Here is a 56,881-nt window from a genome sequence, read left to right as displayed (position 1 = left end):
GGCGTGACGGCGCTCCCGATCCGTCCGTCCCGACCGCTCAGGAGTGGATCGAGGTCGTGCGGCTGCTGGAGCGCCACGATGCTGTGCTCCTGGTGCGGTCGCACCCCCTGGGCGCCGGCTCCTACGCGCCGCCCCTGCCGACCGCCAGGGTCCGGATGCTGCCGAGCGCGGTGCTCCCCGATGTAACACCGGCTCTCGCCGCGGTCGACGTGCTGGTCACGGACTACTCGTCGCTGGCGTACGACGTCGGACTGCTGCGCATGCCGGTCGCGTTCCTGGCGCCCGACGCGGAGGAGTACGCCCGCACCCGCGGCTTCTATGGACGCTACGCGGATGTCGCCACGACCGGTGCGGCCGAGGGATGGCAGGCGCTGCTGTCAGAGCTCGACGCGCTCCTGGGGGATCCCGCCGCCTTCGCCGATGCCGCGACGCGGTCCGCTACGCTCAGCGCGGAGATGCACGCGTTCCGCGACGGGGAGAACACCCGTCGCGTCTACCGGGCGATCCGCTCGCGGGGTGTGCCCGCGCCGAAGGGAGCAGCATGACGACGGCCCGCATCGATGTCGAGGCGGAGGCGCTGATCATCGCCGGGCCCGGCCAGCGACCCGGTATCGCCGAGCTCGCAGGACCGCGGGCACGGGTGTCCGCCCGCCTGACCGGTGGCGGCAAGACGTGGAAGGCGACGTTCCCGCTGCAGGCGTCGCGGTGGGGCGGGCCCGAGCTGCCGCTGCCGTCGGGCGAGTACGCGCTGTCGATCGAGGGCGTGGATGTGACGGAACTCCGCATCGCTCCCGTCGTGCTGCGTGGCGTGCGGATCGCGGTCGACGGCGCCACGGTGCGCATCGCGGCGCCGATCGATCCGGTGTACGACACCCCGGAGGGGCGATCGACGCTCGAGGAGCGCTACGTGTCGCAGGCCGGCGGCACCGAGAACGCGGTGTTCTTCGAGAGCTTCTACGGCCGCAGCGTCGGCTGCAACCCGCGGGCCATCGACCGCGAGCTCGCGCAGCGGGCGCCGGAGGTGCGGCGCTACTGGAGCGTGGTCGATCTGTCGGTCGCCGTGCCCGATGGTGCGATCGCGGTGGTGGAGGGCAGCCCGGAGTGGTGGCGTGCCCGCGGTGCCGCACGTCTGCTGATAGTGAACGACTGGCTGCGCCGACGGTTCGCGCGCAAGCCGGGACAGAAGGTGCTGCAGACGTGGCACGGCACCCCGCTCAAGCGGCTCGCCCTGCACCGCCCCGGCTTCGACCCGCGCCGCATGGCGGCCGTGGTGAAGGAATCGCGGCGGTGGGACGTGCTGCTGGCGCAGAACACCTACGCCGAGCGCATCCTCCGCAAGGCCTACGCGTTCTTCGGTCGTCCGATCTGGGTCGACGGCTACCCCCGCAACGACGCGCTGATCACGGGCGACCCTGCGGCGGTGCGTGCGGCGCTCGGCATCGGCGACGAGGAGCGCGTGCTGCTGTACGCGCCCACCTGGCGTGACGACCGCGCGGAGATGGTCGACTTCGTCGACCCCGAGCTCCTCGCCCGTCAGGCGAACGCGGTGGTGCTCGTCCGCGGGCACTCCCGCACGCTCGAGCAGGGGAGGGACAGGGCAGGGGCCCGTGTGATCGATGTCACGGGCTACCCGGAGACATCCCAGTTGCTGCTCGCCGCCGACGCCCTCGTCACCGACTACTCGTCGGTGATGTTCGACTTCAGCGTGACCGGCAAGCCGCTCTACTTCCTGGTCCCCGACCTCGACCACTACCGCGGGCAGCTGCGCGGGTTCTACTTCGACCTCGCCGAGCGGGCTCCCGGTCCGCTGGTGCGCACGCAGGACGAGCTGGTGGCGGCGCTCGACGATCCCGAGCACGAGCAGAGGTACGCGGAGCGCTATGCGGCGTGGCGTCGGCAGTTCAACACGCGCGACGACGGGCACGCGGCGCGACGGGTCGTTGACCGCATCCTCGACCTGGGGTTCGTGACCCGCTGATCACCCCCTAGGTCAGGGCAGCGGCGTGTTGCGGCTGCCCAGGCGCGAGGCGTCCACCGTGTCTCTGGCACCGCGCAGCACGCCGGTCAGGAACCCGAGCCCCCAGGACAGGTGCATGGTGGGCAGCACCGCGAGAGTCCACAGCCGTTGCCGCAGGTCTCCGCCGCCGCGCGCACAGGCGACGGCCACCACGAGCAGGACGTACAGGACGATCGGCCCGTAGACGAGCACGGACGCCAGGATCGACGCCACCCCGCCGAGCACGCCCGTGAGCTGCAGCACGCCGACGACCACCGCCAGCACCACGAGCAGCACGAGGGCGGGCGGCGCGAAGTAGCGGAGGCCGTTGCTGCGGCCGAACCGCCGGACGAGCTCCCCACGCCACGCCCCGGTCGCCCGGAACTGTCGCGCCAGGCGCAGCCAGTTCTCGCGCGGCCAGTAGGTGACGGACAGCTCCGGGTCGAACCAGACCGCGTGGCCCGCCTGCCGGATGCGCAGGTTGAGCTCCCAGTCCTCGCCGCGGCGGATGGTCTCGTCGAACAGGCCGACCTCGTCGAGCACCGCGCGGCGCATCACCCCGAGGTAGGCCGACTCGGCCTCGCCCTCGGTGCGGCCTCCGTGGTACGCGCCTCCGCCGAGTCCGACGGGGGAGTTGTAGAGCCGGGCGACGGCCTTCTGGAACGGCGTGCGGCCCTCCGCGTGCATGACGCCGCCCACGTTCGCCGCTCCCGTGCGTGCGAGCGTCTGCAGGGCGTGGGCCGCGTAGCCGGGGGCGAGTTCGGAGTGCGCGTCGACCCGGACGATCGTGGGGTAGCGGCTTGCGCGGATGGCGGCGTTGAGTCCGACCGGGATGTGGGCGGCGGGGTTCTCGACGAGCCGGATGCGATCGTCGGCGGCGGCCAGACCGCGTGCCAGCTCGGTCGTGCCGTCGGAGGAGGGCCCGAGAGCGAGGACCAGCTCGGTCGGACCCCCGACCTCCTGCGCGAGGACGGACTCGACCGCGTGCCGAAGGTAGGCGCGCTCGTTGAGCACCGGCATCACGAACGACACTCCGGTCGCGGGGTCGGTCGTCTTCTCTGGGGGCACACGTCGATCATGTCACGGCGGCTCCCTCGCTGGCTGAGGGCTGTCCACCGCTCGCGTCCCTCCGCCGGGAGGGGCGCGAGCGACGAACTATCCTGGAGGGATGGGTGCACTGTCTGATGCGAAGAAGGCCTACCGTCTGCTGCGACGGGCACTCGAGTCCCGCTCTGCCGTGCAGCGCGTGCGCCGTCGGCTCGCCGAACGGGAACCCTATCCGCCCGAGCACTTCCAGATCGCGGTGTACTTCGCCGACGGTGCGGTCAACATGTACCAGATGCGCCAGTGGTACCGCCCCCTCGCGGAGCTCTCGAAGCGCTGGCCCGTCGTGGTGCTCTCGCGCCAGGCAACGGGAGCCGAGAAGCTGCTCGACGAAGATGCGCCTCCCGTCGCGTTCGTGCCGAAGGTGCGCGATCTGGAGCGTTTCATCGCGACGCAAGACATCCGCATCGTGCTGTACGTCAACCAGAACACCCGGAACTTCCAGATGTTCCGCTACGGTCGCCGCTGGCACGTGTTCATCAACCACGGCGAGTCCGACAAGATGTACATGACCACGAACCAGTACAAGGCGTACGACTGGGCGTTCGTGGCAGGGCAGGCCGCCCGCGACCGGCTGTCGCGCACGCTGTGGGACTACGACGTGGACCGTCGCACGATCGAGATCGGCCGCCCGCAGGCCGACCACTACTCGGGCGTGCTGCCCTACGCACCCGACGACAGGATCGTGGTGCTCTACGCGCCGACGTGGGAGGGCGACCGGCCGAGCGCCCACTACGGGTCGATCGCCTCGCACGGCGAGGCGCTCGTGTCGGCGCTGCTCGCGAGCGGCCGTCATCGTGTGATCTACCGGCCCCATCCGCGCAGCGGTGTGGTGGACGAGGCCTACGGTGCCGCGCACCGCCGGATCCTCGCGGCGATCGCCGCCGCCAACGCGGCCGATCCCGCCGCGCAGCACGTGTACGACGACGGTCCCGAGCTGGGGTGGCAGCTTTCGGCGGCCGATGTCGCGGTGGTCGACATCTCCGCGATGGTCTACGACCGGCTCGCAGCCGGCAAGCCGCTGATGATCACCCGCCCCGTCGACCCGGAGGCCGCCGTCGACACCACCGGCTACCTCTCCGATTGCGAGTGGCTGACGGTCGAGGGTGCGACTGACATCGTCTCCGAGGTCGACCGGGTGCGGGCCGACGAGGCGGCCGTCGCGCGGCTGCGCATGTGGGTGCAGCACTACTTCGGCGACACCACCCCTGGAGTCGCGACCGCCAAGTTCCACGGGGCGATCGAACAGCTCATGCAGGAGTGGGATCGCTGGCGCGCCCACGAGGTGGGAACCGTGCGCGACGATCAGAACGACGACGACGAGGAAGCCGAGGACGAGGACGCATGAGCCTCGATCTGCCGCGCACCGCCGCAGTCGCCTCCCGGCTCGTGGTCGTCGAGGCCACCGGCTCGACGAATGCCGACCTGCGCGCTTCCGCGGCAGATCAGCGGGCCTGGCCGCACCTGTCCGTGCTCGTCACGGAGGATCAGACGGCGGGGCGCGGACGCCTGGATCGCACCTGGGTCGCGCCCGCCGGTACCGCGCTCGCGGTCTCGGTGCTCCTCCGTGACCTTCCCCGTGATCCGGCTGTTCGCGGCTGGATCCCGCTCGCCGCCGGGCTCGCACTGGCCGATGCGGTCGCCGCACAGCTGCCCGCCTGCGAGGTCGCCGTGAAGTGGCCCAATGACGTGCTGGTCGACGGTGCGAAGATCTCCGGGATCCTGGCGGAGGCGACTGCCGACGCCGTGGTGGTCGGCGCAGGGGTGAACACGCGCATGTCGCGGGAACAGCTGCCGGTGCCGACAGCCACCTCGTTCGCAGCGCAGGACGCCGCCGTCGACGAGGACCTGCTGCTCGTCACCTACCTCACGGGGCTCGACCGGTGGCTGACCGCGCTCGCCGCGGGGGAGGACGCCCTCACCAGTGGCCTGCACGCCGCGGTGACGGCGCGCTGTGCGACCGTCGGCCAGGCGGTGCGCGTCTCGTTGCCCGACGGCAGCTCTCTCGAAGGAACCGCCGGCGCCCTCGACCCGGACGGGCGGCTGCTCGTGGTCGCCGACGGCGCGACGCGCGCGGTCTCCGCGGGCGACGTGGTGCACGTGCGGCCCGCGTGACGCGGGACACGCCGCCCGGCGACCGGCGTTGTCGGTGTCCCGGGGCACAATGGTGGGGTGACCCAGCCCGTGACGCTCGGCGGGCGGCCGCTGATGCCGCCGCCCGGGGCCCCCGCCGAAGAGCTGCTGATCGCGCGCTTCCGTAGCCACGCGCGACGCCTGTTCTGGTCCGCAGTGGTGCTCATCGCGACGTTCGGGCTCACTGCCTACCTGTACGGCAACCTGCCGGCCGGGTTCGAGAACTGGATGCTGCTCGCCGCAGCCGGCGCCGTGGTCCTGCTCGCGGTCGTGGTCCCCTTCGTCGTCTGGTACTCGCGCACCACCACCATCACGACGCGACGGGTGATCGCGCATCAGGGCATCGGTTCCCGGCAGCGCAGGGAGATGTCGCACGCGCGTGGGTACACGATCGGGGTGCGCCGCGGACCGCTCCAGCGCCTGTGGGGGTGCGGCACCGTGACGCTGTCCAACGGCGTCGACGCTCCGCTGCGGCTGCCGAACGTCCCGAACGTGACCCTGGTGCACGAGACGCTGGCGGACCAGATCGAGGTCGGGCAGATCCTCGCGCACCGCGACGCACAGGCCACCGCCGACGACACCGACGCCCTCTGACCCGCGGTCCCTCGCGCGCCCTCGAGTGCGGAAGAATGGGACCAACGAATGGAGGCGGCACATGGCGTTGCGCGTTGGCGTGATCGGCGGAGGACAGCTGGCACGGATGATGATCGCTCCGGCGGTCGAGCTCGGGATCGACCTGCGGGTGCTCGCGGAGGACGAGGGCATGTCCGCCGGGCTCGCGGCCACGGCCGTCGGCGACTACCGCGACCTCGCGACGGTCCGCGCGTTCGCCGAGGGCGTCGACGTCATCACCTTCGATCACGAGCACGTGCCGCAGGACGTGCTGCGGGCCCTCGTCGCCGACGGCGTCGCGGTGCACCCGGGGCCCGATGCGCTCCAGTTCGCCCAGGACAAGCTCGCGATGCGTGCCCGTCTCGCCGACCTCGGGGTGCCGCAACCCGAGTGGGCGGCGGTGCGGAACGTCGCCGAGCTGCAGTCCTTCCTCGACGCCCAGGGTGGCGCGGCCGTGGTCAAGACCCCGCGGGGCGGCTACGACGGCAAGGGCGTGCGCGTCGTCCGCTCCGCCGACGACGCACGGGACTGGCTGGACGCCCTCGGTGAGGGGGAGGCACTGCTCGCTGAAGAGCTCGTGCCGTTCGTCCGCGAGCTCGCCCAGCAGGTCGCCCGGCGCAGCGGGGGAGAGATGATCGCGTACCCCGTGGTCGAGACCGTCCAGCGCGATGGGGTGTGCGCCGAGGTCATCGCGCCCGCCCCGGCCGCCGGCGATCGGCTGGTCGAGGTGGCGGAGGGGATCGGACGCACCATCGCGGAGGGTCTCGGCGTCACCGGCATGCTCGCGGTCGAGCTGTTCGAGACCGACGACGAGCGCATCCTCGTCAACGAACTGGCCATGCGTCCGCACAACAGCGGGCACTGGAGCCAGGACGGCGCCGTGACCGGACAGTTCGAGCAGCACCTGCGCGCGGTCGCCGACCTGCCGCTGGGCAGCACCGCTCCTCGCGCGTCGTGGTCGGTGATGGTGAACATCCTCGGCGGCCCGATCGGCGCCACGCTCGACGAGCGCTTCGCGTCGGCGATGGCGAAGCACCCCGGCGCCAAGATCCACACGTACGGCAAGGCGCCGCGTCCGGGTCGCAAGGTCGGACACGTCAACGTCGCCGGGGAGGACCTGGACGACGCGGTGTACGTCGCTCGGGCGGCCGCCGCGCACTTCGCGTGACGCGAGGCGGACGGGACCTGGACGCAGCCGCGTGCCGCTGGGGTGTTCTCCCAGCGCGAGCCCGTAGCCTGTTCTGGTGACAGAGCCACTTCACTCCTCCGCTGCGCCCGTGGTCGGCGTCGTCATGGGGTCCGACTCCGACTGGCGCGTCATGAGTGACGCCTCACAGGCCCTGACGGACTTCGGGATCCCGCACGAGGTCGAGGTGGTCTCGGCGCACCGCACGCCCGACAAGCTCATGTCGTATGCGCGGGAGGCCCGCGCGCGAGGGCTCCGCGTGATCATCGCGGGGGCCGGCGGAGCGGCCCATCTGCCCGGGATGCTCGCGTCGATGACGCCGCTGCCCGTGGTCGGTGTTCCCGTGCCGCTCGCGTACCTCGACGGCATGGACTCGTTGCTGTCGATCGTGCAGATGCCGGCGGGGATCCCCGTGGCGACCGTCTCGATCGGCGGGGCCCGCAACGCCGGCCTCCTGGCCGCCCGCATCCTCGGCGCCGCCGACGCGGAGCTCGCCGACCGGGTCGAGGCCTACGCGGCCGATCTCGAGTCGCAGGTCGCGGCGAAGAACGAACGGCTGAAGGACTCGCTGTGACCCTTGCGCCTCCGCGCGCACGACAGCGCCCGATCATCGAGACCCGGCCGCTGCGGCACCCGGACTCCACCGACCCCGGGATGATGTCGAAACGCGGGTGGTGGCTCATCGCGATGAACCTTCTTCTTCCGGGGTCCGCTCAGGTGCTGGCGGGCAACCGCCGTCTCGGTCGGTTCGGTCTCGGCGCCACGCTCACGGCCTGGCTGCTGGTGATCGTGACCGTCGGTCTCGCCCTGTTCGCCCGACCGGTCCTCCTGTGGCTCACGGTCGCCGGCGGGTTCTTCTCCGCCGTGGTGCTGACGATCGTCCAGGTGCTGCTGGTGGCGTACGTGGTGCTGTGGATCGTGCTGACCCTCGACACCCTGCGCCTCGTGCGGCTGGTAAAGGTCCCCAACCCCTCGCGGCTGGCGATCCCCGTGGTGGCGCTCGTGCTCCTCGGCCTGGTCGGCGGCGCCGCCGGTTACGCCGCGACATCGGTGGGATCCGTGCGGGGAACCGTCGGGGCGATCTTCGGGCAGAGCGGACCGAGCCTCCCGCCGAGCGACGGCTACTACAACATCCTCCTGCTCGGTGCGGACAGCGGGGACGGCCGCGACTCCATGCGTTTCGACAGCATCTCGGTCGTGTCGGTGAACGCCGAGACCGGTGCGGTCACGATCACGGGCATTCCGCGTGAGCTCCCGAATGCGCCGTTCAGCGACGGCAGTCCCATGCAGGCGCAGTACCCGAACGGATTCGAGGGGCACAGCTCGTCGACCTGCGGGTGGAACGGCTGGATGAACCACGTGCGTTACGCCGCAGAGGTGTGCCGGGACGACGGAGGAGCGGAGCTGTACCCGAAGGCGGTCGCCCAGGGCTCCGAGCCGGGCATCGAAGCGACGAAGGATGCCGCCGAGGGCGTCCTCGGGATCGAGATCCCGTACTACGTGTTCGTCGACATGCACGGCTTCGCCGACCTGGTCGACGCGCTGGGCGGGGTCGATATCAACGTCACCGAGCGTCTCCCGAAGGGCGGTCCGCCCGAGGGATGGACCGGGACGGACGTGAACGAGTGGGCGATCGGCTGGATCGAGCCGGGCCAGCAGCACATGGACGGCGACACGGCGCAGTGGTACGCCCGCTCGCGCTACACGACCAGCGACTGGGACCGCATGAAGCGGCAGCGGGAACTTCAGGAGGCGATCCTGGCTCAGTTCACGCCGCAGACCGTGCTGACGCGGTTCAACGAGGTCGCCGCGGCGGGCACGGCGTTGATCAGCACCGATCTGCCCCAGGACAAGCTTCCGGAGTTCTTCGATCTGATGCTCAAGGCGAAGGAGCAGCAGGTCACGACGATCGAGCTGACCCCGGATTCGGGCGTGGACGAGCACAACCCCGACTACGGGTACATCCACCAGATGATCCAGCAGGCGCTGCACCCGCCGACGTCGACCCCCACGCCCAGCCCCTGACGGAGGGGGCCCGCTCCGCGTGGGCATGGCGCAGCCCACGGGCGACGCTCCCGAGGGTCGTCGCCCGTGGGCGTCCGGTGCAGCACCGGATTCGCCAGACGACGGTGATCGGAGGGGGAGGGATCACCGTCGTCCAGCCGACCACCGCGCGAGGCGGCAGCCAGGCTCAGGCGCGCTTGCGGCGAACGATCCCGGTGGCGACGAGCGCCCCACCGGCGACCAGGGCGGCAGCTCCACCGCCGAGCACCCACGGCGAGACCGAGCCGCCGGTGAGCGCGAGCTCCATGCCGCCGCCGGTCAGGGGCAGCTCGGTACCCGCGGGTGCGACGGCAGGGTCGTGATCGCAGCTGGACGCGGCGTCGTGGCCGTGCGACACGGTGATCGTGGCGGTGTACGGACGCGAGCCCCCGAAGGCGACGGCGTAGGAGCCCTCACCGTCAGCCGGCGGGCGGAACGTCAGCGTCATGCTGCCGTCGGCGCCGGCGGTGTTGCCGGAGGTCGCGGCCTTGCCCGCGTTCTTGCCGGAAACGGAGACCGCCACGTTCTCGGACGGCAGGAAGTACCCGGGGCCGAAGACGATGGTGGAGACCTCGCACACGTCGATGATCGGGTCGCCGACCTTCACACCGGGAGGCGAGGGGTACGAATCGCTGGATGCGTCCGGAATCGTCGGCGCAGCGGTTGCGATGGTCGGCGCGACGAGTACCAGCGCGCCAGCGGTAAGGCTGATGGCAGCCAGTTTCTTCAGCATGATCTCTCCCCAGAAATGTCACGCGGAATCGCCTCCGGACACACCCCTGCGTCCGACTGCGTGAGGTCTCCTGCCCCCACGGCAGGTTCACAGACCCCAGTTATTCCCCAGTGAGATGACAGTACCCCATTCGAGGGAGATTGTCACGAACCGCAGCGGAGTGTGTCCTTGGTCAGCTCCGGCCCCGTGATCAGGGGGGTGTGCAGCACCTCGGTGAGCCGCTGACCGGCACCCGTGCCCTGGAACTCGACGGTGATGGTGGTCGACTCGCCGGGCGCCAGCTGCACCTCGTGCTGCACGACGGACCGGTCGCCGAGCATCGCCGTCTGCACGCCGTCGTCCTCACCGTCCCTGTCCACGTGGGACGGGGTGGCGCCCTCGGGGCCGTACACCGCGATGAGCGTGCGCACGGTGCCGGGCGGCACGCCGTAGAACCCGTCGCCCGTCACGTACGGGGGCAGGGAGGTCGCCGCGTCGGCGGGTGCGGTGTTCGTCCAGGTGACGGTGATCTGCGTGGTCGGCTCTCCGTCGCAGCGCCCGACGGCGGTCGCGATCGTGGCGCGCGTGTAATAGTCCATCTTCGCGCCGGTGCCGTCGTTGAACAGCACGCCCACGTGACTCGTGTCGGCCGAGTCCGGGGGGATCGTGCCGCCGAGGGCGCTCGCGGCGAGCAGGGTCTCCTCGTCCTCGTGCGCGCTCCAGATGCGGATCCGACCCTCGCCCGCGGCATCGGCCAGCGCGCCGATCAGAGCCTGGGGATCGCCGCCCGACAGGGCTGCTCCGAACAGGCCGCCGGCTGCAAGAGCGAAGATGTCATCCTGTGCCACAGGGTCGGGGACGGCGGCGTAGATCTCCGACAGCAGAATGCTCGTGATCGTGTCGGACGTCGCCGTGAAGGGCCCGAACGTCAGGTCGCCCGTGACCTCCATCAGATGCTCGGCGACCAGGGCGTCCACGGCGATCACCCCGTCGACCTGGCCGCCGAAACGCCCGACCCACCGTGCCGCGATCGTCTCGCCGGCCTCGCGGAAGTCGGGGATGCTGGTGATGTTCTGCAGGAACCGTCCTGGGCGATCCTCGAACAGCGCCGTGGTGGACTCGCTCACCGGGAGGGGGACATCGAGGGCGGGGAAGTCGCGCGTGGATGCCTGGCTCTGCAGGGTCACCCGCCCGTTCTCGGCGTGCAGCAGGGCGATCGAGCCGATGATGCCGCCCGAGGAGCGCAGTTCGGCGTTGTTCTGCATCGCGAGCACGTACGTGCGCGGACCGTCGCCGCCCAGCATCGTGGGCAGGAGCACGGCAGCGCCGTGCAGCGAGCCCACGACCGTCGCCGCCTGCGTGACGGATCCTCGCATCTGACGGATGGCATCGGCGAGAGGGGGCAGCGTCGCATCGGCGTCGATGCGCTTGGCACGGTCGTCGGCGGAGGTGAGCGACGCCGCGGCGGCGGCCAGGGGCTCCTCGACCTGGGCGAACGGCGCGAGGTTGATCGCGCCGTCGGTGAAGCCCAGGCTCGACAGGTCGAGATCGGCGCCGACCTGCAGCAGGGGTCGCAGCGCCTCGGTCGATACGTCATCCGCGATCTCGGCGATCTCGCTGACGGCCTGGAAGTTCGGACCGACCCACGGCAGGACGCCGAACGCGTGCCAGATCGGATCGGAGGTGAGGTCATGGGCGGAGGCCGCGTTGCGGGCGATGGCATCGGAGATGGGCTCCGCACCGTCGAGATCGCCCTCCGCGATCGCCTGCTTCAGCTGGGTCGCGCCCTTCGCGACCTGACGCAGATCGTCCACCGCGCCGATGCCGCGGACCGCGACCCAGCCGATGGCGATCACGAGCAGCGTCAGGAGGATGCCGATGGTCCATCCGATCCATCGGCGTCGGGCAGGAAGTCGGCCATCGCTCACTCGAGCATTCAAGCACGGTGGGTACGCGCGAGGCCATGGAGCGCGCACGTGAGGTCATGCGTTGCTGTGGGAACGCTGAAATTGCGGACCGGCGGGCGGTGCGCTCCACGGCTCCGCAGCATGCCGCGGTTAGCCTGAACCCATGGGTGCTCGGCTGCGTGTGGTTCTGGATCAACTGGTGCACGTCGTGGACCAGGACCAGGCCACGGCGGCACGTGAGCTGACGGCGGGGCTCGTCGCGACGGCCCCGTCCGGCTGCGCGGTCGACGCGATCGTACCGGCGGGCGCGCAGGTGGACGTCGCCGGGGTCGACGAGGTGCGCACGCTCGGTCTCGGTCGCCGGGAACTGGCGGCCTCGTGGCAGCTGGGCATCGCTCCGGGTGTGGGCGGCGGGATGATCCACGCGCCCACGCTGATGGCGCCGCTCGTGCGCCACGACAGGGTGCACGACCACGATCAGACCACCGTGACGGTGTGGGACCTGTGCGCCTGGGACGACCCGGGCGCCCTGTCGAAGTCGGCCGTGGCCTGGCAGCGCGGCATGCTCCGCCGTGCCGCGCGGCACGCGGACGCCGTGGTCGTGCCGACCCACGCCGTGGGGGAGCGTCTGGCCGAGATCGCCCGACTCGGCGACCGGATCCGCGTCATCGCCGGCGCACCGCCGCACGATTTCGCCGTGCCTGCCGACGCCGAGTCCCGGCGGGGCGCGCTGTCCCTGCCGTCGGAGTACATCGTCCTGACCGGATCGGCGGACACCCTCGCGGCGGGGTTCCGTGGAGCCGTCGCCGCCGGCGTCGATGCCGTGGTGCTCGACGCCCCGGAGGGCTCGGAGCCGCGGCTGGCCGAGGTCGCCTCCGCCGCAGGCCTGCCCGAACGGCGCGCGCACGTGCGCGGTGCGCTGTCGGCAGCGGACCGCGCTGCCGTGCTCTCGGGGGCGTCCGCCTACGCGGCGACGAGGACGGTCGCGGGGTGGCCGTGGCGCGCCGTCGAGGCGCTCACCGTCGGGGTGCCCGTCGTGGCGAGCGATACCGGGTGCCACCGTGACGTGATCGCGGACGGCGGGATGTTCGCCGCGCCGGACGACCTGCCCGACGCGCTCGCCGATGCGGCGGGCAACGGTTCTGCGCGCTTGCGGGTGCTTGCATCGGACCGCTCGCGCGCGTTCTCCTGGGCGGGCGCGGCGGAGAGGGTGTGGAGCCTGCACGCCGACCTGTGAACGGCTGAGAAGACGCTGCACAATCGAGCGACACGCCGAATTCCCCTGGTGGAAACGTCGCAACAGTGGCATCATCCCGCAACTTCCGTCACACTGGTCACATGTCTCGACGTGCCCCACGCTCGCGAAACACCCTGAGGACCTCCCGACTCCTCACCTGTTTCCTCGCCGTCTCCGCCCTCCTCGTCGGCACCGTCGTGCCGGCCACCGCCGCGACGGCCGCCGCTTCCGCTTCCGCGCCCGTCGCCCGCGCGGTCGGCGCCCCCGCGGCGTCGGGGATCGCGAAGAGCACGCTCGCCGGCTTCACGCCCGGCAACATCATCAGCGACGCCGTCTTCACCAACAAGGACACGATGACGGAGGCGCAGATCCAGGCCTTCTTCAACGCGCGCGTCTCGCGGTGCCTCGGCGGCACCGACGAGGACGGTCGTCCCATCGTGTGCATCAAGGACTTCAAGATGACCACGGTCACTCGGGCCGCCGACCAGTACTGCGACGGATACACCGGCGCCGCGAACGAGAGTGCCGCGCGCATCATCTACCGTGCAGCGCAGTCGTGCGGGATCAACCCGCAGGTGCTCATCGTGATGCTCCAGAAGGAGCAGAGCCTGGTCAACCACACGTGGCCCAGCGCCTGGCGCTACGACATCGCGCTCGGACAGGGCTGCCCGGACGACGCGCCCTGCGACCCGCAGTACGTCGGCTTCTTCCACCAGATCTACGGCGCCGCCCGCCAGATGCAGATCTACATGGAGGGCAAGTGGTTCCAGTACTACGCGCCCGGCCGCACCTGGAACATCCTCTTCAACCCGAACCGCGCGTGCGGCTCCTCGCCGGTGTACATCGCCAACAAGGCGACCTCGGCCCTCTACTACTACACGCCGTATCAGCCGAACGCCGCGGCGCTGCGCGCCGGATACGGCGACGGCGACACCTGCTCGGCCTACGGCAACCGCAACTTCTACAACTACTTCACCGACTGGTTCGGCTCCACCCAGGCGCCCCAGGTGCCCTCGCTCGCCTCGGTCAGCTCCTCGTCGTACATGGTCGGCGTCGACAGTGCCGGCGTGCTGTGGGGATACCCGTTCGCGAAGAACGTGTGGGGCAACCGCAAGCAGCTCGCGAGCGGCCTGACCGGGGTCAGCGCGGCCATGGTGGTCGGCGATCTCGACGGCAGCGGCACGCGCGACCTCATCATCCGCCAGGGCAACGGCGTCTCGGTGATGCGCGGCAGCGGCGCCAGCTTCTCGGCACCGCAGTCGCTGAACCTGGACTGGAGCGGCGTGGTGCTCTCCACCGCCGCGGGCGACCTCGACGGCGACGGCATCCCCGACGTGCTCACCACCGCCAAGAACGGCGACCTCATGCTGTGGCGCGGCAACGACAAGGGCGGCCTCCTGCCTGCGATCCGCGTCGGCTGGGGGTGGGCCGGCATGAACATGCTCGTCGGCAACATCGACCTCAACGGCGACGGCAACCCCGACCTCATCGGCAGGGACGCCGCCGGTCGACTGTTCGCCTACTACGGAGACGGCGGCGGCGGCTGGACCGGCTCCCGTCAGCTCGGGCAGGGCTGGGGCGGCATGACCGCGATCTTCGTGCCGGGCGACTTCACGGGCGACGGCGTCAACGACGTGGCGGCGCGCACCGCGAACGGCGACCTCTACATGTACCCCGGCGACGGACGGGGAGCGATCACGTCGAGCGGCAAGATCGGCAACGGCTGGCAGATCCTGTCGGCGCTGACCGGTTCGGGCGACCTCGTCACCAAGCCGCGGGCCATGCCATCGGGCGTGGGCGACGTCGACCGTGACGGCGGACCCGACGTGCTCGGGCTCACGGCACAGGGGAACCTCAACCTCTACCGCGGGAACGGCGCCGGTGCCTGGCGCGGCTCCCAGCAGATCGGCTCGGGGTGGACGGCGGGCGACCGACTGATCCCCATGGGCGACTTCAACGGCGACGGGTACCGCGACCTCGGTCGGGTGACCCCCGACGGACGGCTCTGGCTGATCCCCGGTGTCGCGGGCGGCTACGGGCAGCCCGTCGTGATCGGCAACGGCTGGCAGAACCACACGCTCCTCGTGGGCGGCATCGACTTCGACGGCGACCGCAACACCGACATGATCGCGCGCAACTCCGCCGGCCACCTCGTGTACTACCGCGGTGACGGCAGGGGCGGCTGGGCGAGCCAGGCCATCCAGATCGGCTACGGCTGGGGCGGCTTCGACATGGCCGTCAACGGCGGCGACTTCGACGGCGACGGTCGGGCGGACCTCATCATGCGCACGACCGACGCGCGCCTGTGGGTGTACCCGACCAACGGCACGGGCGGCTGGGGCACCCCGCGTCAGATCGGTGTCGGGTGGGGCGGCTTCAACGCCCTGTTCAGCCCCGGCGACTTCGACGGCGACGGCACCTCCGACCTCCTCGGGCGGCACACGAACGGCAATCTCTACCTGTTCCGCGGTGACGGCCGTGGCGGCTGGGGCGCGAGCGGCGTGATCGGGAACGGCTGGAACACGCTCACCGCCCTCGGCTGAGCGCGTGCCGTGAAGGCGTCCGGACGGGTGCCATAGGATACTGGAGTGCGCCGCGGCGACCGCCGCCGCAGCTGAATGAGTGGGGCCGTGACAGATACCCGAGATCTTTTCGCCGTCGTCCCGCGTTCCTCCTTCGACACCCCCGGCACGAGTCGCGGTCTGATCGATGTGGTGCGCTGGCGGTATCTGCTGTACCTGCTCGTGCGGACCGGCGTCACCACCCGCTACCGCAACTCGGTGCTCGGCTGGACCTGGTCGTACGTGCGACCCGGGGCGCAGTTCCTGGTGTTCTGGGTGGTCCTCGGACTGTTCCTCAGCCTGAACAGGAACATCGAGAGCTACCCCGTCTACCTGTTCTCGGGCATCGTCGTCATCAACCTCTTCTCCGAGGCGTTCAAGAACGCGACGACGTCGATCGTGAACAACGCCCCGCTCGTGCGGAAGGTGTTCCTGCCGCGGCAGCTCTTCGCCGTCTCCGCCGTGCTGGTGGCGTTCATCCACTTCCTCCCGCAGCTGGCTCTGCTGCTGATCGTGTGCCTCTTCCTCGGCTGGATCCCCGGGATCACCGTGCTCTCGGTGCTCGCCGCGCTGGCGGGCATCGTCATCGTCACGCTGTTCGCGCTGGGGCTCGGCCTGTTCTTCGGCGCGATCAACGTGCGGTTCCGTGACGCGGAGAACATCGTCGAGCTGCTGCTCCTGCTCGCGACCTGGGCCTCGCCCGTGCTCTACGCGTGGACGATGGTGCAGGAGGCCGTCCGCACGCTCGGCTGGCCGGACTGGATCCTCGAGCTCTACATGCTGAACCCGATCACGCAGGGCGTCGAGCTGTTCCACTACGCCTTCTGGCGACCGGTCACCGAGACGACCATGCCGCTGCCGCCCGGCCTCGGCTGGAACACGCTGTGGACGTTCCTGATCGCCCTGGGCACGCTGCTGATCGGGCAGCTCGTCTTCCGCCGACTCGAGGGAAGGTTCGCGCAGGACCTATGAGTACCGCCATCGCCCCCCGCCCGAGCATCGTCGTCGACGGTGTGCGGAAGAACTTCACGCTGAACCACGCGCTGTCGCTCAAGGACACCGTGGTCGCCTGGATCCGACGTCGCAAGACCTCCAGCACCTTCGAGGCGCTCAAGGGGCTCGACCTCGTCATCAACGAGGGGGAGTCGGTCGCGATCCTCGGGCTCAACGGCTCGGGCAAGTCCACTCTCCTCAAGCTCATCTCGGGGGTCATGGAACCCGACGCGGGCGAGGTGCTCACGCGCGGCAGGGTCGCGGGTCTCATCGAGGTCGGTGCCGGATTCCACCCCGAGCTGTCCGGGCGCGAGAACGTGTTCCTCAACGCGGCGATCCTGGGCATGCAGCGCAAGGAGATCGAGGAGCGCTACGACGAGATCGTCGCGTTCAGCGAGATCGAGCAGTTCATCGACCAGGAGGTCAAGCACTACTCCTCCGGCATGTTCATGCGACTCGCGTTCTCCGTGGCGATCCACGTCGAGCTGGACGTGCTGCTCGTCGACGAGATCCTGTCGGTCGGCGACGCGCCCTTCCGGGAGAAGTGCCGGCAGAAGTTCGGCGAGCTGATCGCGCAGAAGAAGACCCTCGTCGTCGTGAGCCACGACATGGAGATGGTGCGTGAGCTCTGCACCCGAGGCGTGGTGATCAACAAGGGCGAGGTCGTGTACGACGGCGAGATCGAGGGCGCGATCGCGTTGGTCGACGAATGATCGGCGACTGGGTCGCGCAGTCGGGGCTGATCGCCCTGACGCTCCTCGTCTTCTTCGTCCCCGGTCTCCTGCTGGGCGCCGCTCTCCGTCTGCGCGGGTTGACGCTCTGGGCGTCGGCCCCGAGCCTCTCGGTCGGCACGCTCGCGGTGCTGGCCATCGTCTTCCCGTTCCTCGGGGTGCACTGGGGTCTCGCTTCTGTCGGCATCGCGGTCGCGGTCGTCGTGGCGGTGGTGTTCGCGGTGTCGCTGCTGCTTCGTCGCGGTCGCAGCGTGGCCGACGTGCCACGACGGCAGCCGCGGCACCTCGCGCTCCTGGCCGTCGGCCTCATCGTCGGCGGCGGCCTCAACGCGGCGCGATTGATGGCGTACGTCGGCACGCCGACCGCGATCTCCCAGACGAACGACGCCGTCTTCCACCTGAACGCGCTGCGCTGGGCCGCCGAGTCCGGCACGGTCTCGTCGCTCGACCTCTCCGGGGTGCTGGGCGGATCCACCTTCTATCCCGCGGCCTGGCACGCCATGACCTCGCTGGTGGCTCTGGACATCGGCTCGATCCCGGTCGCGGCCAACATCGTCGCGCTGGTGATCGCCGCGGTGGTGTGGCCGCTGAGCGTGTCGCTGCTCGCCCACGTCGTCAGCCGCGGGGATGCACTGGTCACGGCGCTGGCGGCCGGGTTGTCGGCGGGCCTGATGGCGTTCCCGCAGCTCATGTTCGAGTGGGGTGTCCTGTACCCCTACGCCCTCTCGCTCGCCGTCGTCCCCGCCGCGGTCGCCCTCACGATCGTCGCGGTGCGGTCGTGGCGGGGCGCACGGCGCGGTGAACGCCTTCTGGCCGCTGCGGGTCCGGGCGTCGCCGCGCTCCTGGCGGTGACGGCGGCCACGCTGTCGCAGCCGTCGTCCGTGCTCACGTGGGGTGCGCTGGTGATGCTGTGGTTCTCCGGGAGCCTGCTGCTCGGCATCCGCCGCCCCGGCGCGCGCCCTGTGCTGCGGTGGAGCGTGATCGTGATCGGCTGGGCCGCGGTGGGCGTCGTCTGGCTCGTCCTGGCCTACCTCGCCGGACCGGTGCTGTGGCGGTCGTACCGCGGCGTGTTCGGCGCGATCGCCGACGTGCTGGTGAACAGCCACTCGCTGCTGCCCGCGGCGTGGGGGATGAGCGTGCTGCTGCTGGCCGGATTGATCGCCGCCGTGCGCGACCGGCGACTGCGGTGGCTGGCGGTGGGATGGGCCGGGTTCTCGCTGCTCTACATCGTGAGCGTCGGCACCGACCTTCCCTTCATCAAGAGGGCCCTCACCGGTCCCTGGTACGGCGACTCCTTCCGGCTCGCGGCGATGGTGCCGATCGTCGTCGTCCCCCTCGCCGCCTTCGGCCTCGCCATGATCGTGCGGATGGTGTCCGCCGCGGTCCCGAGGCTCACGGGAGCGCGTCGCGACGCGGTCGCGCTGGTCTCGCTGGCGGTCGTCGCCGTGGTCGGGATCGTCAACGTCGCGCTCTCCCCGGTGGTGCTACTGCGCGTCGCGGACGAGACGGACGAGCAGTCCCGCTACGCGATGAACGCCGACAGCTACCTCTCCGACGACGAGTACCGCCTGCTCACCGAGCTTCCCGACCTCGTGTCGCGGGATTCGCTGATCATCGCGAACCCCTCCACGGGAGCCGGCTTCGCCTACGTGCTCGGGGAGCGCGACATCGTCCCTCGCACGTGGGCGCCGCCGCAGTCCGCCGCGTGGGACGTGATCGCCGCGCACCTGCGTGACGCCGCGGAGGACCCCGCGGTGTGCGAGGCCCTCGCCGCCTACGGCGACCCGGAGTACGTGCTCGACTTCGGCATCGGCGGCACCGGTCCCGGCGAGTACCTCATGCCCGGCATGACCGACTTCGAGGACCGGCCGGGCTTCGAGGAGGTCGCCTCGGAGGGTGACGCGAGCCTCTGGCGGATCACCGCCTGCGGCTAATCCTCGGGCTGGCCGTCGTCCGGGGCGGCACGACGCGCGCCGTCCTGCGGGTCCTGCGACGCCTGCAGCAGCGCGAGCTTGCGCGCGAGCAGGGTGAGGCTGCGCTGCTGCGCGGCGTTCTTCCTCGACTGCGTGTAGACGAAGACCATGAAGATGACCACCAGTGCGTACAGCAGCAGGTCGGTACCGCGCCCGACGCCCACGAGGTTCGCGACCCAGGTGAGCCACTGGGGGAACAGGATCGACACGATCGCCACGAGCACGAAGCCGCCGTACAGGAGACGGCGGATCGCCAGGTGGCTGTCCGCACCGGTCCGGCGCATGAACACGGCGCCGATGGCGATGACGGCCGCGATGAGAAGGATCTGGATCCACATGGCGTTCACCGCACGATCAGGTCGACGAGGATGTTGACGGAGTTGAGCACCGATTGGCCCTTCGATTTGGAGTAGTCGGTGTAGAGGAGCTCGACCGGGTGCTCGATCCACGGCAGCCCCGTGTCGCCGAGCTGCAGCACGATCTCGGTGGCGTGCGCCATCCGGTCCTGCTTGAGCTGCAGGCGCGCGGCGGCGTCGGCGCGGATGACGCGAAGGCCGTTGTGCGCGTCGGTGAGCTTGACGCTCGTGGTCATGTTGGTCACCCACACCGCGGTCTTCAGGATCACGCGCTTCATCCAGCCCGGGTTCGTCCGGTCGTCGAGGAAGCGCGAGCCGAACACGATCGCTGCGCCGCTGGCACGCGCCGCGGCGACCATCGCCACCGCGTCGTCGATGCGGTGCTGGCCGTCGGCATCGAAGGTCACGATGTACTCGCAGCCCGGCTGGGACAGGGCGTACTCGATGCCCGTCTGCAGGGCCGCACCCTGACCGAGGTTGATCGGGTGCTCGACGATGTGGGCTCCGGCGCGTCGAGCCACCTCCAGGGAGCCGTCGGTGGAGCCGTCGTCGATGCACACGATGTTCGGGAAGTGGGGGAGGACCCCCGCGATGACGCCGGCGATGACGCTTGCTTCGTTGTACAGCGGTACGACAACCCAGGTATGCGGGTCGGGAGTGGCTGGGTTGGTCACACCTCTATCCTCTCAGGAAACGCCTGTGCGAGCAGATAGGATGACCGAGTCCCCTTCCCGAGCCGCGAGGAGAATCCCGCATGCCCTCACCGACCGACGTCCGGATCGTCGATTCGGCCGATGTGTCCCCCGAGGCGAAGATCGGAGCAGGGAGCTCGATCTGGCATCTGGCCCAGGTGAGGGAAGACGCGCAGCTCGGCGAGAACTGCATCGTCGGCCGCGGCGCCTACATCGGCACCGGTGTCGTCATGGGCGACAACTGCAAGGTGCAGAACTACGCGCTCGTGTACGAGCCCGCTCGACTCGGCGACGGCGTGTTCATCGGACCGGCCGTCGTGCTCACGAACGACACGTACCCGCGGGCGATCAACGCCGACGGCACGCAGAAGAGCGCGCACGACTGGGAGCCCGTCGGCGTCACGATCGAGCGTGGCGCCTCGATCGGTGCCAGGGCGACCTGCGTCGCGCCCGTGACCATCGGCGCCTGGGCGACGGTGGCGGCCGGGGCCGTCGTGGTGAAGGACGTCCCCTCCTATGCGCTCGTGGCCGGGGTGCCGGCGCGCCGCATCGGCTGGGTGGGCGAAGCGGGCGTTCCCCTCACGCGCGCCGACGACGACAAGACCTGGGTGTGCCCCGCGACCGGCGGACGGTACACCGAGACAGACGGAACACTGACCAAGGAGACCGTGTGAGCGAGTTCATTCCCCCCGCCAAGCCGATCATCGGCGACGAAGAGCGCGAGGCCGTCGACCGGGTGCTGCGCAGCGGCATGGTCGCGCAGGGCCCCGAGGTCGCCGCGTTCGAGCAGGAGTTCTCGGCGCACTTCGTGCCGGGGCGGCCCTCCGTGGCCGTGAACTCCGGCACCGCCGGTCTGCACCTGGGTCTGCTCGCCGCGGGCGTCGGTCCCGGCGACGAGGTCATCGTGCCGTCGTTCACGTTCGCGGCGACGGGCAACTCCGTGGCCCTCACCGGCGGCACCCCGGTGTTCGTCGACATCGAGCCGGAGACCTTCACGCTCGACCCCGAAGCCGTCGCGGCCGCGATCACGCCCAAGACCAAGGGCATCCTCCCGGTGCACCTGTACGGTCACCCCGCCCGCATGCGCGAGCTGGAGGCCCTGGCCGCCGAGCGCGGCGTGGCCCTGTACGAGGACGCGGCGCAGGCGCACGGCGCCTCGCTCGACGGTCGCCCGGTCGGCTCGTTCGGCGACTTCGCGATGTTCAGCCTCTACCCGACCAAGAACATGACCAGTGGCGAAGGCGGCATGGTCACCACGGCCACGGACGAGATCGCCCGTCAGGTCAAGCTCCTGCGCAACCAGGGCATGGAGCGGCAGTACGAGAACGAGATCATCGGCTTCAACGCCCGCATGACCGACATCCACGCCGCGATCGGCCGGGTGCAGCTGCACAAGGTCGACGCGTGGACGAAGACCCGTCAGCAGAACGCGGCCTTCCTGGACGCGAACCTGCGCGGCGTGGTCGTGCCCCCGGTCGCCGACGGTGCCGTGCACGTGTACCACCAGTACACGGTCCGGGTGCCGGAGGACCGCGACGGCTTCGTGGCGGCGCTCAAGAACGAGCACAACGTCGGCGCTGGCGTGTACTACCCGATCCCGAACCACCGGCTGCCCTCGCTCACGCGCTTCGCCCCGGGCCTCGACCTCCCCGAGACCGAGCGTGCCGCCCGCGAGGTCGCCTCGCTGCCGGTGCACCCGTCGCTCAGCCAGGACGACCTCGAGCGCATCGTCACCGCGGTGAACGCCGTCGCGGGGGCAGGCGCCTGATGGCGGCGAATCTGCGCGCCGGACTGCTCGGCGTCGGGATGATGGGCCGCAACCACGCCCGCGTGCTGCGTGACGTGGAGGGCATCGACCTTGTCGCGATCGCCGACCCGGGCGGTGACCCGCACAAGGTCGCGGGCGAGCTCGAGATCCTCCCCGACATCGAGGCGCTCATCGCCGCCGGCATCGACATCGCCGTGGTCGCCGTGCCGACCGCGTTCCACGAGGACGCGGCGCTCAAGCTGGCCGACGCCGGGGTGCACACCCTCGTCGAGAAGCCGATCGCCCACTCGCTCGAGGCGGGGCGCCGGATGACGGACGCGTTCGCCGCCCGGGGCCTGGTCGGAGCCGTCGGCCACGTCGAGCGCTTCAACCCCGCGCTGCAGGAGATGCGACGCCGCCTGGAGGCGGGGGAGCTCGGTGACGTGTACCAGATCGCGACCCGCCGCCAGAGCACGTTCCCCGCCCGCATCGCCGACGTGGGCGTGGCGAAGGACCTCGCGTCCCACGACATCGACCTCACGAGCTGGGTCGCGCAGAGCGAGTACACCACGGTGTTCGCGCAGACCGCGCACAAGAGCGGACGCGACTACGAGGACATGATCACGGTCACCGGCCGGCTGGCCAACGGCGTGATCGTCAACCACCTCGTCAACTGGCTCTCGCCCATGAAGGAGCGCATCACGGTCGTCACCGGCGACCGCGGCACCTTCATCGCCGACACCGCGACCGGCGACCTGACGTTCTACGCCAACGGCACCATCCCGCTCGAGTGGGAGTCGATGCTCGCGTTCCGCGGCGTGTCCGAGGGCGACATCACCCGGTTCTCCTTCGCCAAGCGCGAGCCGCTGCGGGTCGAGCACGAAGCCTTCCGCGACGCCGTCCTCGGCAAGCCGAACGACGTCGTCACGATGGAGCAGGGCCTGCGCACGCTCGAGGTCGTCGAGGGCGCTCTCTCCTCCGCCGCCAACGGCGCATCCGTCGCCCTCTGAACGCGAGAACATGAAACGCATCTGGCCGGTCCTCAAGGATCTCCTCCCGCTGCTGCCGACCGGCGCGCAGCGGTACTTCGTCGGGTACATGATCGCCACGACGCTCATCACCGCACTCGACGTGGTGGCGATGTCGCTGCTGGCCGTGATCATCGGCCCGGCACTGACCGGCGGGGCGCTGCGGCTCCCGCTGATCGGCGAGGTCTCACCCGACATGACGCCGCTTCTGGTGCTCGGCGCCTGCGCGCTCATCATCCTGAAGTCGGTGCTCTCGGTCACGCTGCACTGGTTCGCCACGCGCCGGTTCGCGCGCTACGAGCTCGAGATCGGCGACCGGATGTTCAAGGCGTACATCAACTCCAGCTGGGAGGAGCGCTCGAAGCGCACGGTCGCCGAGATCACGCGCATCGCGGACGGCGGCATCGCGAACACGATGTCGGGCTTCCTGCTGCCGCTCATGCGCGTCCCGAGCTCGATCTTCACGTTCGTGCTGATCATCGTCGTGCTGCTGGTGGTCGACCCGATCACCGCGCTCATCGCCATGGTGTACCTGATCCTCGTGGCGCTCATCGTGCACCAGGTGGTGACGAAGCGCTCGCTGGAGGCCGCCACCGTCAACCGCAACTACAGCTACCGCGTCGCGATCCTGATGACCGAGATGATGGAAGCGCTGAAGGAGCTCAGCCTCCGCAACCGGCTCGCCGACGTCGCACAGCTGGTGACGGACAGCCGCCACCACTCGGTCCGCGCCAGGGCGAACGCGTCGTTCCTCGGTGTCGTCCCGTCGTTCGCGTTCGAGTCCGCCCTCATCGGCGGCGTCGTGATCATCGGCGGCGTCTCGTACTGGCAGGGCGGTCTGGCGGCCGCGTTGTCGTCCGTCGCACTGTTCACCGCGACCGGCTTCCGCCTGATCCCGGCGATCAGCGGCATCCAGGGCGGCATCGTGCAGGGTGTCGCGAGCATCCCCTCGGCACAGGACGTCATCGGTGACCTCACCGCCGCGGAGAAGGACATGGAGGTGTCGCAGACGCCCGCCGACACCGCGGAGCTGGCGGAGAACCCTCGGCTGCTCAGCCTGTCGGACGTGCACTTCCGGTACCCGGGAGCCGACGAGGACGTCATCCGCGGGCTCTCGCTCGACATCCCCCTCGGCAGCTCGCTGGGCATCGTCGGGCCGTCCGGAGCCGGCAAGTCGACGCTGATCGACCTGCTCCTCGGCCTCAGCCAGGCCACGACCGGCGACATCGAGATCGACGGGCACCCGCTCTCGAGCGTGCTCCGTCAGTGGCGCGGGCGCGTCGGCTACGTGCCGCAGCGGGTGGCGCTGTTCGACGCCTCGATCGCGCAGAACGTCGCTCTGACCTGGACGGATGAGATCGACCGGGACCGCGTGGAGTACGCCCTGGAACGCGCGCAGCTCAGCTCGCTCGTCGCGTCGCGGGCGAACGGCATCGACGAGCGCATCGGCGAGCGGGGCGTGTCCCTGTCCGGCGGTCAGCAGCAGCGTCTGGGCATCGCCCGCGCGCTGTACACCGATCCGCTGGTGCTGGTGCTCGACGAGGCCACGAGCTCTCTCGACACGAAGACCGAGGACGAGGTCACCAAGGCGATCCGGTCGCTGCAGGGCGAGGTCACGCTGATCTCGGTGGCGCACCGCCTGTCGACCATCAAGGACTACGACCGGATCTGCTACATGGACGAGGGCGTGATCGCCGCGCAGGGCACCTTCGTGGAGGTCGCCTCCTCGCTGCCCGCGTTCGCCGAGCAGGTGCTGCTGGCCGGACTCTCCGGAGAGCTCGAGCGCCGGGCGTGACTCCGCCGCCCGACCGGGTCGGTCAGACGATCCGGTCGGTGCGGTTCGCGGCGTAGAACAGCCGCGCCATCGCCTGCGGGTGCAGGGAGAACAGCGGGTTGGGCGTGAGCAGCGCCCCCAGTGACCGCTGGTTCCAGCGGTCGTTCGCGAGGATGCGGATCCGCTCCACGTCGGGCGCCGCCGAGAAGGTCTCGTCGATGATGCGATGGTCGACCCGCGACAGCAGCCGCAGGGCCCCGGGGGCCAGGGCCACGAGTCGGTCCAGGGTCTCCCGCAGCTCGGCCTGGTGCGTGACCAGCTCCGGCGTCGTCGTCGCACGGACGCCGATCGCGCTGAGGAACTGGATGCGCAGCAGCTTGACGACCGCTGCGGTGCGGGCGCGGCGGCCGAGGGCGCGGAACCAGGGCGCGGCTTCGAGGCCGTCGAGGAAGGCGAAGTCCTCGCGCACCGGGCGTGCCGTGAACGTGACGCGGTCGCCCTCGTCCTCGTGCCCGACGTACGCGGGACCGTCGATGTCGACGGCGAGGTCGCGCCCGCGGAACCACAGCTCTCCGGTCAGGGCGATGTCCTCTCCGGACGACAGGCCCTCGGTGAAGCGCAGATGGCCGAACCGTTCGCGGTCGATGAGGCCGAGCGGCGCGCTGCGGTAGGAGAGGCGGTCCTTCGCGGCGTCGAGCCGCCGCGATCGACGTCCGTTCCGCACGGGAGGAAGCGGGTTGTTGTGGCGCCCGACGAGCGTGATCTTCGGGATCACCGCGCTCGCCCCGGTCTCGCGCTGGATGCGCAGCCAGGAGTCCAGCGCGCCGGGCGCGAACTCGTCGTCGGAGCCGAGCAGCGCGATGAACGGGGCGGTGGACGACGCGAAGCCGAGGTTCATCGGTCCGGCCGGCGAGCGGATGCCGTCCTGCAGCTCGAGCAGGACCACGCGCTCGTCCCCCGCGTACTCGCCGAGGTTGCCGCGGATCACGGCGGGGTCGATGTTGTGCGCGACCACCAGCACGCGCACCGGAGCGGCGGTGGCGTCGAGCACCGAGGCCACCGCACGACGGATCGGTCGGGTGGCGGAGTGGACGGCGATCGTGACGTCGACCAGGGGCGACGCGGTCACAGCTGCCCCACCCGCTGCGATCGGGCGCCCGCGGCGAGCGTGCGGAAGGGGGCGTGCCGGTGCAGCGCCAGGAATGGGTTCCGGGGGAGCTGAGCGGCGGGGGAGAGATAGATCCACCGACGACCGAGCAGCGCGCGAGTGCGCTCGGGATCGGGCGCCCCGCGGCGCAGCTCGTCCATGACCCGGCGGTCGGCGATCGACAGCACCGACAGCACTCCGGGGGCCCAGGCGCTGACGCGGTCGACCACGGCGAGGAGCTCGGCGGCGACCGCGGCGATGCCCGGGGTCTCCAGGCGCGCGGCCACGGCGTCGAAGAAGTGGATGCGGAGCAGCTTGACGGCCAGGGCGCGGCGGTCGGCGGTTGAGGCGGCCGCGAACCAGTCCGCCTCCTCGATCACGCGGAGGAACGCGAAGTCGGCCGCCACGTCGCGCGGAGCGGAGGTGACGCGGTCGTCCGCGTCGTCGTGGCCCACGTACGGGGGACCGTAGAGGTCGTAGGCGATGCTCGTCGCCGTGATCCACAGCTCGGAGGTGTACGGCAGGTCCTCGCCGGACGTGAGGCCCTCGGTGAAGCGCAGGTCGCCGAAGCGCTCGCGGTCGATGAGGCCGAGGGGCGCGCTGCGGTAGTGCAGGCGGTCGCGGTCGGCGCTCAGGCCGGTCGTGCGGCGTCCGCGGCGCACGGGCGGGTACGGGTCGGGGCCTCCGGTCACCAGGCGGATGCGACCGATCACGACGTCGGCATCCGTCGCGCGCTGCAGCGCCAGCCACGAGTCGATCGCGCCAGGGGCGAACTCGTCGTCGGAGCCGAGCAGGGTGTGGAAGCGTGCCGTCGCCGCCGCCATCCCGAGGTTCATCGGGCCGGCGGGCGACGGGATGCCGTCGCGGAGGGAGAGCAGCCGGACGGCCGGGTGTTCCGACCAGGTGCCGAGGTTCGTGCGGATGATCTCCTGGTCGATGTTGTGTGCCACCACGTTCACGCGCACCGGAGCGGTCGTGCCTTCGATGACCGAGGCGACGGCGCGCGCGATGGGCCGGGTGGCGGAGTGGACGGCGATCGTGACGTCGACAAGTGGGGATTCCATACCGGATCGATGCTACCGCGGAGGCCTACGCCATCATGTCGCGCAGGGTCCGGTACGGGGCGTGCCGGTGCAGGGCGAGGAACGGGTTCGCCGTGAGCCGCGCATCGAGCCCGCCGCCCCAGCGGGCCGAGAGGAGGGCGCGGATCCGGTCGGCCGACGGCGCGCTCGTCTCGAGCTCACGGAGCACCTTCCGGTCCGCGCGGCACAGCAGCGCGGTCGCGCCAGGGGACATCCGCTCGATCGCCGCGGCGGTGTCGAGCAGCTCGGCGCGGTAGGCGGCGATCCCGCCCGGGGCGTCCAGCCGGGAGGCGACGGCATCCATGAGGTGCACGCGGAGGTTCTTCACGCCGAACCCCCGGCGCGCCGAGCGCGAGGCAGCCCGGTACCAGGGCTTGGCGGCGACGATGTCGAGGAACGCGAAGTCGGCCGACAGGGGTCGGACGGTGCGGGTCACACGGTCGACCGCATCGTCGTGGCCGACGTACGCCGGGCCCGTACGGTCGTAGGCGATGTGCGCGCCGGTGAACCACAGCTCCGCGGTGAACTCGAGGTCCTCGCCGGACTCGAGGCCCGGGGTGAAGCGCAGGTCGGGGAAGCGCGTCCGGTCGATGAGGCCGAGCGGCATGCAGCGGTAGCTGAGGCGGTCCTTATCGACGTCGAGCTCCCGCACCCGTCCGCGACGTCGCGGCGGTGTCGGCTCTGCCGCCTCGTCCACGCGCACGCGCGGGATGACGGTGGTCGCGCCGGTCGAGCGGGCGACCGCGAGCCAGGAGTCGAGTGCCCCCGGCTCCAGCTCGTCGTCCGAGCCCATGACCGAGAAGTACGGCGCCTCGGCCAGCGCGATGCCGTGGTTCATCGGCCCGGCGGGGGAGGGGATGCCGTCCTGCAGGGACACGACGCGCACCTCGGGCCGCGTGCCCAGGTCGCCGAGGTTGGTGGAGATCGCCTCGGGATCGGTGTTGTGCGCGACCACGGTGACCCGCACGGCGGCGGTCGTGTCGAGCACGGAGGAGACCGCGCGGCGGATGGGACGAGCGGGCGTGTGCACGGGGATGACCACGTCCACGTCGGGCGACGGCATGTCGTCGATCCTATCGCGGGCGTTGCGGACGGACGGGGCGCGGGGGTCGGCACTGTATCCTTTCCGGAGCCCTGTCCTCGATCAGAGAGTCTCGTCGCGTGCACTCCGCCTCCACCCTCGCTCAGCCCACGCAGCGGCTGGACTCGCTCACCGGGCTGCGCTGGTGGGCAGCGTTCGCGGTCTTCCTGTACCACATGAATGTGTTCGCACCTCTGCCGGGTTCGGTGCAGTCGGTGCTGCTGAACGGCTATCTCGGCGTGACGTTCTTCTTCGTGCTCTCCGGTTTCGTGCTCACGTGGTCGGCGCGGCCGAACGTGCCCACCTCGACGTTCTACTGGCGTCGCTTCGCACGCATCTGGCCATCGCACATGGTGGCGCTCCTGATCGCGATCCCCGTGTTCTACACGTTGGCGCCGGTTCCGGAGGGGAGCTTTCTGAAGCCGTTCGACCTCGGCATCCTCCTGCTGTCGGTCGTCGTGATCCAGGCCTGGTGGTCTAACCCCGCCATCCTCTTCTCCGGCAACCCGGCCGCGTGGACGCTCACCTGCGAGGCCTTCTTCTATGCGCTGCACCCGTGGATCTCCCGGGTCCTGGTGCCGATGGCCAAGCGCGGGGCGCTGCTGCTGGCGGTCGGTGTCGTCGCCTACGCGTTCGTGTACCGCGCGGTGGTCCTGTTCGCCCCGGACCTCGGACTCGCCGCGCTCCCGGTGCCCGTGCAGCGGCTTCCGGAGTTCGTGCTGGGCATGGCGCTCGCGTGGGCGATCCGCTCCGGCTGGCGACCGCGCATCCACCCGCTCATCGGCGTCGCCGCTCCCGTGGCGGTGATTCTGGCGCACTACGCCTCCGGGCGGTTCATCCCGACCTGGAGCGTGACCCCGGCGATCAGTGGCATGCTCAACGAGCTGTTCACGGTCGCGTGCGGCATCGCGATCGTCTCGCTCGCCGTGCATGCACTGCGCGGCGGACGGCTGTGGTTCGCGTCGAAGTGGCAGGTGCGGCTGGGTGAGTGGTCCTTCGCCTTCTACCTCGTGCACGCGACGTTCATCTACGTGGCGCTGCGCGTCTTCGGCTACCAGCCCGCGTCGTGGAGCAACCTGCTCTGGTTCGCCGCCCTGTTCGTGGTCGACCTGGTGGCCGCATGGGCCCTCCACACGTTCGTCGAGCGCACGCTGGAGAAGCGCATGCGCCGCTGGAAGGACGACCGGGACGCGCGCCGCCGCACGCGAGAGGCGGTCGCGTCAGCCTGAGGCGCGGATCCAGCCGTCGAGCAGGACCGCGGCGCTCCGGCGCCCGGAGTGCACGGCCTCGACGAACACCGGCCCCGCCGCGGCCGCGGCGGCCGCTGCCTCACGGTCGGAGATCAGTCCGGCGACCACCTCGCCGAGGGTGTCCGGCGTGGCCTCGACGATCGGCAGCGGCAGTCCCACCTCCGCCTCGATGGCGCGGCGTACGTCGGGCAGCACGTGTCCGACCACCACGCGACCCGTCGCCATGGCCTCGCAGGCCGCGACTCCGTAGGAGCCGGCGCGGAACTGGTCGAGCACGATGTCGGCGTCGCTCAGCACCTCGGGCATCCGGTCGGCGGCGACGCCGGTCACGAGCTCGTACTCGATGTCACCGCTCGCGATGAGGGAGGCGAGGGCGGGCTCGATCAGGTGACTGCCCTTCTGCACGACGGAGGTGGAGGAGTGGATCACCCGCACCCGGTCGCGGTCCATGGCGGGGCGCCGCGCCCGGAACCGCGCGGTGTCGACGACCACGGGACACCACGTCGCCCACGGAACATCGTGCAGCAGGTCGGGTGTGGACACGAACGTCGGGCGACGCAGCTCCGTCAGCAGTGCGAGGTTGGCGTCCGCATCGGCCTGCAGCACGGCGGTGCGCGGATCGTCGGGGTACGGCGACCACGGGGTGCGCAGCGCATGGTCGCGGGGGCTGCGGATGTCGGTGCCGTGGCACAGGTACGCGACGGACGCCCCCGCCTCCTCCAGCGCCGCGACCTCCGCGCGGACCTGGCGGTCGAACAGGCGGCCGAACAGCGGGCGCTCCGCCTCGATCAGCACGTGCGAGAACCGGCTGACGGCCTCCCACTCCGACTGCTGCCACTCGGTGGACGAGGTGGAGGAGATCGGGACCGGGACGTCCGCGGGGAAGGAGAGCCCGCCGGGCAAGACCTCCTCCATGTTGCGGGCGGCGATCTCCGGGTCCGCCTGCTCCAGGGCGCGCGCCCAGCGATACCCCTGGCCCGAGTAGTTCGTCGGGCCGATGAAGACCCGCACCCCGGCATCCGGCACGTCGGCCACCGGGGCGTCGCCGCCGCCGAGCGCGCGATGCGCCAGCCGACCGATCAGGCCGTCCGGGTCGCGCGCCGCCGAGTCGAGGGCGCGGTTGACCCAGCGGGGCAGTCGGGAGCGGTGCCGGATGATCCAGCCGGCGATCGCGTTCAGCCGCGCGCGCATTTCAGCGTCCGTCCCTCGTCTGGCCGACCGACTCGATCACGTCGACGACGCGGCCGGCGACCGCGGCCATCGAGTGCCGTTCCGCCGTCCAGTCGGCGACGCTCCGCCGCTCCGCCGCGCTCAGCGGGCGGGCCGCGAGGGCGGCCATGGCCACCGCGACCGACTCGGCGGCGTAGCCGCTGACGATGCCGCCGCGCACCTCCAGGTTCGCCTGGTCGAGGTAGGCGCCGGTGGGTCCGTTCGGCGGACCGGCGAAGATGACGGGGCATCCGGCGGCCATCGACGAGTACGCCTTCGTGGCGAACGCGTACTCGTAGCCGGTGCCGGGGCGCTGGGTGGCGATGGTCGCGACGGCGCGGTGCAGATGCGGGACCAGCTCGCTGCTGGGCATGGTCTCGACGAACTCCACGGAGTCGGCGACCCCGAGCTCGCGGGCCCGCTGCTCCAGGAAGGCGCGCTCGCTGCCGTTGCCGATGAAGCGCAGGGTGTACCCGGGGGTGCTGCGGCTGAACGCGGCGAACCCGTCGACGGCGATGTCGGCGCCGTGCCAGTGCGAGTAGGTGCCGGCGTACAGGAACACGGGTTCGGTCGGCGCCTCCGCCTCGGCGTCGGCCGGGGGGAGGAAGGCACCGGTGTCCGCCCCGAACCCGGTCACGACGGCCGGTCGGTCCACGCCGAGCGCGGCGATCCGGTCGAGCACGCCCTGGGAGATCGTGACGATGCGCCGCGCTCCCCGCATCGCGAAACGCTCGGTCGCGCGCAGCACGCGGATCACCAGGCGCGACGAGGTCACCTGCTCCGCGGCATCGGACCAGACGTCGGCGGCGTCGTACACGTAGGGGATGCGCCGCAGCGCGCACACGAGCCGCACCACGAACCCCGTGGTGGGCGGCGGCTCCATGAACACCACGTCGGGGCGCCGCAGGAACAGGAGTCGGAAGAACAGCGGCACGTCGAAGCTGGCGTACGGGAGGTAGCCGCGCACGTAGCCGCTGCGGTCGCGCAGCACCGGGGCCATGCGCACGTCTTCGACGGGTGTCCCCTCGTCGAGGCCGTGCGGCGGACGCACGGTGAGCACGGTGACGCGGTGCCCGCGGGCGACCGCCTCGTCGGCGACGGCGCCGAGGAACGACGACGCGGCCGAGGGCTCGGGGCGGTAGATGCGCGAGACGATCGCGAGGCGCATGCTCATGCTCATGCGGAGAGGAAGTGCGTCATCAGCTGCGCGCGGGAGAAGTCGCCGTTGTGCACGCGTCGGACGAACTCCCTCCCGGTCGCGGCGATCGCGCGGTAGTGGTCCCGTCGCACGGCGATGTCGCGCAGCATGTGTTCGAGCGTGTCCGGGGTGGTCTCCGGGATCGGCAGGGTCATGCCCGCGTGCCCCTCCACCTCGCGCCGGGCCTGCTCCGTGACGTGGGCCAGCACCACCCGCCCGGCGGTCATGCTCTCGCACGCCGCGACACCGTAGTCGCCGACCCGGAACTGGTCGAGCACGACGTCGGCGGACGCGACCACGGCCGGCATCTCGTGGTTGGGGACGCGGTCCAGCTGGATGAACTCGATGAGCCCCTCGTCGTGCAGCTTCTGCGCTACGGGGACGATGAGCGGCGTGCCCTTGACGTGCGCGTTGGTGGGCGCGTGGATGACGCGGATGCGCTCGCGCTCCAGGAGCGGCTCGTCGTTGATCCACTGCTCCTGGTCGATCACCACGCCGAGGAAGTGCGCGCGGGGAAGGTCGACGAGCAGGCCGGCGGTCGAGACGAACGTGGGCACGTCGAGGTCGGCGATCGCCGCGAGGTTGTCGGCCACGGCCTTCTCCGCGAGGTCGAAGGGCACCCAGTCCTCGCTGTCGACGAATAGCGACCACGGCGTCGACTCCAGGTGGGTCGACGGCAGTCGCACGTCGGTGCCGTGTCCGACGATGCCCACGCGCACACCGCGCTCCTGCAGCAGTGCGGTCTGACGGCGCAGGTCGCCGGAGAACATCCCGCCGAGGATGGGGAAGCACGCCTCGATGAGCACGTGCGTGTAGTTCGTCGCGATCGCATCGAGCATCGAGCGCTGCCATGCGCGGGAGTGCTCCGCGGTGCGCCAGGTCACGGTGTAGTCGGCGGGGTACTGCAGGAGGTTGTTGCCCGCGTGCACGTAGTTGACCGCGGACACCTCACCCGTCGACTCGACCGCGCGCGACCACCGGTACCCCTGGCCGGCGTAGTTCACCGGTCCCACCAGCATCCGGATCGGACGGGAGAGGTCGGGCAGCGGCGGCGGGGGCGGGGTCACGCCCTTCGCCCGGTCGACGGTCGACGCGATCGCGTCCTGCACCGGCTTCGGGACGAGCTTCCAGGCGGCTTCAACGCGGGGATGCATCGGTGTCCTCCTCGTGCGGATCAGGGGCGGTGGCATGCAGCCAGGCTTCGTCGAGCACGGCGGCGGAGCGACGGCCGTCGTGGACGGCGCGGACGAACGTGTCGCCGGTGGCGCGGAGGGCGTCGAGGCCTTCGTGTGCGGCGAGCTCGCGCAGGACGCCCTCGATCGTGTCGGGCGTGGCCTCGACGATGGGCGGCTCCAGCCCGGTCTCCTCACGGACGGTCGCGCGCACCCGCTCGCTCAGGTGCCCGACGACGATGCAGCCGGACGCGAGGGCCTCGCACGCCGCCACGCCGTAGGAGCCGATGCGCAGCTGATCGATCACCACGTCGGCCGCGGCGAAGCGGTCGGGCATCTGCGCGGTCGGCACGCCCTGGATCAGGTCGAGCTCGATGACCCCCTCCGCCTGCAGCCGCTCGAGCGTGTCGCGGATGAGGTGCGTGCCCTTGATCACCGACACCGAGGGGGCGTGGGCGACCCGGAGACGCGCGCCGGGCGCGCGCGCCGTCCGCGGTCGCTCCCAGCGTGCGACGTCGACGGCCACCGGGAGCCACCGTGCGGTGGGGAGGTCTTCGCGCAGGTCGGGGGTGGAGACGAACACGGGGCGCCCGCTGCTCTCCAGGAATGCGATGTTGCGCGCAGCGACCACCTCGTCTCGCGCGGCGTAGATCTCGGGGTCGGCGTAGTGCGACCACGGGTGGTCGCGCATGTGCCGCGACGGCAGCCGCACGTCGGTGCCGTGGGCGAGGTAGGCCACGTCCACGCCCCGCGTGACGAGCGCTGCCGCCTGCGCGGCCACCGAGCGACCGAGGAGGCGACCGAAGGGTGGCTCCTCCGCCTCGATCAGCACGTGCGTGGCCGCGGTCGCCGCGGCGAACTGGTCACGCTGCCACGCGGCGTCGTTGTGGTAGGTCGGGATCGGCACGACCAGGTCGGAGGGGTAGTCGAAGCCGCCGGGAACCTCGATGGCCATGGTGCGCGCCGAGATGCGCGGCGAGAGGCGCTCCAGGGCCCTGCTCCACGCGAACGCCTGGCCGGAGTAGTTGACCGGCGCGATGAGGACGCGGACGGGTCGGTCGTCGAACGCGGTCGTGCCGACGGCTCCGGGGACGGGCTTTCCGTAGCGGCGGGCGGCGATCCGCCCGAGGGGGCTGGTGGGGGAGTCGGCGATGCGGTCGATCGTGGCGTTGACCCACCGGGGGAGTCTGTTCCGGTTCACGTCGTGCGTGCATTCTCCGGGGGACAGGAACTCATCCCGTCAGTATACCGAGGGGGCGCAACGGCGGTCCGACGGCGGGCGACTATCATGGGCGGGGTTGCCGCGGTCCCGTTCCGGTGGACCGGGACCGAATGGAACGGTGGGATCGATGGCCTCGTCAGAGCCGGGCAAGAAGGGCTTCTCGCTCAAGGACTACGCGGAGACGCTTCACGCCTATCTCGACGACGGATACGCCGTCACGAGCTTCGACAAGTACCTCGATGCCCCGCAGGAGAAGCACCTCATCCTCCGGCACGACATCGACAACAGCATCGAGCAGGCCATGCGCGTCGCGCGGGTCGACGCGGAGGCCGGGTGCTCGTCGAGCATCTTCCTGCGCGTGCACGCCCGCGGCTACAGCCTGATGAGTCTGCCGTCGCTCATGATGATCCGCGAGATGGAGGAGCTCGGGCACGAGGTCCAGCTGCACCTCGAGGGCGGCATCGGCGAGGTGCTCGGCGGTGACAACTTCGAGTGGGCCGAGCGTCAGCGCACGGTCTTCGAGACGGCGGTCGGCCGACCGGTCGGCGGGTTCAGCCTGCACGAGCCGGCGCGACTGGGCGGATTCGAGTTCGCGGCGGAGCTCCTCGACCGCTGGTCCGACACGGTGCGCTACCACGCCTACGAGCCGCGGTTCATGATGCCGAACATGAAGTACCTGAGCGACAGCAGCGGCAACTGGCGTGAGGGTCACTTCGCCGAGTGGGTCGGCAAGGTGCCCGTGGTGCAGGTGCTCACCCACCCGTTCTGGTGGTTCGAGAAGGTTCCGGCCGAGAACTACTGATCCGGCCGGAACGACGGAGTCCGCAGCCGGCCGCCCCGGCTCAGCGCTTGTTGTCGCCGAGCCGACGGGCGGGGTTGCCGATGCGGATCTCGTCGTCGGGCACCGACTTCACCGCGACCGCACCGATGCCGAGCAGGGAGTTGCGGCCGAGCGTGACGCCCTGGATGACGGAGGCGTTGGGGCCGATCCAGGCGTCGTCCTCGATCACGACGCTGCCGGAGATCTCCGCGCAGGCCGTGATGATCACGTTGCGGCCGATGCGGCAGTTGTGGGCCACGTGCACGTGGTCGTCGATCTTGGTGTGATCGCCGACGCGGGTCGGGGCGATGGTGCCGGAGCAGACCGTGGTGAAGTTGCCGACCTCGACGTGGTCCTCGATGACGACCGAGCCGAGGTGCGGGATGCGGATGTTGTCGCCGTCGGCGTCGCGCTCCATGCCGAAGCCCTCCTCGCCAATCACGGCGTGGCTCTTGATGAGAGCGTGCGCCCCGATGCGGACGTCGTGTCCGATCACCACGTGATCGCGGATCTCGGCGCCGTCGGCGATCACGGCGCCGGCGCGGACGACGGTGTACTCCCCGATGTGGGCGCCGGGGTGCACCTCGGCGGTCGAGTCGATGCGAGCGGTCGGTGCGATCCCGGGAACGGGCTTGCGGGCGAAGTGCTCGGCGACGGCCAGGGCGAAGGCGGCGCGCGGGTTCTCCACCAGCACCGCCGTCCCCGAGCGGGCGTCGTCGGGGAGGGTGGCGGGGGCGAGGAGCACGGCTCCGGCCTCCAGCGCCTTCGCGGCAGCGGCCGCCGCCGCGACCGGATCGACCACGAACGTCAGGTCTCCCTCGCCGGCCTCGCCGAGCGGGGCGAGACCCGTGACGGAGCGATCCGTGCCGACGAGTTCGCCCGACAGCTGCTGGGCGAGGGCGGAGGCGGTGACGTGGGGCGCGTTCATGCTCCGACCCTACTGCGAACGGCGGGGCGCCCCGGCGGTGCGAGGGGCGGCGGATATGATCGACGCATGGATGAGAAGGCGCTTCTGGAGCTGGTGGCGGAGATCCTCGAGGTCGAGGTGGACGAGGTCGCACTGACCGATGAGCTGGACGCGGTGGGCTGGGACTCGCTCGCGAACATCAGCTTCATCGCGGAGGTCGACGAGGCGATCGGCGTGACGATCGATGCGGACGAGCTCGCGAACGCGAAGACCGTCTCCGACCTGCACGCACTCACCCGTGCCGGTGCCTGAGACCTCCGACTACCTGCACCTCGACGGCCGCGCGGTCGTCGTCACGGGCGCAACCTCGGGCATCGGTCGGCAGACCGCGATCGACCTCTCGCGTCACGGCGCCCGGGTCGCGCTGATCGGACGCCGCGAGGCCGAGCTGGAGGAGAGCCGCGACCTGCTCGCGGGCGAGGGGCACCTGCTGGCGCCGTTCGACCTGACCGACCACGCGGGCGTCGCGGCGCTGCTGCGCGGGATCGCCGCGGAGCTCGGACCGCTCGACGGCCTGGTGCACGCGGCGGGCGTCCACGTGACCGCTCCGCTGCGGATCGCGACGGCCGATCAGACCTCGGCCGTGTTCGACATCAACGTCACGAGCGCGCTGATGCTCGCGAAGGCGTTCCGTCACCCCAAGGTGCGCGCCGAGTCGTCGAGCATCGTCCTGCTGTCGTCGGCGGTCGGCCTGGTCGGGGAAGCAGGAGTGAGCGCGTACGCCGCGAGCAAGGCCGCCGTGGCGTCCCTCGGCAAATCGCTCGCGCTCGAGCTGGCGCGGGAGGGTGTGCGCGTCAACAGCATCGCCGCCGGGATCGTCGAGACCGCGCTGACCGAACGGCTGCGCGCCTCGGTGGGTGCCGCGGCCTGGGACGAGATCGAGGCGGCGCACCCGCTCGGCCTCGGCACCGTGGAAGACGTGGCGGGGGCGGCGCTGTATCTGCTCTCCCCGGTCTCGCGCTGGGTCACCGGTTCGGTGATGGTGGTGGACGGCGGGTACACCGCGAGGTGACCGCTCCCGGCCCGTAGACTGGGGGCATGGGTGCCCGCATCGCTGCCGTCGACTACTACCTGCCCGAGGCCGTCCTCAGCAATGAGGATCTCTCCCGAGAGTTCCCGGAGTGGAGCGTCGAGAAGATCTCCGGCAAGACCGGGATCGACCGCCGCCACATCTCCGGTCCCGACGAGTTCTCGTCCGACCTGGCCATCGCGGCAGCACGACGTCTGTTCGAGCGCGACGGCATCGACCCCCAGTCGATCGACTACGTGATCCTCTGCACGCAGAGCCCCGACTACTACCTCCCCTCGACCGCCTGCATCGTGCAGGACGCCCTGGGCATCCCGACCTCGGCGGGCGCGACCGACATCACGCTCGGCTGCTCCGGCTACATCTACGCCCTGGGCCTCGCCAAGGGCCTGATCGAGTCGGGCCAGGCGGCGAACGTCCTGGTCGTCACGGCCGACACGTACACGAAGTTCATCAACCCGGCCGACAAGTCCGTGCGCACGATCTTCGGCGACGGCGCGGCAGCGACCCTCGTGACCGCGGACGGCTCCGACACCTCGCTCACTGCCATGACCTACGGCACGGACGGCTCGGGCGGCAAGAGCCTCATCGTCCCGAACGGCGGGCTGCGCGCGGGCGCCGCACTCCAGCCGAAGGCCGACACGGCCGTGCGGGAGCTCGTCGCCTCGGGCTACGACCTGTACATGGACGGCCCCGACATCTTCAACTTCACCCTCCGCGTGGTGCCGGAGACGGTCGAGGAGATCCTCGCCAAGGCGCAGCTGGAGCAGGACGACATCGACCTGTTCGTGTTCCACCAGGCGAACGCCTTCATGCTCGAGCACCTGCGCAAGAAGCTCAAGGTGCCCGCCGAGAAGTTCTTCGTGTCGCTCGCCGAGTCCGGCAACACGGTGTCGTCCACCATCCCGATCGCGCTCGCCGACGCCGAACGCCAGGGCGCCCTGGTGCCCGGCATGCGCGTGATGCTCCTCGGCTTCGGTGTCGGTCTCTCCTGGGGTGGGCTGGTCGCGACGTGGTGAGCGCCTCCGCCCCGCGCCCGACGCTCCTCATCCTGTCCTTCGTGCCGATCGACGGCGACCCGCGCGTCATCAAGCAGGTGCGCCGCTTCGTCGACGAGTACGACGTGACGACGTGCTCGCCCGGACCGTCGCCGCACCCCGGCGTCACGCACGTCGAGATCCGTGGCGACCTCCCGCCCAAGCAGGACATCGTGACCAGGGTGCGCGACGAGTTCGCGCGGCGGACCGAGGGGTTCCGCCGGATGTACTTCCAGTCGCCCGGTGTGCTCGAGACCATCCACCTGCTGCGCGGGCGGCGTTTCGACGCGGTGATCGCCAACGACGCCGAGACCGTGGGCGTCGCGTGCCGGCTCTTCGGCGCCGAGCGCGTGCACGCCGACCTGCACGAGTTCTTCCCGGACATGGGCTTCGAGGACACGCCGCTCGGCCGTCGGCACCAGCGCTACTGGTCGTGGATGACGAAGCACCTGGTGTCGCAGGCGCACTCGTCCACGACGGTCGGCGGCGAGATCGCCAAGCGGTACCACGAGTACGGCCTCCAGCCCGGGGTGGTGACGAACTCGACGCACCTGCGCGACCTCCCGTACCGTCCCGTCGGTTCCGCGATTCGGCTCGTGCACAGCGGCAACCCGTTCCACGAGCGCAGCCTCGGCGAGATCATGCGTGCGGTGGCGGCGTCCCCGGTCGAGGTCACCTTCGACCTCTACCTCACGTGGCAGCCCGAGAAGACGCGCTCCGAGTTCGTGGCGCTCGCCGAGGAGCTGGGGCCGCGGATCACGGTGCACGACCCCGTGCCGCAGTCCGTGCTCATCGAGACGCTCAACGAGTACGACCTCGGCATCCACATCCTGCAGCCGGTGAGCACCAACAACGTGATGGCACTGCCGAACAAGTTCTTCGACTACGTCCAGGCGCGCCTCGGCATCGTGGTCGGCCCGTCGGTCGAGATGGCGCGCATCGTGCGCGACCATGGCCTCGGCGTCGTCACGGACGGCTTCGACGAGGCATCGATCGCCGCGACCATCGATGCGCTCACCCCCGAGCGCGTCGACGGGTTCAAGCAGGCCGCGATGCGGGCGGCCGATGCGCTCTCCGCGGAGCGGCAGGTCGAGGTGTGGGCGCGGGCCGTGGAGGAGATCGTCGCCGGCTCGGCGGGCCGTGCCTGACCTCGGGGCGCGGGCGTATCGCCTCGCGCAGAAGCTGGTGCCCTCGTCGGTCGCGGGGTATGTGCTCCCCGGGCACGTGCGCCAGTTCCGCGAGACCGGTGTCACCGTGGCCCGCGACGCCCCGCGGCGACTGCTCATCGCGCCGGTGAACTCGGCGGGGCAGGGGTACGCGTGGGCGCGCGCCGCCGAGACGCTGCCCGGCGTCGCCGCCGCCAGCGCCATGTTCCGCGGGGGTGACGACGTGTTCGGGTTCCACGCCGATCACCTCATCCCCGCGACGGCACTGGTCGGCAACGCTCGCTGGCGCCGGGCGCAGCACCACGCGATCCTTCACGGCTTCACGCACGTGCTGATCGAATCCGGGCGGCACCTCTCCGAGCTCGACGGCGACCCGCTGGAGCTGGTGCGAGAGCTGCAGGCGGCGGGGGTCCGCGTGGCGCTCGTGTGGCACGGGAGCGACATCCGTCTCCCGAGTGCGCACGCCGCGCGCGAGCCGGACTCGCCCTTCCACGGTGATCGCTATGCCGGGACAGCCGTGCTGGAGGAGATCGCCGAGCGGCACGCGCGCTTCGCAGAGGCCGCCGGGGTGCCCGTGTTCGTCTCGACTCCGGATCTGCTGCCGTTCGCACCGGGTGCCACCTGGCTCCCGGTCGTGGTGGATCCGCGATCCTGGGCCGCGGCGGGGGACCGCCCTGCGCTCTCGGGCGACGGGCCACTGCGCGTCGTGCACGCCCCGTCGAGCGCCGGCCTGAAGGGCAGCGACCGCATCGCCGCAGCCGTGCAGCGGCTCGAGGCCGAGGGGCTCATCGAGTACACCGAGGTCAGGGGCGTCCCCGCCGAGCGGATGCCGGAGCTGTACGGCGGCGCCGACGTCGTCCTCGACCAGTTCCTCGCCGGGGCCTACGGCGTCGCGGTCTGCGAGGCGCTGGCGGCCGGTCGCCTGGTGGTCAGCCATGTGTCGGACGACACCCGTGAGGCGGTGCGCGCGGCCAGCGGACACGAGCTGCCCGTGGTGCAGGCCAGGGCACCGGAACTGGAGGGCGTGCTGCGCGAGGTCGCCGCGAATCGCGCGCGCTCTGCGACGCGAGCCGCCGAGGGGCCGGCGTTCGTGCGCGCGGTGCACGACGGGACGATGTCGGCGGAGGCGCTGCGGCCGTTCCTCGACGCGTGAGCCGCCGGGCTCCGTAGAGTAGATGCTCGTGAAGATCGTCAGCGTCGTCGGCGCGCGCCCCCAGTTCGTCAAGCTCGCCCCGATCCACCATGCCGCCCGCGCGGCCGGGGTGGAGCACGTGATCGTGCACACCGGACAGCACTACGACCCGCTGTTGTCTGACGTGTTCTTCGAGGATCTGGGGATCGGCGCCCCCGACGTGCACCTCGGCGTGGGCAGCGGCTCGCACGGCGTGCAGACCGGTGCGATGCTGGGCGCCCTCGACGCGGTGTTCGACGAGCACCGCCCCGACTGGGTGCTGGTGTACGGCGACACGAACTCGACGGTGGCGGCGGCGCTGAGCGCGGTCAAACTGCACATCCCGGTGGCGCACCTGGAGGCGGGGCTGCGCAGCTTCAACCGTCGCATGCCGGAGGAGCACAACCGCGTGCTGACCGACCACGCCGCCGACCTGCTTCTCGCACCGACGCAGGTCGCCGTCGACCACCTCACGCGCGAAGGGCTGGCCGAGCGCACCGTGCTGGTGGGCGATGTGATGACCGATGTGCTGTTCGACGTGCGCGACCGTGTCGCCCGGCGTGCCGCCGACGAGGGGGAGCGCCTGGACGCCGCCGAGGGGGAGTACTACCTGGCGACGATCCACCGCGCCGAGAACACCGACGACCCGGCGCGGCTGCGGCAGGTGGTCGAGGCCCTGGCGGGGCTCGACCGTCCCGTCGTGCTGCTGGCCCACCCGCGCGTGGTGGCCAAGGCGGCCGCGCACGGCATCGACCTCGACCGCGGCTCGCTCACCTCCCGCCCGCCGCTCGCCTACCCCGACCTGATCGCGGCCGCGGCGGCGAGTGCCGGTGTGGTGACCGACTCGGGCGGCCTGCAGAAGGAGGCGTTCCTGCTGCGCGTGCCGTGCACGACCGTGCGCACCGAGACGGAGTGGGTCGAGACGGTGGAGCTGGGCTGGAACGTGCTCGCGAACACGCGCGAGGAGATCGCGGCGGCCGTGACGCGTCCTCGACCGGCGGTCACGGACGCGGCACCGTACGGCGACGGGCACGCCGCCGAGCGCGTGATCGCGGTGCTGTCCGAGCGTCGCTGAGGCTCGCCCGCGAGGAGCCGGGTACCCGCGCCGGAATATACTCGAACCCATGCGTATCGCCGTCGTGGCCCTCGGAAAGATCGGCCTGCCCCTCGCCGTCCAGTTCGCCAGCAAGGGACACGACGTGGTCGGGGTCGACGTCAATGCGGCCCTCGTCGACAGCGTCAACCGGGGCGTCGAGCCGTTCCCCGGCGAGGCGCAGCTGCAGGAGAAGCTGACGGCGGCGCTCGAGGCCGGACGGCTGCGGGCGACGACCGACTACGCGGAGGCGATACCCGGGGCTGATGCCGTGGTCGTGGTCGTGCCGCTGTTCGTGAACGAGGAGACCGCGGAGCCCGAGTTCGGGTGGATGGACGCGGCCACCCGCTCGCTCGCCGAGCACCTGACCCCCGGCACGCTGGTGTCGTACGAGACCACGCTGCCGGTCGGGGTGACGCGCGGCCGCTGGAAGCCCCTGCTCGAGGAGGTCTCCGGGCTGCGCGAGGGGGAGGACTTCCACGTGGTGTTCTCCCCGGAGCGTGTGTTCTCGGGCCGGATCTTCGCCGACCTGCGCAAGTACCCCAAGCTGATCGGCGCGCTCTCCGACGAGGGGGCCCGCCGCGCTGTCGCGTTCTACGAGTCGGTGCTCGACTTCGACGAGCGTCCCGACCTGCCGCGCACGAACGGGGTGTGGGACCTGCAGAGCGCCGAGGCGGCCGAGATGGCCAAGCTCGCCGAGACCACCTACCGCGACGTGAACATCGGCCTGGCGAACCAGTTCGCCCTCTTCGCGGGTGCCAACGGCATCGACGTGTACCAGGTCATCGAGGCGTGCAACTCGCAGGTCTTCAGTCACATCCACCGCCCCGGCATCGCGGTGGGCGGCCACTGCATCCCGGTCTACCCCAAGCTGTACCTGTCGACCGACCCCGACGCCGACATCGTGCGCACGGCGCGCGAGTTCAACGAGTCGATGCCAGAGCGCCTGGTGGCTCAGGCCGAGGGCATGCTCGGCGACCTGTCCGGACTCCGGGCGGTCGTGCTGGGCGCGGCGTACCGCGGCGGGGTGAAGGAGACCGCGTTCTCCGGTGTCTTCCCCACCGTCGAGGCACTGCGACGCCGCGGCGCCGAGGTGCGCGTGCACGACCCCCTGTACACGGACGACGAGCTGCGCGCCCTGGGACTCGAGCCCTACGCGCTCGGGGAGGGCGTCGACCTCGCGATCGTGCAGACCGATCACGCCGAGTACCGCACGCTCCGTCCCGTCCAGCTGCCCGGCGTGCGGCTCCTGGTCGACGGCCGCGCCGTGACCGACGCGGAGCCCTGGGCCGGCACGCCGCGCATGGTCGTCGGCGCCGGCCGCGCCTCCGCCACGGTCTGACGACCCGCGACCGGGCGCCGCGGCTGAAGCTCCCAGCCGCGCGCCGATACGATTGAGGCATGGATCTTCTCGTCGTCGGGTCGGGTTTCTTCGGCCTCACCATCGCTGAGCGTGCCGCGGAAGCCGGCCGCAAGGTGACCGTCATCGACCGCCGCCCCCACATCGGCGGCAACGCCTACAGTGAGGCGGAACCCGAGACGGGGATCGAGGTGCACCGCTACGGGGCGCACCTGTTCCACACGTCGAACGCGACCGTGTGGGAGTACGTCAACCGCTTCACCACCTTCACGAACTACGTGCACCGGGTCTACACGACCCACAAGGGAACGGTGTTCCCGATGCCGGTGAACCTGGGCACGATCAACCAGTTCTTCCAGGCGGCCTACACGCCGGACCAGGCGCGGGCTCTGGTGAAGGAGCAGGCGGGGGAGTTCGACGTGAAGTCCGCCGCGAACTTCGAGGAGAAGGGCATCGCGCTCGTCGGCCGTCCGCTGTTCGAGGCGTTCTTCCGCGACTACACCGCCAAGCAGTGGCAGACCGACCCGCAGAAGCTGTCCGGCGACATCATCAGCCGCCTGCCCGTGCGCTACACGTACGACAACCGCTACTTCAACGACACGTGGGAGGGCCTGCCGACCGACGGGTACACCGCGTGGCTCGAGCGCATGGCGGACCACCCCCGCATCGAGGTGAAGCTCGGCGTGGACTACTTCGACGAGGCGCAGCCGCTGAACAAGAGGGCGACCGTCGGCCAGGTGCCCGTGGTCTACACGGGGCCGGTCGACCGCTACTTCGACTACGCGGAGGGCGCCCTGAGCTGGCGCACGCTCGACTTCGAGCAGGAGGTGCTGAACGTCCGCGACTTCCAGGGCACCAGCGTCATGAACTACCCCGACATGGACGTGCCCTACACGCGCATCCACGAGTTCAAGCACTTCCACCCGGAGCGCAAAGACGTCTACGACTCCGACAAGACCGTCATCATGCGCGAGTTCTCCCGCTTCGCCGAGCGCGAGGACGAGCCCTACTACCCGGTGAACACGCCGACCGACCGCGAGGGGCTGCTGGCCTACCGCGAGCTGGCGAAGGGCGAGAAGGACGTGCACTTCGGCGGGCGTCTGGGCACGTACCAGTACCTCGACATGCACATGGCCATCGGGTCGGCGCTGTCGCTCTGGAACAACACTCTCTCCTAGACTCGGAACCGTGAGTCACGCTGCTGTCGGGGCGCCCGGGACGCCCCGGCGCTATCTGCATTCGCTGTGGCTGCTGTCCGCCCGCGACCTGAAGGTGCGGTACGCGACGAGCGCCCTCGGCTACCTGTGGTCGGTGCTCGATCCGCTGGTGATGAGCGCCATCTACTGGTTCGTGTTCACGCAGGTGTTCCATCGGAGCGTGGGCGAGGACCCGTACATCGTGTTCCTCATCGTGGCGCTGCTGCCGTGGGTGTGGTTCAACACCTCGGTGTCGGATTTCACGAGGGCGTTCAAGAAGGATTCGCGTCTCGTGCGCTCGACGGCGATCCCGCGGTCGATCTGGGTCAACCGCATCGTGCTGAGCAAGGGCATCGAGTTCCTGTTCTCGATCCCCGTGCTGGTGTTGTTCGCGGTGTTCAGCGGAGCCACGGTGAACGTGATGCTGCTGTGGTTCCCGGTCGCGCTCCTCCTGCAGATCATGCTGCTGGTCGGGCTCGGTCTGCTGGTCGCGCCGCTGTGCGTGCTGTACACGGATCTGGAGCGGACGACGGCGCTGATCCTCCGCGCGCTGTTCTACGCCTCGCCCGTCATCTACAGCTTCGAAGACCTCCCGGCGCCCTTCGACGTGATCGGGGCGTTTAACCCGCTCGCCGGGATCTTCACGCTCTACCGCGTGGGCTTCTTCCCCGATCTGTGGGACCCGATGCCGGTGATCGTGAGCGTCGTGATGTGCGTGGTCATCCTGGCGCTCGGCGTGTGGACGTTCCGGAGCCTCGAGCGCCCTGTGCTGAAGGAGCTGTGATGTCTGCGGCTGCACGCGTGCTTATCGCTGAGCTCGACGCGCCCGCCCAGGCGGCGCTCTTCGACGGGTCTGCCGATGCGCGGGAGGCGATCACCGAGCTGACGGGGATGCTCCGGATCGGCATGCTCGTCTCGAGCGAGATCCTGGTGACCGACGCCATGCTGCTCGACGGGGCGTACTTCCTGACGCTGGGTCCGGACGGTGTCATGCGGGAGCTCGGCGCGACGCCGGGACGGTATCCCCTCACGATCACGGGCGTGCACCCGACGCTGCGCGAAGGTCTGGATGCTCGGCTCGCGAACGACGCGTTTCACTGGTCGCTTCCCGCTCTGCGCGGTGCGGTCGGGATTCCGGCGGAGGTCCGCCGCGGGTGGGACGAATGGCTGCGGTTCGTCGAGACGGGGATCATCCGGTACGAGCAGCAGACGGGTGGCGACGCACCCTTGCGCACGGGCACCCCGCCGGCCTCGTCGCCGGAGGCGCTGCGCGTGATCGCCGACGCGCGACTCGACGAGGTACGGTTCCGCAGCGTGGCGTGGCAGCGCATCGAGGCGCTCCCGCTCGCGGAGGCCGATCGGGAGGCGGTGCGTCGCTGGTGGGGCGACGCGTACCTGCGCATGATCGCGGAGAACGCGGGAGCGGACTGGGTGACGTTCGGCGCCGAGGCCGACGGGCACCTCGCTCGCGCCGCGCACGACGTGGAGCTGCCGCTGTCGACGACGCTGGTCGCGTGGGCGCGGGAGTCCACCCCCGCCACGATCGCGGTCGCCTGGGACGCCTCTCATCGTCAGCGGCACCGCCTGCGCGAGCGGCCGACGTGGTCGCGCATGCGCGGGCTCGCTTTTGCGGCCACCCAGGTGACGGCCGTGTCGTCGCGGGGCTTCGTGCTGCTGACGTCGATCGCGAAGCTCGTCATCGCGCTCTGCGTGGTCGCCCTCGCCGTGCCCGGCCTCGGGCTCGGCTCCGTGGACAACGTCTGGACCTGGGTGGCCTTCGTCGGCGCCATCGCCACGACCGTGCCCTTCGACTCGCTCGGTGCCCTCCGGGAGCTTCTCGTCCGCGATCCGCAGGCACGGTTCGTCCTGCACAGGGGAGCGCGCTCATGACCGATGGATTCACCCCGGTGTACGCGAGCTCCGACGGGCTCCCGGTGCGGCTCGAGGCCGCCGCGCGGCGCGCCGCCGACGGGTCCGCCTACACGCACCACCGCCTCGTCGTCTCCGACGGGCGAGCAGGAGCGGTGATCGTGGCCCGCGACGCGGATCGGCTGCTGCTCGTGCTGAGCGCCCGGGAAGCCGCGGGGGCCGAGCTCTGGGAGCTCCCTCGCGGGGCGGGCGAAGCCGGTGAGACGGCGGTCGAGACCGCCCTCAGAGAGCTGCGGGAGGAGACAGGCCTGCGCGGCCGCGACCCGCAGGTGCTGGGATCGTACGTGACCGACTCGTCGATCTTCCCTCAGGAGGTTGCCGTCGTGGAGTGCCGCATCGACCAGGACGCGCCGGCGACCGTGCCGGACGGGGAAGTCTCCGACCGGCGCTGGCTGCCGCTCGCGGAACTGGCGCATGCCGTGCAGGACGGGACGATCCGTGATGCCCACACGCTCGCGGCGATCGCCGTCCTCTCATCGAGGGGGGAGCTGTGATGTCCGCGGCAATCGAGGTACAGGGGCTCGGCGTCCGTTTCCGCCGCAACCGGAGGGGGCGGCGCAGCTTCAAGGACCTGTTCAGCGGGGCATCGCGCCGTTCGCGCCCCGGCGAGTTCTGGGCGTTGCGCGACGTCTCGTTCACGGTGCAGCCGGGGGAGTCGATCGGTGTGGTCGGCCGCAATGGACAGGGGAAGTCGACGCTGCTGCGCCTGGTCGCCGGCGTGCTGCTCCCCGATGAGGGGTCGGTGCATGTCAACGGAGGCGTGGCGCCGCTCATCGAGATCACCGGCGGTTTCGTCGGCGATCTGACGGTGCGGGAGAACGTGCGTCTCACCGCGGGTCTCCACGGCATGTCGCGCGACGAGGTCTCGCGCCGCTACGACGACATCATCGCGTTCGCCGAGCTCGCCGGCTTCGAGGAGACGCCCTACAAGCACCTCTCCAACGGCATGAAGGTGCGGCTGGCGTTCTCTGTCGTATCGCAGCTCGACGAGCCGATCCTCCTCGTCGACGAGGTCCTCGCCGTCGGTGACAAGGCGTTCCGCGACAAGTGCTACAAGCGCATCGACGAGCTGCTCGCGGAGGGGCGCACGCTGTTCTTCGTGAGCCACAACGAGCGCGACCTGCGCCGGTTCTGCACGCGCGGGCTGTACCTCGACAAGGGCGCGCTCGCGCTGGACGCACCGATCGGCGAGGTGCTCGACCGCTACAACGCCGACTACGCGGTCTGAGCCTCCACGCCCGCACGGTCGGGGCGAGGTCGCCGGGGCTCAGAGGCCGACGAGGCTCCGCAGGCTCTGCGCCGCCGTGCGCGCGGCATCGACCGCGCCGGCGGTGTTCCCGCCGTCGGTGATCGCCGTCCGCAGCTCGCTGAGCCGCTGCGTGTACGAGGCGGTGCCGTCGCGCCAGCTGTCCGCGATCGACGACGGTGCCGGGAGGTCGGACAGGCGTCGCGCGTCTTCCTGCAGCGTGTCCACCACGGGCAGCGCGTCCTGACCACTCGCGCCCGCGACGATGTCGAGCCCGCGCAGCGCGTCGGCCAGCGGCCCGGAGACCTGTCCGCGGAAAGCCTCCACGGTGGGGTCGACGACCGGCGGCTGCGTCACGATCGGCGTCTGACTCGGCTGCGGGCCCGCCGTCGGCGTGGCCGTGGGCGTCGGGGTCTCGGTCGGCGTGGGGGTCGAGCTCGGCGAGGGCGAGGCGCTCGGTCCCGGCGTCGGCCCGTCTCCGCGAGGCAGGAGGAAGAACAGCAGGGCACCGATGATCGCGAGGGCGAGCACCGAGAGGCCGACGATCAGCCACACCCGCCCCTTGCGCTCGGGGGTGGGCGGAAGCGGGGCCCAGCGGAGCTCCGGCTGCGGTTCCTGCGGATCGGTCACGTCATGCCTCCAGAGGGGTCATCGGCTGCCACGACCGGTCGCGGCCCACGCGGCCGCCGTCGCGGATCCCGCGGAACAGGTTGCTCGTGCCCCGCACCGTGCGCTCGACGAAGACGAGCCGGATGAGCTCCTTCGCGAACGTCGCCGCGGTGCCGAGGCCGAACAGCACAGGGTTGTACACGCCGTGGACGCGGTAGTACTGCTTGATGAAGCCGCGGTTGCGCATGATGTAGTACCGGTAGGCGTTGCTCGACGCGTTCATGTGCCGGATGCCCATGTCCCACTGCTTAATCTCGCGCGTGCGACGCAGCACGAACTCGTCCACGATGACCGCGGTGGTCAGGCGCGAGGCCAGCCAGCCGTACATCTGGTCGTCCCAGTAGATGAAGAACCGCGGGTCGGGGAGCCCGATCTGCTGCACGATCGAGCGGTGGATGAACATGCCCTCGAAGCAGCCGCTGTTCATGTGCTTGTAGCCCGACTCGTCGAAGCCGGCCGGGGCGAACGGGATCGGGATGCCCATGCGCTCGGCGATGCGGTACTGCCAGTAGAACTCGCTGCCGTCGTAGTCGTACCGGCGGCCCTGGATGCTCTTGAAGCGCGGCGCCCAGCGGCCCATCCTGGCGAGGCCGTCCGGCAGCACCTCCACGTCGTCGTCCATCATCCAGATCCACTCGGACCCGAGCTCGTACGCGGTGCGCATGCCCTCGCTGAAGCCTCCGGACCCGCCCGTGTTCGTCTGCAGGCGCCGGTACACGATCTCGGTGCCGATGTCGTCACGGAACGACTCGACCACGTCGGTGGTGTCGTCGGCCGACGCGTTGTCGATGATGACCACGCGGCCCGGCTTCGGGTCCATCGCGGTGATGCTGGTGAGCAGCCCGGACAACAGGTGCGAACGGTTGAAGGTGACGATGACGATGGTCGCTGCGGTGGGGTCGAATGCAGCGGGGGCCGCGGTCATGCCTTCTCCTCGAAGATCTGCTGCCAGGACTGGGGGGAGACGAGATCGGGCATCGCCTCGCGGTAGCGCGCCCGCAGCTCCGGCCACCGGCGCCGGAGCTCGGCGTGCAGCCGGACGCTCTCGCGCAGCATGCGGCGGTACTGGCGGCGGTCGCGCGTGTAGATGTTCTTTCCGGAGCCGTCGGCCGTGCTCACCAGCACGCTGTCGAAGGAGGGGACGCGCCACCACTGGGCGTCCTCCTTGCCGAACTCGGCCTCCGGCTGCACGACGTTCGCCGGGTGCGGACGGTGCATCCAGTGCGACACCAGCGTGGTCAGCGTGAACCAGCGCAGCCGCAGACCGGTCGGGTTGTCGAGGTCGTTCTTCGACACCTGCTTGTACACCTGGCGCCCGCGACGCGAGTAGAGCACGCGCGACGGGTCGCGGTGCACCACGGTCTCGGGGAACTCGGCGGCGAGGGCCCGCGCGGCGGGCATCGCGGTACGGATGTTCCGGCGCATGTGCTCCGGCCCTGACAGCACGTCGCGCAGCGCCCTGGCACGGAGGGCGACCGGGTAGTACTGCATCATCATCAGGTGCTTGAGGTCGACGCGCCGGCTGTGCCGGAGCAGGCGACCTCCGCGCGGGACCTCCGAGTGCAGGAGCCCGGCGACGATGCGGTTCCTGGCATGGAAGTAGGCCTGCCAGTCGATCGTGTCGTCCTTGTTCACCCAGGAGACGTGCCACAGGGCGACGCCCGGCATCGAGACGGTGGGGAATCCGGCCTCCCCGGCGCGCAGGCAGAACTCCGCGTCGTCCCATTTGATGAACGCGGGGAGGGCGAGGCCGACCGTACGGACCGCCTCGACCGGGATGAGGCACATCCACCAGCCGTTGTAGTCGGCGTCCATGCGCATGTGCAGCAGCGTCGACTGGCGCAGGTTCGACACCCCGAAGTCGTGCGGCATCTGCTCCTGGTACAGGTTGCGCCACATGAACGGCGCCTGGTCGACCACCTCGGCCCACCCGTGCAGCTTGGGCCGGTCGAGCAGATCGAACATGTGGCCGCCCACCAGCACGGGCGTGGTCGCGTACTGTCCGAACACGATCGACCGGCGCAGCGACTCCGGCTCCAGGCGCACGTCGTCGTCGAGCAGCTGCACGAAGTCGCTCTCCGGGCGCTGCAGCGTCTCGTGCATCGCCCTGGCGAAGCCGCCGGAGCCGCCCAGGTTCGGCTGCCGGATCACCTGCAGGGTCTCGCCGAGGCGTTCGGCGACGTCGTCGTAGCCGTCCTGCTCCTGGACCAGCTGCGTGCCCTGGTCGACGAGGAAGATGCGGTCGACGAACTCAAGGGCGTCGGGCGAGGCGGCCAGGGCGCGCAGCGTCTCGACGCAGTAGTCGGGCTTGTTGAACGTGGTGATCCCGAGCGAGGCCTTGCCGGTGCGGGCCGGCTCGTGCTCGGTGGTCCACTCGGCGCCCTCCAGCACGGCAGGCTTCTCGTCGGCGACCACGTCGAACCAGATCCATCCGCCGTCGCTGTACTGCGTCAGCGCCAGGTTGAACGACGTCGTGGCCTCTCCGGTGACCTCGCGTGTGGCGACCCGCTGGCGCACGCCGCTGCCGTTCGAGCGGTAGACGAGGATCGTGGCGGGTCCGGTCGTGCGGACCGTGAGCTGCACCTCGCGCACGCTCGTCCAGTGCTGCCAGTACGACGCGGGGAAGGCGTTGAAGTAGGTGCCGAGGGAGACGCGGCGACCGGCGACGATGCGCGCACGGTGACGGCCGAGGATGTTGCCCAGGTGCGCCCTGTTGGACACCCGGACGGGCTCGTTCTCGATCACGGACCAGGTCTCGGGGTCGGCGTAGAGCGGGAGCAGGTCGGGGTCGCGATCGAGCGGGAAGACGACATTCTGAAGGACGTGGGCCACAGGGAGGTTCTCCGATGTTGGTGTCGCGGGACGCCGCCGGTGGGCAGCGCGCGACTCGACGAGCAGTGAGTAGCCTACCGTTCGTCACCTCGGGATCCGCGGAGAGCCTCCCCGGTCGCGCCCAGCCCGCCTGGTTAGACTGACCGCGATGAAGGTACTGATCACCGGCGGCGCCGGCTACATCGGATCGACCGTGGCGACGGCATGCATCGAGGCCGGGATCGAGGTCGTCGTGCTCGACGACCTCTCCAAGGGGCTCGAGGTGTTCGGCGACGGACGCAACCTCTACGTCGGCGACATCGCCGATCACGCGGTGCTGGACCGGCTGCTGGCCGACCACCCCGACATCGACGCCGTCGTCCACTGCGCGGCGCGCGTGGTCGTGCCGGAGTCGGTCGCCGACCCCCTGGGCTACTACGACAGCAACGTGGGCAAGACGATCGTGCTGCTGCAGCGGCTGCGCGACGCGGGTGTCCCGCGCGTCGTGTTCAGCTCCTCGGCCTCGGTGTACGCGGGGGAGTCGGGTGACGGCGTCGACGAGAGCGGTGCCCTGGCGCCCGCGAGCCCCTACGCGACCACCAAGGCCATGGTGGAGCAGATCCTCGCCGACGCAGCGGCCGCCGGCGACTTCCGGGCGATCGCGCTGCGCTACTTCAACCCGATCGGCGCCGACCCCCGCCTGCGCACGGGGCTGCAGAACCCCACGCCCTCGCACGCGCTGGGCAAGATCATGCAGGCGCACGCCTCGGGCGAGCCCTTCACCATCACCGGCACCGACTGGGCCACGCGCGACGGCTCCGGGCTGCGCGACTACGTGCACGTCTGGGACCTGGCTCTCGCGCACGTCGCCGCGGTGCAGCGGTTCGACCGCGTGGCCACGCCCGACGAGCCGTACCAGGTGATCAACCTGGGCACGGGCGACGGCGTCACGGTGCGCGAGCTCGTGCAGGCGTTCGAGCGGGTCACGGGCGAGGTGCTGCCGGTGGTCGAGACCGGCCGACGCCCGGGCGACCAGGCGGGCGCGTACGCGATCGTCGACCGTGCCGCCGCGGTGCTGGACTGGCGCGCCGAGCGCTCGGTCGACGACGGTGTGCGCGATGCACTGGCCTGGTCGGAGAAGCTCCGCTCGCTGCGCTGACTTCCGGCGCGGACCCTAGCCCTGGGGGCGGAGGGTCGGGATGGCCCCGGTGTGCGCGGCGTCGATGTTCTCGCGCCATGAGCGGGACTGCCCGGCGCGCAGGGCGCACAGCACGAGCAGGAACCAGCCGGCACCCACCAGCGTGAAGCTCTCGAACATCGAATCGACGGCGAGCGTCACGAGCGTGATCGGCGTCCACGCGTAGACCACGGATCGGCGCACGCTCGCCACCAGCCAGGAGCGGATGAGGGCGACTCCTCCCAGCAGCAGGAACAGCACGAGGCCGGCCGTGCCGAGCTGCAGCAGCACATCGAAGAACGCGTTCAGCGCGCTCTGGTGGTGCTCGCCCAGCTGGAAGTTGATGAACGTGAACGGATACTCCCCGCGAGCCCAGTCGCCGAACCAGCCCCACCCCGTGATCGGCTTGATGGACACGAAGTCGAGGATCATGTTCCACAGGGTCGCCCGCATCGAGAAATCGGAGCCGGCGTCCAGCAGCGCGATGATCTGGTGCCGCAGCGCGAACGCCACCGCCAGGGCGAGGGCGACCAGCGCCCCGAGGCCCCACTGGACCATGGTGCGACGCGCGGGGGAGGTGTGCCGCACGATCGTGAGCGCCACCGTCACGATGCCGACCGCCACCGCCAGGACGAGCACCGTCGGCGAGGAGGACAGGAACGCCAGCCCGCCGGCGAGGGCGATCGACACGACCGCGAGCGGCGGGTCCACCGACTGCGTGCGCCACTCGATCACGAAGGTGATCAGCGCGATCACGGCGATGAAGCCGAGCATGTTGCGGCTGCCGAAGACGCCCTGCACCGGTCCGCCGAGCGCGAGGTCGCCCTGCACGCCGAGGAACGAGAACGGGATGTCGAGCAGCACGCCGGACAGGATCTCCACGCCCAGCGAGAGCGTCAGGAGCACCCGCAGCGCGTCGCCCAGCGCCCGCACGGTCTGGAGGGTGTCGCGGATGTGGCCGACCGTGATGGCGAGGAACGCGAAGCCCAGCAGGGAGAGCCAGCCGAAGAACGTGTCCGAACGATCGGTCGTCCACACCAGGCTCACCAGTGCCCAGCCGAGGAACGCGATCAGCGACGAGGGCGCGAGGCGCAGCAGCGACAGCTCCTCGCGGCGCACCCAGAGGATCGCGGCTCCCAGCACGCAGAGCAGCGTGACGATCGTGGCGAGGGTGACGGGAGACGTCATCCGCTCGATCAGGAACGAGCCGAACACCGCCAGCAGCACCGCGAGCGTGAAGGCCCGCGCGAACTCCGCCGACCCGAGGAGCCGGGTGATCGTGCGACCCGGCGTCACGGCACCCGCCGCTGCGTCGTCCCGCGCTCGAACACGAGGTCGCGCTCACCCACGCCCACGAGCGGCACGGACTTCAGCTTGAACGACAACAGGACCAGCAGCAGCCAGCCCCACAGCATGATCGGCGTGGACTCGGTCAGGCCCTGCACGAGCAGCACGATGGTGTAGAGGCTCGGCAGCAGGGTGATCGGCGAGAACGGTCGGTGCGCGTCGAGGTCCCACCGCGGACGGTCGACCGCGAAGAACCAGGAGCGCCACAGCAGGCTGCCGTAGGCGACGGCCATCAGCACGACGCCGAGCACGCCCAGCTGCAGCAGCACGTCGAGCCACATGTTGTGCGCGTGGAACACGGTGATGCCGTGGTCGACGATCCAGTGGTCGAACGCGGGATCGCTCGGCACCCACGGGCTGGAGAAGCCGTTGCCGAACAGGGGGTGCTCGCCCGCGCGCTCCAGGACCTTGGTCCAGATCTTCTCCGAGCGCCCGGTCAGGTCGGCGCTGCGGCCGAGGAGCGACAGCAGGGGCCCGCGCAGCAGCCAGACGGCGGCCCCGACGATCACGGTCGAGCCGATGGCGACGACGTACACGCGCGTGCGGGCGCTCGGGGTCGACGCCCGCCGCATGACCAGTGCCACCACCAGCACCACGACAGCGGCACCCGCGCACACGAGCGCCGTGGCGGAGGAGGTGCGCAGCAGGAAGTAGGCCGCGAGGATCATCCACAGTGCGAGGGTGGTGCGCCACCGTGCCCGTGCCGCGAACAGCACGCCGAACGTGATGAGAGCGAACAGGGACACGATCGCGAGCAGGTTCGCGTTGCCCACGATGCCCTGGATGCGTCCGCCGTCGAACAGGTTGTCGCGCACCCAGTACCACTGCGGGTCGATCTCGCCGTCCGGCAGGTCGACGAAGTTCGGCAGCAGGGGGCCGTGCAGCACGAGGGACACCCACAGCTCGAGGGCGAGCGACAGTCCGAGGATCCACTTGAAGGCGGAGGACAGCGCGCGCACGATCTCGTGCCAGGTGAGCACGTGCGCGATGAACAGGCCGTTCACGGTGACCGCGGCGAGCAGCAGCCCGGTCGCGATCGTCGGCCCGCGCCACTGCGACCATGCCACGGACACCAGCGCGAGTGCGGTGTAGCCCAGCGCGGCCCACGGCAGGCGTCGCCAGCGGAAGGGCTGCGGACGACGACGCGCGAGCATCGGGATGCCGATCGCGAGGGTCGCGACGGTGAAGAGTCCCAGCACGGCGGCGGCGCCGACCACGCCGAGCAGGTTGTAGACGGCGGAGTGCGCGAAGGCCACGAAGAGCACGAGGATGACGTACCCGCGCAGCAGCAGGTGCCCCGTCGACTCGCGCTCCGGCGCGGTGGGAAGGGGGGCCACCGGGTGCTTGGTGTACTGGGCCATCGCGTTCAGGCTACCGCGACGGACGCGCGGCGATCCTGAGCGCCGCAGCGGGGCTCTACGCTGGGGGCATGCTGCTCGCGCTCACGAACGCCCCCCGCGACTACGCCTGGGGATCCGAGACCCTGCTGGCCGATCTGGAGGGGCGCACCCCGACGGGCGCACCGGAGGCCGAGGTGTGGTTCGGCGACCACCCCGGCGACCCGGCGGAGGTCGTGGGCGACGGCACGCTCGACCGCTTCACGGGCGGCACCCTGCCCTACCTGCTGAAGCTGCTCGCAGCCGGGAGCCCGCTGTCGATCCAGGTGCACCCGACGATCGAGCAGGCGAAGGCCGGGTGGGCGAAGGAGAGCGCACGGCCCCTCGACGACCCCGAGCGCAACTACCGGGACGACAACCACAAGCCCGAGCTCATCGTCGCGCTGAGCGAGCGCTTCGAGTCGCTGAGCGGATTGCGCCCCGTCGCCGAGTCGCTCCGGCTCCTCGACACGCTCGCGCCGGGACCGGGGGTTTCCCGGCTCCGGGAGCTCCTCCAGCAGGAGTCCGACCCGCTGGGCTCCGCGATCGGCTGGCTGCTCGGCGGCGACGCCCAGGCGGAGGTCGACGAGATCACGGCCGCCGTGATCGCCGCGGCCGCGGGCGAGGCGGGGGAGTGGACCGAGACGGTGCGGGCGGTCGCCGGCATCGCGGGGCACTACCCCGGCGACCCCGGCGTGGTGGTGGCGCTGCTGATGAACCACGTCGTGCTGCGCCGCGGTGAGGGCGTGTTCCTGCGGGCCGGGCTGCTGCACGCCTATCTCTCCGGTCTCGGTGTGGAGATCATGGCGGCGAGCGACAACGTGCTGCGCGGCGGACTGACCCCGAAGCGCATCGACGTCGCCGAGCTGCTGCACATCCTCGACACGACGACGGGCGAGGTGCCGGTGCTGCGTCCGCAGGACGGCCAGGCGATCACCGAGTACCCGGTGCCCGTGCCGGACTTCGCGCTGCGGCGGGTCGCGCTGGACGGCGAGCCGGTGACGCTCGCGGTGGACGGCCCGACGATGGTGCTCGCGACCTCGGGTGCGGTGCGGGTGGCCACGGCGACGGGGGAGGAGCTCACGGCGGCGGTCGGCACGGCGGTGTTCGCGGACGCCGAGGAGCGCACGCTCACCCTCGGTGGTGCGGGCGAGGCGTTCGTGGCGACGCCCGGGCGCTGACACGACCGCGACACGCCGACGGGCGTCCATGAACCTTCAAGAATCCGTTGAGGGTTTACGATCCGCGACTTGACCCGAGCGAATCACACCGGTGTAATTAGGTGAGCACGGCCCGCCAGGGGGGCGGTTTTTGAAGGGTTGGAGGTCGACATGACGGGTTACCGTTCCGATGTGCCGGAGAACTGGTTCGTCGATCCGGTCAACCTCGGTGTTCCCGGGGTTCGCCGGTCCGACCCGGACGACGACAACGCCCTCGCCTGGCAGAGCGACGCGCTCTGCTCGCAGACCGACCCCGAGGCCTTCTTCCCCGAGAAGGGCGGCTCGACGCGCGACGCCAAGCGCATCTGCACCGCGTGCGACGTCCGTGGCGAATGCCTCGAATACGCGCTGAGCAACGACGAGCGCTTCGGCATCTGGGGCGGTCTCTCCGAGCGCGAGCGCCGCAAGCTCAAGCGCCGCGCCAGCTGAGGCGATCACGCCGCGCGGCTTCGCGGGCGCGCCGGGGTCCCTGACCCGACGCCGACGATCGCGCGCATAGGCTGACCACGTCATGCCAGCCCGAGTTCACGCCATCATCGTCGCGCGCCCCGGCCCCTCGGCCCGCGCGCAGCTGCTCCGCACACTCGACGCCGTGCGATCCCAGACGCTCGCCCCCGACGCCGTCACGCTCGTCCTGTGCGGAGATGCGGCGACCGCTCGCGAGAGCGAAGCCGTCGCGAACACGGTGGAGGGCATCATCGAGGCGCGGCCGTCGACCTCGTTCGCGGAGGCGATCGATCTCGCCAGGCCTCGGGTGCCGGAGGGGTCTGCGATCTGGCTGCTGGCCCAGGACACCGCCCCCCACCCGCGGGCGCTCGAACGACTCGTCGGCACGCTGGAGCGCTCGCCGTCCGCCGCGATCGTCGCCCCCAAGGTCGTGGCCACCGACAACGACCGGGAGATCGTGTCTCTCGGTGTGAGCATGACCGCGCTCGGCCGATCGGTCGAGCTCGCCGCCGGGGAGCTCGACCAGGGCCAGCACGACCGCATGGACGATGCGCTCGGCGCCGACATCCGCGGCCTGCTGATCCGCGGGGAGGTGCGCGACGCGCTGCGGCCCGACCCGGCACTCGCGGGCGCCGACGAAGGACTCGACCTCGGGGTGCGCGCGCGCCTGGGCGGC

The 56,881-nt window shown here is 70.8% G+C and carries 53 protein-coding genes (1 of these 53 cut by a window edge); 35 read left to right on the top strand and 18 right to left on the bottom strand.

Features of this window, described 5'->3' with window-relative positions; all coding sequences use genetic code 11:
• On the top strand, positions 1-545 hold the final stretch of the coding sequence (locus tag DW297_RS04910) for a CDP-glycerol glycerophosphotransferase family protein (RefSeq protein WP_136029950.1). 709 nt of this gene lie to the left of the window's left edge; the window shows 545 of its 1,254 coding nt (coding positions 710-1,254); the start codon falls outside the window, past its left edge; its stop codon occupies positions 543-545.
• Positions 542-1,978: a CDP-glycerol glycerophosphotransferase family protein gene (locus tag DW297_RS04905; protein ID WP_136029948.1), complete on the top strand. Its 1,437-nt coding sequence runs from the start codon at positions 542-544 to the stop codon at positions 1,976-1,978. Before DW297_RS04910 ends, DW297_RS04905 begins: the two co-directional genes overlap by 4 nt.
• A 12-nt stretch (positions 1,979-1,990) precedes the next feature.
• On the opposite strand, the gene DW297_RS04900 is transcribed toward DW297_RS04905, so the two are convergent.
• A complete protein-coding gene (locus tag DW297_RS04900) occupies positions 1,991-3,016 on the bottom strand; it encodes a glycosyltransferase family 2 protein (RefSeq protein WP_136030000.1) in 1,026 nt (341 codons plus the stop codon).
• A 148-nt stretch (positions 3,017-3,164) separates the two neighbouring features.
• On the opposite strand from DW297_RS04900, the gene DW297_RS04895 reads away from it, so the two are divergent.
• The 6 genes from DW297_RS04895 to DW297_RS04870 all read left to right on the top strand — a co-directional run bounded on the left by DW297_RS04895 (position 3,165) and on the right by DW297_RS04870 (position 9,056).
• The gene (locus DW297_RS04895) at positions 3,165-4,448 is read left to right on the top strand and encodes a CDP-glycerol glycerophosphotransferase family protein (RefSeq protein WP_136029946.1); all 1,284 of its coding nucleotides are present in this window, start codon (positions 3,165-3,167) and stop codon (positions 4,446-4,448) included.
• Positions 4,445-5,215, top strand: a complete 771-nt coding sequence (locus DW297_RS04890) for a biotin--[acetyl-CoA-carboxylase] ligase (protein ID WP_136029944.1) — start codon at positions 4,445-4,447, stop codon at positions 5,213-5,215. The genes DW297_RS04895 and DW297_RS04890 overlap by 4 nt, the downstream gene beginning before the upstream one ends.
• 57 nt (positions 5,216-5,272) lie before the next feature.
• Positions 5,273-5,827, top strand: a complete 555-nt coding sequence (locus DW297_RS04885; protein ID WP_168442799.1) for a PH domain-containing protein — start codon at positions 5,273-5,275, stop codon at positions 5,825-5,827.
• 61 nt (positions 5,828-5,888) lie between these two features.
• The gene (locus DW297_RS04880; RefSeq protein WP_136029941.1) at positions 5,889-7,013 is read left to right on the top strand and encodes a 5-(carboxyamino)imidazole ribonucleotide synthase; all 1,125 of its coding nucleotides are present in this window, start codon (positions 5,889-5,891) and stop codon (positions 7,011-7,013) included.
• A gap of 124 nt (positions 7,014-7,137) precedes the next feature.
• Positions 7,138-7,605, top strand: coding sequence for a 5-(carboxyamino)imidazole ribonucleotide mutase (purE, locus tag DW297_RS04875; RefSeq protein WP_136029996.1), 468 nt, complete (start codon positions 7,138-7,140; stop codon positions 7,603-7,605).
• Positions 7,602-9,056: an LCP family protein gene (locus DW297_RS04870; protein WP_136029939.1), complete on the top strand. Its 1,455-nt coding sequence runs from the start codon at positions 7,602-7,604 to the stop codon at positions 9,054-9,056. The genes purE and DW297_RS04870 overlap by 4 nt, the downstream gene beginning before the upstream one ends.
• Before the next feature lie 166 nt (positions 9,057-9,222).
• Here the strand turns inward: DW297_RS04870 and DW297_RS04865 are convergent, their stop codons facing one another.
• Both DW297_RS04865 and DW297_RS04860 read right to left on the bottom strand, forming a co-directional pair.
• Positions 9,223-9,681: a hypothetical protein gene (locus DW297_RS04865; RefSeq protein ID WP_240744521.1), complete on the bottom strand. Its 459-nt coding sequence runs from the start codon at positions 9,679-9,681 to the stop codon at positions 9,223-9,225.
• Positions 9,682-9,950: 269 nt separating this feature from the next.
• The gene (locus tag DW297_RS04860) at positions 9,951-11,714 is read right to left on the bottom strand and encodes a DUF4012 domain-containing protein (RefSeq protein ID WP_136029934.1); all 1,764 of its coding nucleotides are present in this window, start codon (positions 11,712-11,714) and stop codon (positions 9,951-9,953) included.
• A gap of 142 nt (positions 11,715-11,856) precedes the next feature.
• Here DW297_RS04860 and DW297_RS04855 point away from each other — a divergent pair, with 142 nt between their 5' ends.
• The 5 genes from DW297_RS04855 to DW297_RS04835 all read left to right on the top strand — a co-directional run bounded on the left by DW297_RS04855 (position 11,857) and on the right by DW297_RS04835 (position 19,149).
• Positions 11,857-12,930 (top strand): glycosyltransferase, encoded by a 1,074-nt coding sequence (locus DW297_RS04855; RefSeq protein ID WP_136029933.1) that lies wholly within the window; start codon positions 11,857-11,859, stop codon positions 12,928-12,930.
• A gap of 101 nt (positions 12,931-13,031) precedes the next feature.
• A complete protein-coding gene (locus DW297_RS04850; RefSeq protein WP_136029931.1) occupies positions 13,032-15,473 on the top strand; it encodes an FG-GAP repeat domain-containing protein in 2,442 nt (813 codons plus the stop codon).
• A gap of 75 nt (positions 15,474-15,548) precedes the next feature.
• On the top strand, positions 15,549-16,463 hold the full coding sequence (locus tag DW297_RS04845; protein ID WP_136029929.1) for an ABC transporter permease: 915 nt from the start codon (positions 15,549-15,551) through the stop codon (positions 16,461-16,463).
• A complete protein-coding gene (locus tag DW297_RS04840; RefSeq protein WP_136029927.1) occupies positions 16,460-17,197 on the top strand; it encodes an ABC transporter ATP-binding protein in 738 nt (245 codons plus the stop codon). The genes DW297_RS04845 and DW297_RS04840 overlap by 4 nt, the downstream gene beginning before the upstream one ends.
• A complete protein-coding gene (locus DW297_RS04835) occupies positions 17,194-19,149 on the top strand; it encodes a DUF6541 family protein (protein WP_136029925.1) in 1,956 nt (651 codons plus the stop codon). The genes DW297_RS04840 and DW297_RS04835 overlap by 4 nt, the downstream gene beginning before the upstream one ends.
• Here DW297_RS04835 and DW297_RS04830 read toward each other — a convergent pair.
• Both DW297_RS04830 and DW297_RS04825 read right to left on the bottom strand, forming a co-directional pair.
• The gene (locus tag DW297_RS04830; RefSeq protein ID WP_136029923.1) at positions 19,146-19,526 is read right to left on the bottom strand and encodes a DUF2304 domain-containing protein; all 381 of its coding nucleotides are present in this window, start codon (positions 19,524-19,526) and stop codon (positions 19,146-19,148) included. The genes DW297_RS04835 and DW297_RS04830 overlap by 4 nt on opposite strands.
• A 5-nt stretch (positions 19,527-19,531) precedes the next feature.
• The gene (locus DW297_RS04825; protein WP_136029921.1) at positions 19,532-20,218 is read right to left on the bottom strand and encodes a glycosyltransferase family 2 protein; all 687 of its coding nucleotides are present in this window, start codon (positions 20,216-20,218) and stop codon (positions 19,532-19,534) included.
• 80 nt (positions 20,219-20,298) lie between these two features.
• On the opposite strand from DW297_RS04825, the gene DW297_RS04820 reads away from it, so the two are divergent.
• Genes DW297_RS04820 through DW297_RS04805 form a run of 4 tightly spaced genes read left to right on the top strand, consistent with a single transcriptional unit; the run spans position 20,299 to position 24,806 of the window.
• A complete protein-coding gene (locus DW297_RS04820) occupies positions 20,299-20,910 on the top strand; it encodes an acyltransferase (protein ID WP_136029919.1) in 612 nt (203 codons plus the stop codon).
• On the top strand, positions 20,907-22,004 hold the full coding sequence (locus DW297_RS04815; RefSeq protein WP_136029917.1) for a DegT/DnrJ/EryC1/StrS family aminotransferase: 1,098 nt from the start codon (positions 20,907-20,909) through the stop codon (positions 22,002-22,004). Before DW297_RS04820 ends, DW297_RS04815 begins: the two co-directional genes overlap by 4 nt.
• Complete coding sequence (locus DW297_RS04810) at positions 22,004-22,993, top strand: Gfo/Idh/MocA family protein (RefSeq protein ID WP_136029915.1); 990 nt, start codon at positions 22,004-22,006, stop codon at positions 22,991-22,993. Before DW297_RS04815 ends, DW297_RS04810 begins: the two co-directional genes overlap by 1 nt.
• Before the next feature lie 10 nt (positions 22,994-23,003).
• A complete protein-coding gene (locus DW297_RS04805; RefSeq protein ID WP_136029914.1) occupies positions 23,004-24,806 on the top strand; it encodes an ABC transporter ATP-binding protein in 1,803 nt (600 codons plus the stop codon).
• Between the two features lie 22 nt (positions 24,807-24,828).
• On the opposite strand, the gene DW297_RS04800 is transcribed toward DW297_RS04805, so the two are convergent.
• From DW297_RS04800 to DW297_RS04790, 3 genes are read right to left on the bottom strand one after another with little or no spacing between them, the layout of a single operon-like run.
• Complete coding sequence (locus DW297_RS04800; RefSeq protein ID WP_136029913.1) at positions 24,829-25,914, bottom strand: glycosyltransferase; 1,086 nt, start codon at positions 25,912-25,914, stop codon at positions 24,829-24,831.
• Entirely contained in the window at positions 25,911-26,996 is a 1,086-nt protein-coding gene (locus DW297_RS04795; RefSeq protein ID WP_136029911.1) for a glycosyltransferase, read from the bottom strand. The genes DW297_RS04800 and DW297_RS04795 overlap by 4 nt, the downstream gene beginning before the upstream one ends.
• A gap of 25 nt (positions 26,997-27,021) precedes the next feature.
• On the bottom strand, positions 27,022-28,077 hold the full coding sequence (locus DW297_RS04790) for a glycosyltransferase family 2 protein (protein WP_136029909.1): 1,056 nt from the start codon (positions 28,075-28,077) through the stop codon (positions 27,022-27,024).
• Positions 28,078-28,175: 98 nt separating this feature from the next.
• Between DW297_RS04790 and DW297_RS04785 the strand changes: the two genes are divergently transcribed.
• The gene (locus DW297_RS04785) at positions 28,176-29,324 is read left to right on the top strand and encodes an acyltransferase family protein (protein WP_136029907.1); all 1,149 of its coding nucleotides are present in this window, start codon (positions 28,176-28,178) and stop codon (positions 29,322-29,324) included.
• Here the strand turns inward: DW297_RS04785 and DW297_RS04780 are convergent.
• The 4 genes from DW297_RS04780 to DW297_RS04765 are packed head-to-tail and all read right to left on the bottom strand — an operon-like array spanning position 29,316 to position 34,125.
• On the bottom strand, positions 29,316-30,536 hold the full coding sequence (locus DW297_RS04780) for a glycosyltransferase family 4 protein (protein WP_136029905.1): 1,221 nt from the start codon (positions 30,534-30,536) through the stop codon (positions 29,316-29,318). The genes DW297_RS04785 and DW297_RS04780 overlap by 9 nt on opposite strands.
• A gap of 1 nt (position 30,537) precedes the next feature.
• A complete protein-coding gene (locus DW297_RS18805; RefSeq protein ID WP_168442798.1) occupies positions 30,538-31,734 on the bottom strand; it encodes a glycosyltransferase in 1,197 nt (398 codons plus the stop codon).
• The gene (locus DW297_RS04770) at positions 31,731-32,906 is read right to left on the bottom strand and encodes a glycosyltransferase (RefSeq protein WP_136029903.1); all 1,176 of its coding nucleotides are present in this window, start codon (positions 32,904-32,906) and stop codon (positions 31,731-31,733) included. The genes DW297_RS18805 and DW297_RS04770 overlap by 4 nt, the downstream gene beginning before the upstream one ends.
• A complete protein-coding gene (locus tag DW297_RS04765) occupies positions 32,890-34,125 on the bottom strand; it encodes a glycosyltransferase (protein ID WP_136029900.1) in 1,236 nt (411 codons plus the stop codon). The genes DW297_RS04770 and DW297_RS04765 overlap by 17 nt, the downstream gene beginning before the upstream one ends.
• A gap of 148 nt (positions 34,126-34,273) precedes the next feature.
• On the opposite strand from DW297_RS04765, the gene DW297_RS04760 reads away from it, so the two are divergent.
• The gene (locus DW297_RS04760) at positions 34,274-34,948 is read left to right on the top strand and encodes a GCN5 family acetyltransferase (RefSeq protein WP_136029897.1); all 675 of its coding nucleotides are present in this window, start codon (positions 34,274-34,276) and stop codon (positions 34,946-34,948) included.
• A gap of 40 nt (positions 34,949-34,988) precedes the next feature.
• On the opposite strand, the gene DW297_RS04755 is transcribed toward DW297_RS04760, so the two are convergent.
• Entirely contained in the window at positions 34,989-35,894 is a 906-nt protein-coding gene (locus DW297_RS04755; RefSeq protein WP_136029895.1) for an LpxD N-terminal domain-containing protein, read from the bottom strand.
• Between the two features lie 66 nt (positions 35,895-35,960).
• On the opposite strand from DW297_RS04755, the gene DW297_RS04750 reads away from it, so the two are divergent.
• Genes DW297_RS04750 through DW297_RS04700 form a run of 12 tightly spaced genes read left to right on the top strand, consistent with a single transcriptional unit; the run spans position 35,961 to position 47,140 of the window.
• Positions 35,961-36,185, top strand: coding sequence for an acyl carrier protein (locus tag DW297_RS04750; protein ID WP_136029893.1), 225 nt, complete (start codon positions 35,961-35,963; stop codon positions 36,183-36,185).
• Positions 36,178-36,945: an SDR family NAD(P)-dependent oxidoreductase gene (locus DW297_RS04745; protein WP_206251488.1), complete on the top strand. Its 768-nt coding sequence runs from the start codon at positions 36,178-36,180 to the stop codon at positions 36,943-36,945. The genes DW297_RS04750 and DW297_RS04745 overlap by 8 nt, the downstream gene beginning before the upstream one ends.
• A gap of 26 nt (positions 36,946-36,971) precedes the next feature.
• Positions 36,972-37,979: a 3-oxoacyl-ACP synthase III family protein gene (locus tag DW297_RS04740; RefSeq protein WP_136029889.1), complete on the top strand. Its 1,008-nt coding sequence runs from the start codon at positions 36,972-36,974 to the stop codon at positions 37,977-37,979.
• On the top strand, positions 37,973-39,145 hold the full coding sequence (locus DW297_RS04735) for a glycosyltransferase family 4 protein (protein WP_136029887.1): 1,173 nt from the start codon (positions 37,973-37,975) through the stop codon (positions 39,143-39,145). Before DW297_RS04740 ends, DW297_RS04735 begins: the two co-directional genes overlap by 7 nt.
• Complete coding sequence (locus tag DW297_RS04730) at positions 39,138-40,316, top strand: glycosyltransferase family 4 protein (RefSeq protein WP_136029885.1); 1,179 nt, start codon at positions 39,138-39,140, stop codon at positions 40,314-40,316. Before DW297_RS04735 ends, DW297_RS04730 begins: the two co-directional genes overlap by 8 nt.
• A gap of 28 nt (positions 40,317-40,344) precedes the next feature.
• Complete coding sequence (gene wecB, locus DW297_RS04725) at positions 40,345-41,409, top strand: non-hydrolyzing UDP-N-acetylglucosamine 2-epimerase (protein WP_136029883.1); 1,065 nt, start codon at positions 40,345-40,347, stop codon at positions 41,407-41,409.
• 49 nt (positions 41,410-41,458) lie between these two features.
• The gene (locus DW297_RS04720) at positions 41,459-42,769 is read left to right on the top strand and encodes a nucleotide sugar dehydrogenase (RefSeq protein WP_136029881.1); all 1,311 of its coding nucleotides are present in this window, start codon (positions 41,459-41,461) and stop codon (positions 42,767-42,769) included.
• Positions 42,770-42,828: 59 nt separating this feature from the next.
• Positions 42,829-43,965 (top strand): UDP-galactopyranose mutase, encoded by a 1,137-nt coding sequence (glf, locus tag DW297_RS04715; RefSeq protein WP_136029879.1) that lies wholly within the window; start codon positions 42,829-42,831, stop codon positions 43,963-43,965.
• A gap of 10 nt (positions 43,966-43,975) precedes the next feature.
• Positions 43,976-44,767 carry an ABC transporter permease gene (locus tag DW297_RS04710; RefSeq protein WP_136029877.1) on the top strand — a complete coding sequence of 264 codons (792 nt, stop codon included), beginning with the start codon at positions 43,976-43,978 and terminating at the stop codon, positions 44,765-44,767.
• Positions 44,767-45,873, top strand: coding sequence for a hypothetical protein (locus tag DW297_RS18800; protein ID WP_168442797.1), 1,107 nt, complete (start codon positions 44,767-44,769; stop codon positions 45,871-45,873). The genes DW297_RS04710 and DW297_RS18800 overlap by 1 nt, the downstream gene beginning before the upstream one ends.
• Positions 45,870-46,406 (top strand): NUDIX hydrolase, encoded by a 537-nt coding sequence (locus tag DW297_RS18795; RefSeq protein ID WP_168442796.1) that lies wholly within the window; start codon positions 45,870-45,872, stop codon positions 46,404-46,406. Before DW297_RS18800 ends, DW297_RS18795 begins: the two co-directional genes overlap by 4 nt.
• Positions 46,406-47,140: an ABC transporter ATP-binding protein gene (locus DW297_RS04700; protein ID WP_136029875.1), complete on the top strand. Its 735-nt coding sequence runs from the start codon at positions 46,406-46,408 to the stop codon at positions 47,138-47,140. The genes DW297_RS18795 and DW297_RS04700 overlap by 1 nt, the downstream gene beginning before the upstream one ends.
• 39 nt (positions 47,141-47,179) lie before the next feature.
• Here the strand turns inward: DW297_RS04700 and DW297_RS04695 are convergent, their stop codons facing one another.
• The 3 genes from DW297_RS04695 to DW297_RS04685 are packed head-to-tail and all read right to left on the bottom strand — an operon-like array spanning position 47,180 to position 50,659.
• A complete protein-coding gene (locus tag DW297_RS04695; protein WP_136029873.1) occupies positions 47,180-47,788 on the bottom strand; it encodes a hypothetical protein in 609 nt (202 codons plus the stop codon).
• 1 nt (position 47,789) lies between these two features.
• Positions 47,790-48,752 (bottom strand): glycosyltransferase, encoded by a 963-nt coding sequence (locus DW297_RS04690; RefSeq protein WP_136029870.1) that lies wholly within the window; start codon positions 48,750-48,752, stop codon positions 47,790-47,792.
• Positions 48,749-50,659: a glycosyltransferase gene (locus tag DW297_RS04685; protein ID WP_136029868.1), complete on the bottom strand. Its 1,911-nt coding sequence runs from the start codon at positions 50,657-50,659 to the stop codon at positions 48,749-48,751. Before DW297_RS04685 ends, DW297_RS04690 begins: the two co-directional genes overlap by 4 nt.
• Positions 50,660-50,807: 148 nt before the next feature.
• Between DW297_RS04685 and galE the strand changes: the two genes are divergently transcribed.
• Complete coding sequence (galE, locus tag DW297_RS04680) at positions 50,808-51,797, top strand: UDP-glucose 4-epimerase GalE (RefSeq protein WP_136029866.1); 990 nt, start codon at positions 50,808-50,810, stop codon at positions 51,795-51,797.
• Between the two features lie 15 nt (positions 51,798-51,812).
• Here the strand turns inward: galE and DW297_RS04675 are convergent, their stop codons facing one another.
• Together DW297_RS04675 and DW297_RS04670 are read right to left on the bottom strand one after the other, a co-directional pair.
• A complete protein-coding gene (locus tag DW297_RS04675) occupies positions 51,813-53,111 on the bottom strand; it encodes an O-antigen ligase family protein (protein ID WP_136029864.1) in 1,299 nt (432 codons plus the stop codon).
• On the bottom strand, positions 53,108-54,523 hold the full coding sequence (locus tag DW297_RS04670; RefSeq protein WP_136029863.1) for an O-antigen ligase family protein: 1,416 nt from the start codon (positions 54,521-54,523) through the stop codon (positions 53,108-53,110). Before DW297_RS04670 ends, DW297_RS04675 begins: the two co-directional genes overlap by 4 nt.
• Before the next feature lie 68 nt (positions 54,524-54,591).
• Here DW297_RS04670 and manA point away from each other — a divergent pair, with 68 nt between their 5' ends.
• The 3 genes from manA to DW297_RS04655 form a co-directional block, all read left to right on the top strand.
• Complete coding sequence (gene manA, locus DW297_RS04665) at positions 54,592-55,719, top strand: mannose-6-phosphate isomerase, class I (RefSeq protein ID WP_136029860.1); 1,128 nt, start codon at positions 54,592-54,594, stop codon at positions 55,717-55,719.
• A 150-nt stretch (positions 55,720-55,869) separates the two neighbouring features.
• Positions 55,870-56,187: a WhiB family transcriptional regulator gene (locus tag DW297_RS04660; RefSeq protein ID WP_136029858.1), complete on the top strand. Its 318-nt coding sequence runs from the start codon at positions 55,870-55,872 to the stop codon at positions 56,185-56,187.
• An 82-nt stretch (positions 56,188-56,269) separates the two neighbouring features.
• Positions 56,270-56,881: glycosyltransferase family 2 protein (locus DW297_RS04655; RefSeq protein ID WP_240744520.1), on the top strand; the 612-nt coding region annotated here is incomplete at its 3' end.

The organism is Microbacterium sp. PF5, from assembly GCF_004794315.1.
Classification (GTDB): Bacteria; Actinomycetota; Actinomycetes; order Actinomycetales; family Microbacteriaceae; genus Microbacterium; species Microbacterium sufflavum.
This window is presented reverse-complemented; position numbering and strand designations above follow the sequence as displayed.

Excerpts from the sequence above, each read along its gene's own strand:
- DW297_RS04720 (WP_136029881.1), top strand. The coding sequence starts at position 41,459 with ATGCGTATCGCCGTCGTGGCCCTCGGAAAGATCGGCCTGCCCCTCGCC.
- DW297_RS18805 (WP_168442798.1), bottom strand. The coding sequence starts at position 31,734 with ATGAGCATGAGCATGCGCCTCGCGATCGTCTCGCGCATCTACCGCCCC.
- DW297_RS04845 (WP_136029929.1), top strand. The coding sequence starts at position 15,549 with ATGAGTGGGGCCGTGACAGATACCCGAGATCTTTTCGCCGTCGTCCCG.
- DW297_RS04880 (WP_136029941.1), top strand. The coding sequence starts at position 5,889 with ATGGCGTTGCGCGTTGGCGTGATCGGCGGAGGACAGCTGGCACGGATG.
- DW297_RS04700 (WP_136029875.1), top strand. The coding sequence starts at position 46,406 with ATGTCCGCGGCAATCGAGGTACAGGGGCTCGGCGTCCGTTTCCGCCGC.
- galE (WP_136029866.1), top strand. The coding sequence starts at position 50,808 with ATGAAGGTACTGATCACCGGCGGCGCCGGCTACATCGGATCGACCGTG.
- DW297_RS04795 (WP_136029911.1), bottom strand. The coding sequence starts at position 26,996 with ATGGAATCCCCACTTGTCGACGTCACGATCGCCGTCCACTCCGCCACC.
- DW297_RS04690 (WP_136029870.1), bottom strand. The coding sequence starts at position 48,752 with ATGACCGCGGCCCCCGCTGCATTCGACCCCACCGCAGCGACCATCGTC.
- manA (WP_136029860.1), top strand. The coding sequence starts at position 54,592 with ATGCTGCTCGCGCTCACGAACGCCCCCCGCGACTACGCCTGGGGATCC.
- purE (WP_136029996.1), top strand. The coding sequence starts at position 7,138 with ATGGGGTCCGACTCCGACTGGCGCGTCATGAGTGACGCCTCACAGGCC.
- DW297_RS04770 (WP_136029903.1), bottom strand. The coding sequence starts at position 32,906 with ATGCATCCCCGCGTTGAAGCCGCCTGGAAGCTCGTCCCGAAGCCGGTG.
- DW297_RS04790 (WP_136029909.1), bottom strand. The coding sequence starts at position 28,077 with ATGCCGTCGCCCGACGTGGACGTGGTCATCCCCGTGCACACGCCCGCT.
- DW297_RS04895 (WP_136029946.1), top strand. The coding sequence starts at position 3,165 with ATGGGTGCACTGTCTGATGCGAAGAAGGCCTACCGTCTGCTGCGACGG.
- DW297_RS04805 (WP_136029914.1), top strand. The coding sequence starts at position 23,004 with ATGAAACGCATCTGGCCGGTCCTCAAGGATCTCCTCCCGCTGCTGCCG.
- DW297_RS04670 (WP_136029863.1), bottom strand. The coding sequence starts at position 54,523 with ATGGCCCAGTACACCAAGCACCCGGTGGCCCCCCTTCCCACCGCGCCG.
- glf (WP_136029879.1), top strand. The coding sequence starts at position 42,829 with ATGGATCTTCTCGTCGTCGGGTCGGGTTTCTTCGGCCTCACCATCGCT.
- DW297_RS18800 (WP_168442797.1), top strand. The coding sequence starts at position 44,767 with ATGTCTGCGGCTGCACGCGTGCTTATCGCTGAGCTCGACGCGCCCGCC.
- DW297_RS04660 (WP_136029858.1), top strand. The coding sequence starts at position 55,870 with ATGACGGGTTACCGTTCCGATGTGCCGGAGAACTGGTTCGTCGATCCG.
- DW297_RS04820 (WP_136029919.1), top strand. The coding sequence starts at position 20,299 with ATGCCCTCACCGACCGACGTCCGGATCGTCGATTCGGCCGATGTGTCC.
- DW297_RS04840 (WP_136029927.1), top strand. The coding sequence starts at position 16,460 with ATGAGTACCGCCATCGCCCCCCGCCCGAGCATCGTCGTCGACGGTGTG.
- DW297_RS04750 (WP_136029893.1), top strand. The coding sequence starts at position 35,961 with ATGGATGAGAAGGCGCTTCTGGAGCTGGTGGCGGAGATCCTCGAGGTC.
- DW297_RS04855 (WP_136029933.1), top strand. The coding sequence starts at position 11,857 with ATGGGTGCTCGGCTGCGTGTGGTTCTGGATCAACTGGTGCACGTCGTG.
- DW297_RS04835 (WP_136029925.1), top strand. The coding sequence starts at position 17,194 with ATGATCGGCGACTGGGTCGCGCAGTCGGGGCTGATCGCCCTGACGCTC.
- DW297_RS04905 (WP_136029948.1), top strand. The coding sequence starts at position 542 with ATGACGACGGCCCGCATCGATGTCGAGGCGGAGGCGCTGATCATCGCC.
- DW297_RS04755 (WP_136029895.1), bottom strand. The coding sequence starts at position 35,894 with ATGAACGCGCCCCACGTCACCGCCTCCGCCCTCGCCCAGCAGCTGTCG.
- DW297_RS04900 (WP_136030000.1), bottom strand. The coding sequence starts at position 3,016 with ATGCCGGTGCTCAACGAGCGCGCCTACCTTCGGCACGCGGTCGAGTCC.
- DW297_RS04780 (WP_136029905.1), bottom strand. The coding sequence starts at position 30,536 with ATGCGCGCGCGGCTGAACGCGATCGCCGGCTGGATCATCCGGCACCGC.
- DW297_RS04890 (WP_136029944.1), top strand. The coding sequence starts at position 4,445 with ATGAGCCTCGATCTGCCGCGCACCGCCGCAGTCGCCTCCCGGCTCGTG.
- DW297_RS04810 (WP_136029915.1), top strand. The coding sequence starts at position 22,004 with ATGGCGGCGAATCTGCGCGCCGGACTGCTCGGCGTCGGGATGATGGGC.
- DW297_RS18795 (WP_168442796.1), top strand. The coding sequence starts at position 45,870 with ATGACCGATGGATTCACCCCGGTGTACGCGAGCTCCGACGGGCTCCCG.
- DW297_RS04850 (WP_136029931.1), top strand. The coding sequence starts at position 13,032 with ATGTCTCGACGTGCCCCACGCTCGCGAAACACCCTGAGGACCTCCCGA.
- DW297_RS04740 (WP_136029889.1), top strand. The coding sequence starts at position 36,972 with ATGGGTGCCCGCATCGCTGCCGTCGACTACTACCTGCCCGAGGCCGTC.
- DW297_RS04760 (WP_136029897.1), top strand. The coding sequence starts at position 34,274 with ATGGCCTCGTCAGAGCCGGGCAAGAAGGGCTTCTCGCTCAAGGACTAC.
- DW297_RS04830 (WP_136029923.1), bottom strand. The coding sequence starts at position 19,526 with ATGTGGATCCAGATCCTTCTCATCGCGGCCGTCATCGCCATCGGCGCC.